The sequence below is a fragment of the Roseibium sp. R5 genome (assembly GCF_055755305.1).
Genome location: NZ_CM146910.1, coordinates 957,501 through 1,015,171, shown reverse-complemented (window position 1 = coordinate 1,015,171; position 57,671 = coordinate 957,501). Strand labels below are relative to the sequence as shown.

At 57.8% G+C, this 57,671-nt stretch carries 51 protein-coding genes (2 of these 51 cut by a window edge); 38 read left to right on the top strand and 13 right to left on the bottom strand.

Annotated elements, in window-relative coordinates; genetic code table 11:
- The 6 genes from AC0J4F_RS04590 to AC0J4F_RS04565 all read left to right on the top strand — a co-directional run.
- Positions 1-759: the 3' portion of a GntR family transcriptional regulator gene (locus AC0J4F_RS04590; protein ID WP_473025559.1), read on the top strand. The gene continues 45 nt to the left of window position 1, outside the view; the window shows 759 of its 804 coding nt (coding positions 46-804); its start codon lies beyond the left edge, outside the window; it ends in the stop codon at positions 757-759.
- Complete coding sequence (leuC, locus tag AC0J4F_RS04585) at positions 756-2,162, top strand: 3-isopropylmalate dehydratase large subunit (protein WP_473025557.1); 1,407 nt, start codon at positions 756-758, stop codon at positions 2,160-2,162. The genes AC0J4F_RS04590 and leuC overlap by 4 nt, the downstream gene beginning before the upstream one ends.
- Positions 2,162-2,800: a 3-isopropylmalate dehydratase small subunit gene (gene leuD / locus AC0J4F_RS04580; protein WP_473025556.1), complete on the top strand. Its 639-nt coding sequence runs from the start codon at positions 2,162-2,164 to the stop codon at positions 2,798-2,800. The genes leuC and leuD overlap by 1 nt, the downstream gene beginning before the upstream one ends.
- Positions 2,801-2,865: 65 nt before the next feature.
- Positions 2,866-3,879, top strand: a complete 1,014-nt coding sequence (dctP, locus tag AC0J4F_RS04575; RefSeq protein ID WP_306150420.1) for a TRAP transporter substrate-binding protein DctP — start codon at positions 2,866-2,868, stop codon at positions 3,877-3,879.
- Between the two features lie 63 nt (positions 3,880-3,942).
- Positions 3,943-4,449 (top strand): TRAP transporter small permease, encoded by a 507-nt coding sequence (locus AC0J4F_RS04570; RefSeq protein ID WP_133945553.1) that lies wholly within the window; start codon positions 3,943-3,945, stop codon positions 4,447-4,449.
- The gene (locus AC0J4F_RS04565; protein ID WP_008196534.1) at positions 4,449-5,756 is read left to right on the top strand and encodes a TRAP transporter large permease; all 1,308 of its coding nucleotides are present in this window, start codon (positions 4,449-4,451) and stop codon (positions 5,754-5,756) included. The genes AC0J4F_RS04570 and AC0J4F_RS04565 overlap by 1 nt, the downstream gene beginning before the upstream one ends.
- A 116-nt stretch (positions 5,757-5,872) precedes the next feature.
- Here AC0J4F_RS04565 and AC0J4F_RS04560 read toward each other — a convergent pair whose 3' ends face one another.
- The 5 genes from AC0J4F_RS04560 to AC0J4F_RS04540 are packed head-to-tail and all read right to left on the bottom strand — an operon-like array spanning position 5,873 to position 12,182.
- A complete protein-coding gene (locus AC0J4F_RS04560) occupies positions 5,873-7,291 on the bottom strand; it encodes a carnitine 3-dehydrogenase (RefSeq protein WP_473025555.1) in 1,419 nt (472 codons plus the stop codon).
- Positions 7,288-8,199, bottom strand: coding sequence for a 3-dehydrocarnitine:acetyl-CoA trimethylamine transferase BcoG (gene bcoG / locus AC0J4F_RS04555; protein WP_473025554.1), 912 nt, complete (start codon positions 8,197-8,199; stop codon positions 7,288-7,290). The genes AC0J4F_RS04560 and bcoG overlap by 4 nt, the downstream gene beginning before the upstream one ends.
- An 11-nt stretch (positions 8,200-8,210) precedes the next feature.
- Entirely contained in the window at positions 8,211-8,996 is a 786-nt protein-coding gene (locus AC0J4F_RS04550) for a carnitinyl-CoA dehydratase (protein WP_473025553.1), read from the bottom strand.
- Positions 8,986-11,019, bottom strand: coding sequence for an acetate--CoA ligase family protein (locus AC0J4F_RS04545; protein WP_473025552.1), 2,034 nt, complete (start codon positions 11,017-11,019; stop codon positions 8,986-8,988). The genes AC0J4F_RS04550 and AC0J4F_RS04545 overlap by 11 nt, the downstream gene beginning before the upstream one ends.
- A gap of 2 nt (positions 11,020-11,021) precedes the next feature.
- Positions 11,022-12,182: an acyl-CoA dehydrogenase family protein gene (locus AC0J4F_RS04540; protein WP_473025551.1), complete on the bottom strand. Its 1,161-nt coding sequence runs from the start codon at positions 12,180-12,182 to the stop codon at positions 11,022-11,024.
- A 79-nt stretch (positions 12,183-12,261) separates the two neighbouring features.
- On the opposite strand from AC0J4F_RS04540, the gene AC0J4F_RS04535 reads away from it, so the two are divergent.
- The 3 genes from AC0J4F_RS04535 (at position 12,262) to AC0J4F_RS04525 (ending at position 15,200) form a co-directional block, all read left to right on the top strand.
- Positions 12,262-13,215, top strand: coding sequence for a GlxA family transcriptional regulator (locus tag AC0J4F_RS04535; protein WP_473025550.1), 954 nt, complete (start codon positions 12,262-12,264; stop codon positions 13,213-13,215).
- Between the two features lie 131 nt (positions 13,216-13,346).
- Positions 13,347-14,336, top strand: a complete 990-nt coding sequence (locus tag AC0J4F_RS04530; RefSeq protein WP_473025549.1) for an NADPH:quinone reductase — start codon at positions 13,347-13,349, stop codon at positions 14,334-14,336.
- Between the two features lie 159 nt (positions 14,337-14,495).
- A complete protein-coding gene (locus AC0J4F_RS04525; RefSeq protein ID WP_133945580.1) occupies positions 14,496-15,200 on the top strand; it encodes a response regulator transcription factor in 705 nt (234 codons plus the stop codon).
- A gap of 22 nt (positions 15,201-15,222) precedes the next feature.
- On the opposite strand, the gene AC0J4F_RS04520 is transcribed toward AC0J4F_RS04525, so the two are convergent.
- Entirely contained in the window at positions 15,223-16,575 is a 1,353-nt protein-coding gene (locus tag AC0J4F_RS04520) for an ATP-binding protein (RefSeq protein ID WP_133945582.1), read from the bottom strand.
- Positions 16,572-17,591, bottom strand: coding sequence for an FIST N-terminal domain-containing protein (locus AC0J4F_RS04515; RefSeq protein WP_473025548.1), 1,020 nt, complete (start codon positions 17,589-17,591; stop codon positions 16,572-16,574). Before AC0J4F_RS04515 ends, AC0J4F_RS04520 begins: the two co-directional genes overlap by 4 nt.
- A gap of 398 nt (positions 17,592-17,989) precedes the next feature.
- Here AC0J4F_RS04515 and AC0J4F_RS04510 point away from each other — a divergent pair, with 398 nt between their 5' ends.
- The 5 genes from AC0J4F_RS04510 (at position 17,990) to AC0J4F_RS04490 (ending at position 23,932) form a co-directional block, all read left to right on the top strand.
- Positions 17,990-18,718: an SRPBCC family protein gene (locus tag AC0J4F_RS04510; protein ID WP_473025547.1), complete on the top strand. Its 729-nt coding sequence runs from the start codon at positions 17,990-17,992 to the stop codon at positions 18,716-18,718.
- 196 nt (positions 18,719-18,914) lie between these two features.
- On the top strand, positions 18,915-19,406 hold the full coding sequence (locus tag AC0J4F_RS04505; protein WP_133945589.1) for a (2Fe-2S)-binding protein: 492 nt from the start codon (positions 18,915-18,917) through the stop codon (positions 19,404-19,406).
- Between the two features lie 138 nt (positions 19,407-19,544).
- Positions 19,545-21,905: a xanthine dehydrogenase family protein molybdopterin-binding subunit gene (locus tag AC0J4F_RS04500; RefSeq protein WP_473025546.1), complete on the top strand. Its 2,361-nt coding sequence runs from the start codon at positions 19,545-19,547 to the stop codon at positions 21,903-21,905.
- Between the two features lie 75 nt (positions 21,906-21,980).
- The gene (locus AC0J4F_RS04495) at positions 21,981-22,781 is read left to right on the top strand and encodes an FAD binding domain-containing protein (protein ID WP_209176678.1); all 801 of its coding nucleotides are present in this window, start codon (positions 21,981-21,983) and stop codon (positions 22,779-22,781) included.
- 218 nt (positions 22,782-22,999) lie between these two features.
- Entirely contained in the window at positions 23,000-23,932 is a 933-nt protein-coding gene (locus AC0J4F_RS04490; protein WP_473025545.1) for a 1-phosphofructokinase family hexose kinase, read from the top strand.
- On the opposite strand, the gene AC0J4F_RS04485 is transcribed toward AC0J4F_RS04490, so the two are convergent.
- Positions 23,929-24,501, bottom strand: a complete 573-nt coding sequence (locus AC0J4F_RS04485; RefSeq protein WP_133945598.1) for a LuxR C-terminal-related transcriptional regulator — start codon at positions 24,499-24,501, stop codon at positions 23,929-23,931. The two genes, AC0J4F_RS04490 and AC0J4F_RS04485, sit on opposite strands and share 4 nt — an antisense overlap.
- Before the next feature lie 412 nt (positions 24,502-24,913).
- Here AC0J4F_RS04485 and AC0J4F_RS04480 point away from each other — a divergent pair, with 412 nt between their 5' ends.
- From AC0J4F_RS04480 to AC0J4F_RS04395, 18 genes are all read left to right on the top strand, one after another.
- Entirely contained in the window at positions 24,914-26,398 is a 1,485-nt protein-coding gene (locus tag AC0J4F_RS04480) for an ABC transporter substrate-binding protein (protein ID WP_473025544.1), read from the top strand.
- Between the two features lie 235 nt (positions 26,399-26,633).
- Complete coding sequence (locus tag AC0J4F_RS04475) at positions 26,634-27,581, top strand: ABC transporter permease (protein ID WP_473025543.1); 948 nt, start codon at positions 26,634-26,636, stop codon at positions 27,579-27,581.
- The gene (locus AC0J4F_RS04470) at positions 27,581-28,411 is read left to right on the top strand and encodes an ABC transporter permease (RefSeq protein WP_473025542.1); all 831 of its coding nucleotides are present in this window, start codon (positions 27,581-27,583) and stop codon (positions 28,409-28,411) included. The genes AC0J4F_RS04475 and AC0J4F_RS04470 overlap by 1 nt, the downstream gene beginning before the upstream one ends.
- On the top strand, positions 28,408-30,003 hold the full coding sequence (locus AC0J4F_RS04465) for an ABC transporter ATP-binding protein (protein ID WP_473025540.1): 1,596 nt from the start codon (positions 28,408-28,410) through the stop codon (positions 30,001-30,003). The genes AC0J4F_RS04470 and AC0J4F_RS04465 overlap by 4 nt, the downstream gene beginning before the upstream one ends.
- Positions 30,004-30,012: 9 nt before the next feature.
- Complete coding sequence (locus tag AC0J4F_RS04460) at positions 30,013-31,467, top strand: aldehyde dehydrogenase family protein (RefSeq protein WP_473025539.1); 1,455 nt, start codon at positions 30,013-30,015, stop codon at positions 31,465-31,467.
- Between the two features lie 37 nt (positions 31,468-31,504).
- The gene (locus tag AC0J4F_RS04455) at positions 31,505-32,245 is read left to right on the top strand and encodes an SDR family oxidoreductase (RefSeq protein ID WP_473025538.1); all 741 of its coding nucleotides are present in this window, start codon (positions 31,505-31,507) and stop codon (positions 32,243-32,245) included.
- 245 nt (positions 32,246-32,490) lie between these two features.
- Entirely contained in the window at positions 32,491-34,812 is a 2,322-nt protein-coding gene (locus AC0J4F_RS04450; RefSeq protein ID WP_473025537.1) for a bifunctional salicylyl-CoA 5-hydroxylase/oxidoreductase, read from the top strand.
- Positions 34,809-35,552 carry an SDR family NAD(P)-dependent oxidoreductase gene (locus tag AC0J4F_RS04445; protein WP_473025536.1) on the top strand — a complete coding sequence of 248 codons (744 nt, stop codon included), beginning with the start codon at positions 34,809-34,811 and terminating at the stop codon, positions 35,550-35,552. The genes AC0J4F_RS04450 and AC0J4F_RS04445 overlap by 4 nt, the downstream gene beginning before the upstream one ends.
- Positions 35,552-36,043: a MarR family winged helix-turn-helix transcriptional regulator gene (locus AC0J4F_RS04440; RefSeq protein ID WP_473025535.1), complete on the top strand. Its 492-nt coding sequence runs from the start codon at positions 35,552-35,554 to the stop codon at positions 36,041-36,043. The genes AC0J4F_RS04445 and AC0J4F_RS04440 overlap by 1 nt, the downstream gene beginning before the upstream one ends.
- On the top strand, positions 36,040-36,840 hold the full coding sequence (locus AC0J4F_RS04435; RefSeq protein ID WP_473025534.1) for an enoyl-CoA hydratase family protein: 801 nt from the start codon (positions 36,040-36,042) through the stop codon (positions 36,838-36,840). Before AC0J4F_RS04440 ends, AC0J4F_RS04435 begins: the two co-directional genes overlap by 4 nt.
- Positions 36,840-38,009 (top strand): acyl-CoA dehydrogenase family protein, encoded by a 1,170-nt coding sequence (locus AC0J4F_RS04430; RefSeq protein WP_473025532.1) that lies wholly within the window; start codon positions 36,840-36,842, stop codon positions 38,007-38,009. Before AC0J4F_RS04435 ends, AC0J4F_RS04430 begins: the two co-directional genes overlap by 1 nt.
- A gap of 3 nt (positions 38,010-38,012) precedes the next feature.
- Positions 38,013-39,632, top strand: a complete 1,620-nt coding sequence (locus AC0J4F_RS04425; RefSeq protein ID WP_473025531.1) for an AMP-binding protein — start codon at positions 38,013-38,015, stop codon at positions 39,630-39,632.
- Positions 39,633-39,765: 133 nt separating this feature from the next.
- On the top strand, positions 39,766-40,902 hold the full coding sequence (locus tag AC0J4F_RS04420; RefSeq protein ID WP_422019964.1) for an ABC transporter substrate-binding protein: 1,137 nt from the start codon (positions 39,766-39,768) through the stop codon (positions 40,900-40,902).
- Positions 40,903-40,955: 53 nt separating this feature from the next.
- Positions 40,956-41,876 carry a branched-chain amino acid ABC transporter permease gene (locus AC0J4F_RS04415; RefSeq protein WP_473025530.1) on the top strand — a complete coding sequence of 307 codons (921 nt, stop codon included), beginning with the start codon at positions 40,956-40,958 and terminating at the stop codon, positions 41,874-41,876.
- Positions 41,873-42,856, top strand: coding sequence for a branched-chain amino acid ABC transporter permease (locus AC0J4F_RS04410; protein WP_473025529.1), 984 nt, complete (start codon positions 41,873-41,875; stop codon positions 42,854-42,856). The genes AC0J4F_RS04415 and AC0J4F_RS04410 overlap by 4 nt, the downstream gene beginning before the upstream one ends.
- A complete protein-coding gene (locus AC0J4F_RS04405) occupies positions 42,849-43,598 on the top strand; it encodes an ABC transporter ATP-binding protein (protein WP_133945632.1) in 750 nt (249 codons plus the stop codon). Before AC0J4F_RS04410 ends, AC0J4F_RS04405 begins: the two co-directional genes overlap by 8 nt.
- Positions 43,595-44,284: an ABC transporter ATP-binding protein gene (locus tag AC0J4F_RS04400; RefSeq protein WP_473025528.1), complete on the top strand. Its 690-nt coding sequence runs from the start codon at positions 43,595-43,597 to the stop codon at positions 44,282-44,284. Before AC0J4F_RS04405 ends, AC0J4F_RS04400 begins: the two co-directional genes overlap by 4 nt.
- 43 nt (positions 44,285-44,327) lie before the next feature.
- A complete protein-coding gene (locus AC0J4F_RS04395; protein ID WP_473025527.1) occupies positions 44,328-44,723 on the top strand; it encodes a RidA family protein in 396 nt (131 codons plus the stop codon).
- Positions 44,724-44,728: 5 nt separating this feature from the next.
- Here the strand turns inward: AC0J4F_RS04395 and uxaC are convergent, their stop codons facing one another.
- The 5 genes from uxaC to AC0J4F_RS04370 are packed head-to-tail and all read right to left on the bottom strand — an operon-like array spanning position 44,729 to position 51,827.
- On the bottom strand, positions 44,729-46,141 hold the full coding sequence (uxaC, locus tag AC0J4F_RS04390; RefSeq protein WP_473025526.1) for a glucuronate isomerase: 1,413 nt from the start codon (positions 46,139-46,141) through the stop codon (positions 44,729-44,731).
- Positions 46,142-46,156: 15 nt separating this feature from the next.
- Positions 46,157-47,584: a mannitol dehydrogenase family protein gene (locus AC0J4F_RS04385; RefSeq protein WP_473025525.1), complete on the bottom strand. Its 1,428-nt coding sequence runs from the start codon at positions 47,582-47,584 to the stop codon at positions 46,157-46,159.
- An 11-nt stretch (positions 47,585-47,595) separates the two neighbouring features.
- A complete protein-coding gene (locus tag AC0J4F_RS04380; protein ID WP_473025524.1) occupies positions 47,596-49,974 on the bottom strand; it encodes a glycoside hydrolase family 31 protein in 2,379 nt (792 codons plus the stop codon).
- Between the two features lie 8 nt (positions 49,975-49,982).
- Positions 49,983-51,284, bottom strand: a complete 1,302-nt coding sequence (locus AC0J4F_RS04375) for a TRAP transporter large permease (RefSeq protein ID WP_473025523.1) — start codon at positions 51,282-51,284, stop codon at positions 49,983-49,985.
- Between the two features lie 18 nt (positions 51,285-51,302).
- The gene (locus AC0J4F_RS04370; RefSeq protein WP_133945657.1) at positions 51,303-51,827 is read right to left on the bottom strand and encodes a TRAP transporter small permease; all 525 of its coding nucleotides are present in this window, start codon (positions 51,825-51,827) and stop codon (positions 51,303-51,305) included.
- 237 nt (positions 51,828-52,064) lie between these two features.
- On the opposite strand from AC0J4F_RS04370, the gene AC0J4F_RS04365 reads away from it, so the two are divergent.
- The 6 genes from AC0J4F_RS04365 to AC0J4F_RS04340 form a co-directional block, all read left to right on the top strand.
- Entirely contained in the window at positions 52,065-53,048 is a 984-nt protein-coding gene (locus tag AC0J4F_RS04365) for a TRAP transporter substrate-binding protein (protein ID WP_473025522.1), read from the top strand.
- Positions 53,049-53,069: 21 nt separating this feature from the next.
- Complete coding sequence (locus tag AC0J4F_RS04360) at positions 53,070-54,893, top strand: glycoside hydrolase family 2 protein (RefSeq protein WP_473025521.1); 1,824 nt, start codon at positions 53,070-53,072, stop codon at positions 54,891-54,893.
- Entirely contained in the window at positions 54,890-55,630 is a 741-nt protein-coding gene (locus AC0J4F_RS04355; protein ID WP_473025520.1) for an FCD domain-containing protein, read from the top strand. Before AC0J4F_RS04360 ends, AC0J4F_RS04355 begins: the two co-directional genes overlap by 4 nt.
- Before the next feature lie 81 nt (positions 55,631-55,711).
- Positions 55,712-56,884: a mannonate dehydratase gene (gene uxuA / locus AC0J4F_RS04350; protein WP_473025519.1), complete on the top strand. Its 1,173-nt coding sequence runs from the start codon at positions 55,712-55,714 to the stop codon at positions 56,882-56,884.
- A 93-nt stretch (positions 56,885-56,977) separates the two neighbouring features.
- Positions 56,978-57,394: a dihydroneopterin aldolase gene (locus tag AC0J4F_RS04345; RefSeq protein ID WP_473025518.1), complete on the top strand. Its 417-nt coding sequence runs from the start codon at positions 56,978-56,980 to the stop codon at positions 57,392-57,394.
- A gap of 72 nt (positions 57,395-57,466) precedes the next feature.
- Positions 57,467-57,671, top strand: partial view of a dihydropteroate synthase gene (locus AC0J4F_RS04340; RefSeq protein WP_209176707.1) — the start only. The gene runs 680 nt beyond the window's last position; 205 of the gene's 885 nt are visible here — the first part of the coding sequence; its start codon is at positions 57,467-57,469; its stop codon lies beyond the right edge, outside the window.

Below are 57,671 nucleotides of genomic sequence, written 5' to 3'. Positions count from 1 at the left end.
CGGCAGGTCTACCTGTCTCTCCGTGATCAGATTTCCGATGGCAGGTTTCAGGATGGGCAAACCCTCCCGGGCGAACAGAAACTCTCCGAGGTTTTTGGCGTATCGCGTGTGACAGTACGCCGGGCGCTTGATGCGTTGGCCGCGTCAGGCCTCATCATCCGGCGTGCAGGCAGCGGGACAACTGTCTCGACAGCGGGTCAGCTGGACAAACCGGTCGCCATGAACCTTGCGACTCTGATGCCGCAACTTGTTGAAATGGGTCAAAGCACAACGGCGCGCCTTCTGTCCTTTTCATACGATGCTGCGCCGGATTTCGTGGCATCCGCTCTCGGGCTGCCGGGCGATGAACAAGTCCAAATCGCAACCCGTGTCCGGAGCACGAACCAGACACCTTTTTCACACCTGACAACCTATGTCCCGGCTGAAATCGCTCGCAACTATTCAGAAAATGATCTGGCGACGACCCCGCTATTCAAATTGCTGGAGCGTGGCGGTGTCCAGATCAAGGATGCTCATCAGTCGGTTTCCGCAACCCTTGCCGGCCCGGAAATTGCCGACGCTCTCGAAGTCGCTGTCGGCTCTGCGCTTCTGTCCTTGCGCCGCGTGGTCAAGGACGTTGATGGCAACGGTGTGGAGTATCTGGCCGGTCTTTACCGCCCGGACATGTTCCGGCTTGAGATGCCGCTGACCCGCGTTGGGGATGGCAATGCCCGTCATTGGGAACCGGCGATTGGCAAGACGCACGAGGAGGGTGCATGACTGTGGCCGCGACCCTTCTCGATAAACTTTGGTCGTCGCACGAAGTGCTGACCCGTGAAGACGGGACATCGCTTTTATGGGTGGACCGGCACCTTGTACATGAAGGGTCCCATCATGCGTTCGCCAAACTGGCCGAACGTGGCGCGGCCGTCGCTGAACCCGAATTGACCTTTGCCGTTGTTGATCACTATGCGCCGACGCGCCACCGGGAACATATTGCGGACCCCAAAATCCGCCGCATGATCGAAACGCTGCGCGCGAATGCAACGCTGCACGGTTTGCGTCTGTTCGATCTGATGGATCCGGCGCAGGGCATCGTGCATGTCGTGGGCCCCGAGCAGGGACTGACCTTGCCCGGTCTGCTTGTCAATTGTGGCGACAGCCACACATCGACCCACGGTGCGTTTGGCGCACTCGCCTTTGGCATCGGAGCGACGGAAGTCGCCCATGTTCTTGCGACACAAACCGTCTGGCAGAAAAAACCAGCGGCCATGCGCATCATCGTTGACGGGAAACTGGCCGAGGGCATCAGCGCCAAGGATATCGCGCTCAACTGGATCGCGAAACTTGGGTCCGACGGCGCACGGGGACACGCCATCGAATATGCCGGAAGCGCCATCCGGGATTTGTCGATGGAAGGGCGGATGACGCTCTGCAACCTTTCGATCGAAGGTGGCGGCCGCTTTGGCATGGTTGCGCCGGACGACACCACCTTTGCCTATCTCAAGGGGCGGCCCTTCGCACCAACCGGCGAAGCTTTTGAAGAAGCTCAGAAAAAGTGGCAGAAACTGCGCTCGGACGAGGATGCGATCTTTGCCAAGGATGTGAGCCTGGCCGCAGAAGAGATCGCTCCAACAGTCACTTGGGGCATAAGTCCCGAACAAGCCTTGCCGGTCGGGGCAACGCTGCCTGATCCGTCCCGTTTGTCAGACGAAAAGCAAAAGGCTGCGCGCGACGCGCTGGACTATATGGGCTTGGCCGCCGGGCGCCCGATCGAAGGCACGCCGGTCGATCAGGTGTTCCTCGGTTCATGTACCAACGGGCGTATCGAAGATCTCCGCGCGGCCGCAGCTGTCCTTGCAGGACGCTCTGCGAAGGTGCCCGGACTGGTTTCTCCGGGCTCGGCCCTTGTCCGCCACCAGGCAGAACAAGAAGGTCTGGACCAGATTTTTCGGGAAGCTGGTTTGGAGTGGTCTGCGTCCGGCTGTTCCATGTGTGTCGGCATGAACGGCGACATCGTTGCGCCGGGCAAGCGCTGTGCATCGTCGACAAACCGGAACTTTCGCGGGCGCCAAGGCCCCGGTGCCCGCACGCATCTCATGTCACCGGCAATGGTCGCAGCCGCCGCTGTGACCGGCACCATCACCGATGTTCGTCCTCTCTTGAAAGGGAGGGCAGTCTGATGGCTGGCTGGTCGGAACATCAGGGGCAAGCAGTTGCTTTGCCGGTTCACAACATCGATACGGATCAGCTCATCCCAGCCCGGTTCATGTCGACGCCACGGTCAGAGGGGTATGGACAGTTCCTCCTTCATGATCTGAGGCGTCTGGAGGGCGGATCGGAACGCCCGGACTTTCCACTCAATCAGTTTCCGCATGCCAGCATCTTGATTGCGGGCCGGAATTTCGGCAGCGGCTCTTCGCGCGAAGCTGCGGTCTACGCTTTGGTGGATGCAGGTTTTCGGGCCGTTGTGGCACCGAGCTTCGGCGACATCTTTGCGAGCAATGCGGTCAACAACGGTCTGTTGCCAGCGCTCGTTTCCGAAGCCGATCTTGAGCGCCTGACTGGCGAACTCAACGAAGGCGGTGGTTCGGTACACATTCATCTGGAGCACGGACAGATCATCGTCGGTGGATCCGAAGTTCCATTCTCACTCGACAACAGTTGGCGAACAAAGCTGATCAACGGGTGGGACGACATCGATCTGACACTGCAGCACGAACTCGCGATCGAGAAACACAAGCAAGATCGCAGAACAACTTCTTCCTGGGTTTGGCCCAACGCGGAAGACCAGAACTCTCAAGTGAATGGGAGCCAATAGCTGAGGGGCCAGCCTTGAAAACATAGGGACCAACAGAGGGACGTCCCGCAAAGTGGAGTGAGACTATGAAAAATATCCTCGTAGCTGGCTTGGTTGCCAGTGCATCACTGTTCACAGCGACCGCGCATGCGGAAGACAGGATTTCCGCGGTTCATGCGTTCCCGGAAACGCTGATCTACACCAAAAGCTTCCTGTCCTTCGTCGACAAGGTCAACGAAGCCGGCAAGGGCGTTATCCAGATTGATGTGCGTGGCGGTCCGGAAGCGATCGGCATGTTCCAGCAGCCGGATGCTGTACGTGACGGCATTGTCGACATGGTTTACACGCCGGGTTCCTTCTATGGCGGTGCCCTGCCGGAAAAAGACGCGATGGTTGGCTCCAACCTGACCGCTGTTGAGACCCGTCAGAACGGCGGTACGGAGCTGATTGATCAGATCCACCAGGAAAAAATGGGCCTGAAATACCTTGGCTGGTTTGACAGTGGCGTCTGCTACAATCTCTGGACCCGTGACGAGCCGACCTTCGATGCCGATGGCAATCTGGAAGTGGAAGGCCTGAAACTGCGCGGCAACAACGTCTACAACGCGTTTTTCTCCAACTACCTCGGCGCACAAGTGATTGATTTGCCGACCGGTGAAGTCTATGCCGCTCTGCAGCGGGGCGTTGTTGATGCAACCGGCTGGACCCAGATCGGTCTGATCGATCTGAAATGGAACGAGTTCCTGAACTACCGGATTGAGCCGTGCTTCTTCTCCACCGACCTTGGTGTGATCGTGAACCTGGAGAAGTGGAACTCCCTGTCTGACGAATCCAAGAAAATCCTTCAGGATGTCGCCATTCAGCATGAGAAGGACAGTGTTGAGGCTCTGCGCAAGAAGCGGGATGAGGACTTTGCAGCTCTTGATGCTGCCGGCATGATCTCTGTCTCATTGGAAGGTGAAGCCAAAGCCAACTACCTTGCAGCAGCCCGCGAAAAGACGTGGGAGCGCATGAAGGGCCTGATGGCAGAACAGCCGGGTGGTACCGACAATTACGACCGCTTGATCGAACTGTTCTACGATTTCGACGCTGCAAAATAAGCACTTGAAACATGGGCTCGCGGTGATCGCGGGCCCTCTTTTTTGCTGGAGCAGGCGGTCTTCATGACAGCACTTAGGAAAGCCTATAACGCCTTGATCGATGCAATGGCGATTGCAGCCGGGGCAACGCTTGTGTGGCTGATGGTATCGGTGGTCGGCTCTGTGCTCATGCGAAATATGGGTATGCAGCCGTTTGCCTGGCTGTTTACGTCAGCCGAATACGGACTTCTCTACATGACCATGCTGGGCGCGCCGTGGCTGGTGCGCGAGAAGGGACATGTGCATATCGAGCTCATTACGTCGATCTTGCCACCTGCCGTCCGGAACGTTGTGAGCCGGAGTGTTGCGCTCGCCTGTGTCCTTGTATGCCTCATTTTGGCCTGGCAAGGCGTTGAACTGTTTTTGAAAAATATCGAGCGCGGCGATTATGACACGCGTGCCTATTATTACCCCCGTTGGCTTCTCACGATCTCCTTTCCCGTCAGCTTCGGGCTGATGGCAATCGAGTTTTCGCGCTTTGTCGCCGGGCCGGACACCCTCCATACCGGCGAAGCAGGGATACACGAATAATGGAATGGTATGAGGCGCTCGCCCTTTTGCTGGGTGTGATCGTGGCCCTCATGGCGATCGGGATGCCGGTCGCCTTGGCGTTTCTTGCGGCGAACATCGTGGGAGCCTGGATCTTCATGGGCGGGGAGCGGGGCATTGGCCAGCTGCTCAACAATGGCCTTGGGTCCATGACCAAATTCGCCCTGGTCCCCATTCCATTGTTTTTGTTGATGGGGGAGATCTTTTTTCATACGGGGCTCGGCAATCGCATGTTTACGGCCATTGACAAGCTGCTTGGCCGGCTTCCTGGGCGCCTTAGCTATGTCACCGTCATGGGCGGCACCGCGTTCTCCACTCTCTCTGGCTCATCCATGGGATCGACCGCGCTTCTTGGCTCGCTCATGGTCCCTGAGATGAACCGGCGGGGTTACAAGACCCATATGAGCATTGGTCCGATCCTTGGGACCGGTGGCTTGGCCATCATCATCCCGCCGTCTGCCCTTGCCGTGCTTTTGGCAACGCTTGCGCAGATTGATGTTGGCGCCTTGCTGATTGCAGGGGTCATTCCGGGGCTCATCCTGGCTGGTTTCTACATCGCCACCATTTGGCTTCAGACGAAAATCGATCCGTCCGCTGCGCCGGCCTATGACGTGGAGCCGATGTCCCTCGGTGCCAAACTCTCGCTCTTGGTGCGCGAGGTGGTTCCGATGGTGGGCGTGATGGTCATTATCATCACGCTGATGATCAATGGTTTCATCACGCCATCAGAAGCGGCCGCCTTCGGCGCGCTGGGCGTGCTCATCCTTGCCGCCGTCTTCCGCTGCCTCACTTGGGAGGCGATGCGCAAATCGATCACCGGTGCGCTTCGGGTCACCTTAATGGCCTATCTGATCGTTTTCGGGTCGGCCACCTTCAGTCAGTTGCTCGCATTTTCCGGAGCGTCCCGCGGACTGGTCAACTGGGCAACATCCTTTGAGCTGGCACCGATCGCGATGCTACTCGTGATGTTCGCAGTTCTTTTGATCCTCGGAATGTTCATGGAACAGATCTCGATCATGCTGCTGACAGTGCCGATTTTCTTCCCGCTTGCACTGACGCTGGGTTTCGATCCGATCTGGTTTGGCCTCATCATGCTCTTGTCGCTGGAAATCAGCTTTACAACACCGCCCTTTGGGCTGCTGTTGTTTGTGATGAAGGGGGTCGCGCCCCCTGGCACAACCATGCGCGACATTTACACCTCGGCTTTCCCATTCATTGGCTGCTCGCTGCTGGTTGTCGCATTGCTGGTCTTGTTTCCTGGCCTGGCGCTATGGCTGCCCGGCTTGTAGCGACCACAAAGGACAGCAACGTACTTGAGCGTGAATTCCGGCACAGGCTAAAGCAACAAATTAACCCGCCCAAAGAGGCGGGTTTTTTTAATTGTGCGGTGTACATACTGTTGAAGTCAGGCCTTTTGGCCGACGGATCGTCCCGCTCCCTCTGGCTGTCCAAGCGCCGTATGGGCGTGATGATAGGACTGCAATTGCTCCAAAACACTTTGATCCGGCAGCGAACTTGCCCGGGTTGTCAGGTCCACATGCAACAACAGTGTTTCAACGGTCGCTGCAAGCGTGTCGTCCGGCCCGTAAAGGAAGTGGAAGAGGTGCAGCTTCTTGCCTTCACCCTTAAGCACCTGGGTGCGGATGATCAGCCTGTCACCGGCGTGAAGCTCGCTGAGATAGCGGACATGGGTTTCGATGGTAAAATAGCTTTTGCCCGACGCGATATAGTCTGCGTCCGCGCCGATCAGCTCCATGAACCGGTCTGTCGCGAGTGACCCGGCCTCGAGATAGTGGGTCTCGTTCATATGGCCGTTGTAGTCGGTCCAGCTGACAGGGATTTGCCGGTCAGCGGTGATCGGCAAATCCGTGGCATCAGGTTTTGGCAATTCTGCCTCATGGCGCTGGATCACGCCGCCGGCACCGCTGCCGGTCTTTTTGAGCGCCCGCATCATGCCGACGAGATTGTCGTCCCGCAGGCGCTCCAGTTCGCGGATCGACATGTGGCCGGATTGCGCATCGGATTGCCCTGCGATCAGATCAACCAGCTCATCGGTGAACTCCGGGACGTCCATAAGTTTTGTCCAGGGCCACTTCAAGGCCGGACCGAACTGGGCCATGAAATGCTTCATACCGGCTTCACCGCCGGCAACCCTGTAGGTTTCGAACAGGCCCATCTGCGCCCATCGGATGCCAAAACCCATCCGGATGGCCTCGTCGATTTCTTCAGTGGTGGCAATGCCGTCCTTGACCAGCCACAAGGCCTCGCGCCAGACCGCTTCCAGAAACCGGTCGGCAATGTGAGCGTCGATTTCCTTGCGGACCATCAGTGGGAACATGCCGATCGAACGCAGGATCACCGATGCTCGCTCGCATTCTTGAGCTTCTCCAACCAGCTCAATGAGCGGCAGGAGATAAACCGGATTGAACGGGTGGGCGACGATTGCGCGCGCGCCTTTCTCGTTCAGCTCCGATGGCTTGAAGCCGGATGTTGAGGAGCCGATGACCGCGGTCTCCGGCGCCAGTTCGCTCAGGTCTCCCAGGATCTTGTGTTTCAGGTCCAGCCGCTCTGGAATGCTCTCCTGGATCCAGTCTGCGTTCTGAACAGCATCTGCTATCGCGGAGTGGAAACTCAAGGTCCCTTCGGCCGGCAGCGCCGTGTCATAAAGGGCGGGAAGGCTTCGCCGCGCATTGGCGATCACTTCGCCAATCTTGCGTTCCGCGTCCGGGTCAGGATCAAAAACGGCAACATCCCAGCCGTTCAGGAGAAACCGTGCGGCCCAACCTCCACCGATGACGCCGCCGCCAATGATTGCCGCCTTCATTTTGGTGCCCTCTTGGTCAGACCCAGTGTTTCTCGAACGGCGTCTGGGCCAGCTATTCGGGCGCCCATGCCTTCAATGAGGCCGACCGCCTTTTCGACAAGTTGGGCATTGGTGGCAAGAACGCCCTTTTCCAGGAAGAGATTATCTTCCAGGCCAACCCGGATATTGCCACCTGCCAGAACGGAAGCTGCGACATACGGCATTTGATCTCGGCCAAGGCTGAAGGCCGACCAGGTCCAGTCTTGCGGCACCGCATTCACCATCGCCATGAAGGTGTTGAGATCGTTTGGCGCGCCCCAAGGAACGCCCATGCACAGCTGTACGAGGGCCGGAGAGGTCAACGTGCCTTCTTCGACCAGCTGTTTGGCGAACCAGAGATGACCGGTGTCAAAGGCTTCGATTTCCGGCTTGACGCAAAGTTCGGTCATCATGCTGCCCATGGCCCGGAGCATGCCCGGAGTGTTGGTCATGACATAATCGGCTTCGGCGAAATTCATGGTGCCGCAGTCAAGAGTGCAGATTTCCGGGAGGCACTCGGCGATGTGGGCCATACGCTCGCTCGCCCCGATCATGTCTGTGCCAGCCTCGTTCACAGGGAATGGCGCCTCGGTTGACCCAAAGACGATATCGCCGCCCATTCCCGCTGTCAGATTGAGGACCACGTCAACATCGGCCGAGCGAATGCGGTCCGTGACTTCACGGTAGAGGTCCAGACGGCGGGATGGGGCACCGGTCTCCGGATCGCGGACATGGCAGTGAACGACTGCAGCACCCGCCTTGGCTGCATCGATGGCGCTGTCCGCGATTTCCTTCGGGCTTCGCGGAACGTGAGGCGATTTGTCTTGGGTTGAGCCGGAGCCAGTGACGGCACAGGTGATGAAGACATCCCGGTTCATTTGAAGTGGCATGGTTTCCCCTTTTATCGGCCCTTCCAGACCGGGTCGCGTTTTTCAGCAAAGGCGCGGGCGCCCTCAAGTTGATCTTCCGATCGATAGAGGCGTTCGACGGTTTCGAACTGGCTCTTGGTGATGCGGTTCATTGCGTCCTGGAATTTCATGTCTTCCGTTTCACGCACGACTTCCTTGATCGCGGCGTAGACGAGCGGCGGGCCCGAGGCGAGTAAATCTGCCATCTTCCGAGCCTCTGTCATCAAGTCAGCAGCCGGATAGACGTGATTGACGAGACCCCAGCGGGCGGCTTCTTCGACATCGATCCAGCGGCCGGTCAGGAGCATTTCCATGGCAATGTGATACGGGATGCGTTTGGGCAGCTTGATGCTGGCGGCATCGGCCACTGTGCCGGAGCGGATTTCCGGCAGGGCAAACGTCGCATGATCGGCTGCCAGGATGATGTCGGCAGACAGGGCGAGCTCCAGCCCGCCGCCGCAACAAATACCATTGACGGCCGCGATCACCGGCTTGTTGAGGCCGCGCAATTCCTGCAATCCGCCAAAGCCGCCTTTGCCGTAATCGCCATCCACCGCATCACCGTCGGCGGCAGCCTTCAGGTCCCAGCCAGGGCAGAAAAACTTCTCACCGGCACCGGTCACAATCGCGACCCGCAGGTCCGGGTTGTCCCGAAAATCGGTGAAGACATCGCCCATGATCCGGCTGGTCGCAAGATCGATGGCATTGGCCTTTGGCCGGTCCAGCGTGACCTCCAAAATATGGCCGGTGACGCTTGTCTTGATTGGGTTATCCGTCATGATTTTGTCCGCATCTGATGAGGGCATCGGCCGCAATCGCAAAGTCCTGGCCGCAAAGGAGGGGATTTATCTCGGCTTCTTCGACCGTTCCGGATTGAACGTAGTCTTGGAGAGCCATGATCGTATTGAGAATCTTGGGAAGGTCGCAAGCAGGCCGGCCCCGGTAGCCGGCGAGCACTTTTGAGATTTTCAGTTTTCCGAGAGCTTTTTCAATTTCTGAGCGGCAGGCGGGAACGATAAGGGACACGCCGTCTTGCAGGAGTTCGGTCAAAACGCCGCCGGCGGCGATGGTCAGAACATGGCCGTGCCCAGGGTCCCTCACGATACCGATCAGGAGCTCTGCCTGCGCGCCAGTCACCATCTCCTCTACGAGAAAGGTCCTGATAGGCATTTTTTCCGCAGCCAACCGAACATCTTCCCGCGAATTGATATTGAGAACCACCGCCCCTGCTTCGCTTTTGTGCGCAATACCCTGCCCCTTCAAAACAACGGGAAAGCCTAATTCTTCCGCCGTTTCCGCTGCCTCCTCCGGAGTGGCCGCGGTGGCGCTTTTAGGGATGCGAATCCCGAAAGCTTCAAGCTGTCGCTTGGCTTCGTGTTCGCTCAGGGTTTCTGGGCTCGTCAACGGAGGTGATGTGAAGACGTTGTCAGCGGGAGGGGGGCTCATGTTTGAAGCGGCTGCGATGGCTGCAAGGGCCTCTTCCATTCCTGAAAAGGGAACCAAGCCACGGTCGATCAGGTCGGTCGCAATGGTTTCCGGCAGGGCTTCGACCAAAGAGCTGACAATGCCCATCGGCTTGTTCGACAGGTTGGCAGCCATCTCGATGGAGCCGATCACCTTTTGCCACTCGGCGCCATCGCAGCGGTCTTCCCGCGGGAAATCCAAGACCACGAGGCCAAGCGCCAGATCTCCGGCCATCATGGCGGCAAAAGTGGCCGTCATCGCATCCGAGTCACCCCAGACATAGGTGTGATAATCGAGCGGGTTGGCGAGGGCGACTTTGGGCCCGAGCGCTTTTCTCAGAGCGTCTGACTGTGTCTGGGTGAGGTCTGGAAAAACAACATCATGGGTAAGTCCGAGATCCGCCATGAGGCTGGCTTCACCGCCGGAACAGGAGAGCGACGCGATCCGGGAAGATTCCAAAGGGCCATGCACGTGCAGGAGCTTGAGCGTTTCCAGAAGCACCGGAAGAGACCGGACTTCAGCAATACCAAGCCGGTCGAACAAGGCGGTTGCGCCTGCGGACGAGCCGGCAATGGAGGCGGTATGCGAGACCGTGGCGGCCTGAGCCTGGTCGGAGCGGCCGGTCTTCAGCGCCACGACCGGTTTTCCGCAGGCCCAGGCCTTTCTCGCGAAGGCTTCAAAGGACGGGAGATCGTCGATCCCCTCGATATGAAGACCGATCGCTGTGACCCGGTCATCGTCGAGCAAAGCTTCGCCGATGTGAGATAAACCTGACTGCGCCTGATTGCCGACGGTCATGATGTAGGCAATCGGCAGGCCGCGCGCCTGCATGGTGAGGTTCAGGGCAATGTTGGAACTCTGTGAGATAATGGCTACGCCGCTGGAAACTCTCGCTAAACCGTGCTGATCCGGCCAGAGCGACGCGGTCTCCAGTGCGTTGATGAACCCGTAGCAATTTGGTCCGAGGATCGGCATGTCACCGGCTGCTGCCACCAGCTCTTCCTGGAGGCCAACGCCATCTTCCAGTTCTGCCGCAGCTTCCCGGAAGCCGGATGCAAAACAAACGGCACCGCCTGCACCCAATTTTGCTGCCTGACGGATCACTTCGATGGTCGCATGCCGGTTGACGCCGACAAAGATCGCGTCCGGCACCTCATTCAACTGGTCAAGGGACGAGACCGCCGGAAAACCAGCGATCTCGCTGCGTTTTGGATGAACGGCCGTCAATTGGCCCGTGTAGCCAAAGGCGCGGCACTGCTTGAGGACGCTTTCGCACCAGGTGCCCCCGCCCACAACCGCAATCGAGCGCGGGTTCAGCAGCCGGTTCAAGGACCGCATCCTTATGCTCCCAGCGGACGGAAAATGTCCCGGCTGATGATGTGTCGTTGAATTTCGCTGGTGCCGTCCCAGATCCGCTCAACCCGCGCATCGCGCCAGAAACGTTCGATCGGAAAATCATCCATCAGACCCATGCCGCCGAAGATCTGCAGCGTGGTGTCGGTCACGCGCGCCAGCATTTCGGTCGCATAGACCTTGGCACTGGCAATTTCCCGGTTGGCGGGCAGGCCTTGGTCGAGACGCCAGGCCCCGACAAGGGTCAACCAGTCCGCCGCATCGATCTCCGTGATCATGTCGGCGACCTGGAAGCTGACACCCTGGAATTTGGCGATGGACTGGCCGAATTGCTTGCGCTCGGCAGCATAGTTCACCGCGTAGTCGAAACAGCGGCGTGCGCGGCCAACGCTCATCGCAGCAACGGTCAGGCGCGTGGCATAAAGCCATTCGTTCATGACCTCAAAGCCGCCGTCGACTTCACCCAGCACCTGCGCATCCGGCAAACGGCATTGGTCGAAGTACAGAATGTAATTCTTGTACCCCTTGTGACTGACGGAGTTGTAGCCGTCGCGCACTTCGAAACCAGGCGTGCCGCGGTCTACCAGAAAGCAGGTGATCCGTTTTTTCGGTCCTTTTGGCGTCTCGTCCACGCCGGTCGCCACGAAGACGATAAAGAAATCGGCATGCTCGGCCCCGGAAATGAAGTGTTTGGAGCCGTTGATCACCCAGTCCCCGCCATCGCGTACGGCCTGGCATTTCATGCCCCGCACATCCGAGCCTGCATCCGGTTCCGTCATGGCCAGAGCGTCCATTTTCTCGCCGCGCACAGCCGGGAGCAGGTACTTCTCTTTCTGCTCGCCTTCACAGGCCATCAGGATGTTTTGTGGACGGCCGAAGAAATGGTTGAGCGCCATGGACCCACGGCCAAGCTCGCGCTCCACAAGTGTGAAATCGAGGTGGCCGAGGCCAGCGCCGCCAACGCTTTCCGGGAAGTTGCAGGCGTAAAATCCGAGATCGATGCACTTTTGCTTGAGTTCTTCTCCAAGCTCATGGGGCACCTGACCGGTCTTCTCCACCATCTCCTCGTGTGGGTAGATTTCGTTTTGAACGAAAGACCGTACGGTGGACACGATCATTTCTTGTTCTTCGGTCAGGCCAAAATGCATCGCCGGCGCCTCTCTTGATTTGATGGATCGAGAGTGAGAGAAAGCAAGCGGATCGTCTGTGCAGTTTTGGTAAGAAATCATGCGGATTTTGAGAAAAACTGAAAACGAGAATATTCCGCAGGGTCGGTCAATTTGCGTGCTGCTGTTCGACAACTTTTCGAACCATTGCCTGGCGAACGCCGTCGAGCCTTTCCGGGCCGCCAACACCATCGCGCGTAAGCAGCTCTATTCCTGGCAGCATGTCAGCGTCGAGGGGGGCACGGTGACGTCGTCCAGCGGCCTGCCAGTTGAAACGCTCAAGTGGCAGCACGCGCCGCCGGGCGGCGACTACCTGTTTGTTATGCCAAGTTACGGCTTCAAGGCCTTTTCAACGCCAAAGCTGCATCAGATCCTTCGGGCGGCCCGGGCTCGGTTCAAGCTGCTGGGAGGTCTCGACACGGGTGCATGGATGCTCGCGGCCGCCGGCGTCCTAGAGAATGCTCGGGTCACCATTCACTGGGACGAGTTTGCAGGTTTTTCCGAAACCTTTCCTGATGTGGATGTTGTTGAAGACCGGTTTGTACTGGAAGACCGGATTGCCACTTGTGGCGGCGCGTCTACGACATTCGAGTTGATGCTGGAGATTATCAAGAAAGACCACAGCCCCCTCTTTGCGCTGGAAGTGGCTGCGCTGTTCATGCATGGCAGCAGCGGCGAGCGTCCGGACTTGTTGCCGGTACGTTCCGGTGATGCCCTCATGCGCGAAGCAACCGCCCTGATGCGGCGGAATATCGAAAGTCCCCTTGCCATTCCCACCGTTGCAGGAAGGCTCAAGGTTGATCAGCGTTTACTTGAAACCCGCTTTCGATCTGAATTCGGCATGACGCCGTTGGCGGTTTATAAATCAATCCGGCTCAGGGAAGCGCGCCGTCTGGTTCAGTCGACGGATCTGACCATCGCGGAGATCGCCGTGCGCTGCGGATACCAAAACGCCAGTGCGATGACCCGCGCCTACCGGCTTGAATTCGGATCTCCTCCAAGGAAGGAGCGGTGATGGGTGGAGCTATGAGAAAAAATGCCGGGAAAACACTTTTATTTTCGGGCTCGGGCCTATTCGCACACCATATTGGTGCTCAATGACCCGCAAACCGGTCACCCGCTAAAACCAAGAGCAGGAACAAAGACATGAAAGCCGCGTACTACGAAAAAAATGGACCGGCCTCCGAGGTGATTATTGTTGGAGATCTCGACGATCCCAAACCGGCTCCAGGCGAAGTTCTGGTGCAGGTGGCAACCTCGGCTCCCAACCCTTCGGATGTGAAATCCCGGGCGGGTGTGCGCGGTCCGATGGCTTTTGAGCGCATCATTCCGCACAGCGATGGTGCCGGCCGCATCGTTGCCGTTGGGGAGGGCGTGAATGAAGAGCGTATCGGCGAGCGGGTCTGGCTTTGGAATGCGGCTTGGAAACGGCCACATGGATCGAACGCCACGCTGGTCGCCCTGCATGAAGAGCAGGCGGTCTATCTGCCTCCGGAGGCAAGTTTCGAGGCGGGCGCTTGTCTCGGCATTCCGGCAATGACCGCGCACCGCTGCCTCTTTGCCGATGGTCCGATCGACGGCCAGGATATTTTGGTGACCGGCGGCGCCGGAACTGTGGGGTCTTATGCCATCCAGATGGCCAAACTGCGCGGTGCCAGGGTGTTCACCACCGTCAGCTCTGAGGAAAAGGCTGAGCACGCGCGGAAGATCGGCGCGGATTTCGTTTTGAACTATCGCACCGAAGATGTTGCTGCAGCCATTTTGGACGCAACGGATGGAAAGGGTGTGGACCGGATCGTCGAGGTGGAGTTCGGAGGCAATCTCTCCGTCACGCAAAAGGTGCTGGCGCAGAACGGAACGGTTGCGGCCTATGGTTCCATGGCGGACCCGGAACCGAAACTTCCGTTTTACCCAATGATGTTTGCCGGGCAGACCTTACGGATGGTGCTGGTCTATGTCCTGCCCGAAGCCGCGCGAACCGCTGCTGTTGTGGACATCACCGGCTGGCTGACCAACAACGAATTGCAGCATCCAGTTGCACGTATATTCCCGCTGGACCAAACTGCCGAAGCCCACGCTTTTGTTGAGGCCGGCACAAAAATTGGTACCACGGTGATCAAGGTCGCGGACCTGTAGGCCAACGCATTCGTCACGGTTCTTGTACTTGATCTAAAGAACAGTTGAGTTCGGACAGGGACCGCGAAAGACTGGTGGTCTGTTCGCACCGTGGCCAGATAACAAGCACAGTGGCCATGAGGCGGCAGATATCAAGACGCGGAAGGGAGGTCCGCAGCAATGTCCATGGAGACCGGCAGCGCCAGCAGATTTCTGATCATCGATGATCACCCGCTGTTTCGCGAAGCGTTGCACAGTGCCGTTGAGCTTGCCTATCCGAACTCAGATACGCTCGATGCAGCCTCACTTGATGAGGCGAACCAGCTTTTGCAGGACGACGCTGGCTTTGATCTGGCGCTCCTGGATCTATCGATGCCCGGCGTCAAGGGAATGGACGGACTGCTGCATTTGAGAACCCATTATCCGCGCCTTCCGGTCGTGGTCGTCTCAGGGGCTGAGGATCCGCCGATCATTGCGCAAGTGCTGGCGTATGGTGCGGCTGGTTTCATTCCGAAATCCTCGAAGAAGACGACGCTGGCCGATGCTATTCAACAGGTTATGAACGGGGCAGTTTATGTGCCGGAAACCTATGCTGATGGTGCGGAAGACCCGATTGATGTTGATACCCGCAAGATGATCGAACGGCTGTCCAGCCTGACGCCTCAGCAGATCCGTGTGTTGCAAATGATCTGCAATGGCCTTCTCAACAAGCAGATTGCCTATGAGCTGTCGGTTGGCGAAACCACGGTCAAGGCGCATGTGTCTGAAATCTTGCGCAAATTGAGTGTTTCCAGCCGGACGCAGGCCGTCATTGAGGTCAATCGCCTTGAGGCGCTGGGCACCGCCAGTCCGTTCGAGCTGTCAACAGCGGCAGCGCCCGCCTAATCGGTCCAATAGCTGATAGAGACTATTCGCCACCGTTTATCAGATGCGTTGCCAGTGCCCGCAATTGGGCCGGTTTCACAGGCTTCGGCATGTGTTCAACACCAAGCCGCTTGGCGTCTTCAACAACAGTTTCGGAGGCATCGGCTGTCGCAAGGATCGCTGGCACTTTGGTTGGCAGGATGGTGAAAAGCTGGGCCAGTGTTTCAGTACCGAGATTGCCATGATCCAGATGGTGATCGGCGATGATCAGGTCCGGGATCCAGCGTAAGCTTTCCAATGCTTCCAGCGCGTCCCGTGTGGACCGCCCAACCTTGAATTCGCAGCCCCAGTTCGCAAGCAGCCCCTCCATTGCTTCAATAACGGCCGGATCATTTTCCAGAACCAATATCTTGCGGCCGGAAAGGTTGCCCTTGGCTGCGGGTGGAGCCGACGGCTGGGCTTCTGCAGTTTGCAAAGCCGGGGGGGTTGAGGCCCTGAGCGCACTGATGCGGAAGACGCTGCCTTTTCCGAGAGATGATTGAACAGAGACCTCATGATTGAGCGCGGTCACAAGACGATTGACAATGGCAAGGCCCAAGCCCAGTCCGGTTCCTTGATCTGCGGCTCCCTCAGATAGTGGTCCGCGATGAAATTCCTCAAAAATCTTTTCCTGCTGGTCTTCCGGAATACCGCGCCCGGTATCGATCACTTCAATCGAAATCCGGTCTCCCTGCCGCCGGGTGCCGATCAAAACACCGCCTTTGTCCGTATAATGGATCGCGTTGGAGATGAGGTTCTGAAGGGCGCGCCGCAGCATCAGCCGGTCGGTGTAGACACAGTCATTTGTCACGGCTACCCGCAGCCGCAGACCCTTCTTTTCGGCCATGGGCCGAAGATCGGACAGGAGACTGTCCAGAATTGGGGGAATCGGCACGGAAGTGAACCGCGGCATCGTCACGCCGGCATCCAGACGCGAAATATCAAGCAGCGTGCGCAAGAGCTCATTCATCGTGTCGAGAGACCTTTCGACCTGCGCAACCATGGCTATTGCCTTGTCCGATTGCTGGAGGTCGTAAAGCGACGAGATCGTCAACTGGGCTGCATTGAGCGGCTGCAGGATGTCGTGACTGGCAGCCGCGAGAAACTGTGTCTTCGACCGGTTGGCCCGCTCGGAGATGTCTTTCTGGCGGGCGAGCTCGACGTTGATTTCTTCCACGCGGCGCAAGGCGGATGTCAGTTCATCGGTTCGCTTCCGGATCTGACCCTCAAGGGAAATGGCCGTTTCAAACAGCGAAAACGCGTTGCGCTGTTGATCAACCGCCTGCTCAACGCGATTGACCAGCGCTGCATTTATCTTTTTCAGCCGGACCGGGTCATCGATATCATAAAGGCTCATGATGGCGTTTCCGGTTCGGCTGGGGGTTTCGCAAAGGCAATTCCGGTGAACGTATGATTGAGGTGCATCGACAGATACTGCTCGCCGTATGTATTGAAGCCGAGCACATTGTAAGCGTCATAGATCGCATTGATGCGCTGAGTCGCCTGCCGGTTTTGCGCATCAATCCGGCGAAGGGCGCAGTCGAACCCGAGGACAAAATCGATGCCGCCGATTTCCGCATCGACACTTTCAAACGCTTCCCGCGTTGACCTGCTCATGCCCGTGGGCTCGGCAACGGTCAGGACAATCCCGTCGTCGATTGCACAGAAGAAGGAGAGCGACCCGTCCGGGTTTACCTTCTGCACCGAGCGGCAGTAATACTCACCGCCCACCCGAACCACGAGCGGATGGGACGCAAAACTCAGCGGAGACAGCGACGAAGGATCAAGCCCGACAGCGAGGGCATATTCGGACGCAGCTTCAGCGGCGTTGAATTCGTAGATAATCCTGCGTGCCGGATCAGAGCGGGTGACAACCAGCTTTCGGTCGGTCGGAATGAAGTTGTCGGTCTTGAAGATCTTGAAAGGGATGCGGCTGCGGCACAAAAGGACGATGGCGCAATTATCCCCTGCTGCCCCGTTGAGGATCAGGGAGGTCTTTGAAAAATGCATGCTGTCGCCAGCGGAGCCGCCAAGAAGAGGAATGTCCTCCAAAGCCCAGTGCAGGGCAGCTGTGACCATCTCCTCCACAACGGAAAGTCCGTCGATCAGGCAAAGGGCAAAGGTGTCGCCTTTGTCTTCCGTGCCTGGAAATGGTGCCGGGTCGTGTTCAAAGGCCTGCCGTTCGCGTTTCACCTGGGCAACGATGCGGTCAAAACCGATGGATCGGATCCCGTCGATCCTGAAAGGCGTGATTGAAAACTGGTCTTTCGGAAACAGGATGACCAGGCACCGACCGGCACCCTCATCCACGCCGCCGATTTCGTCGGCTGTCGAACACGCGGCATATGGCAAACCGCCAGCGTGATCTGCCATTCTCGACTGAATTAACTCCACCGGAAAACTGTCCTGGGAATAAAAAATCAGTCCGAGGGAATACGCCAAAGATTGAGCGGCGGCCTCCAGATCTGCCCAAAAACGAGCATCGTCTGGCTGGCGAGCGGTCAAAGCCAAGACCCCGCAGCCGTATTGCGTCCAGGCATTCGCGTCCAAAGTATCCTCCCAGATGACAGCGGCCTCATGTCTCTGGGATTGCCGTCACCACTATAAATTTGTAGCTGTTGAAACGAAGACTTGTAAAGCGAGCCTGGTTCCTGCTCTGGTCGCGGTATCGGATTTGGAGGGCGTGACCTAAAGTACAGTGTACAGGGACAGCACTCTGTTCTTTTCTATGAACCAACGATTTTAGAAAAAATCGGCTTTGGAGGACCACAATGGACATATCGGGCAGTCAGGTGATTGCAGCATCTCGGGATGCTGTCTGGGCCGCACTGAATGATGCGGAGATTTTGAAAGCCAGCATTCCCGGTTGTGAATCCCTCGAAAAGACATCCGACACCGAAATGACCGCAGCCGTGACCTCAAAGATTGGTCCGGTGAAAGCCAAGTTCAAAGGTGCGGTCACCCTTGAGAACATCAATGCTCCGGAGAGCTATACAATCGTCGGCGAAGGCAAGGGTGGCGTGGCCGGATTTGCGAAAGGCTCCGCAGACGTGAAGCTGACCGAAGTCGAAGGCGGCACGTTGCTGGAGTACACCGCCAAGGCACAGGTTGGCGGCAAGTTGGCGCAGCTTGGCAGCCGGCTGATCGATTCCACTGCGAAGAAAATGGCGGAAGACTTTTTCGCAAAGTTCTCTGAAGCCGTTGCCGGTCCTGCACCGGCAGCAGAAGAAACCACCGAAACGGTTGCAGAGGCGTCTGCTGGAAACGCGGAGGAATTGGATCCCGGCGTTGCAGAAGAAGCCAAGCGGCTCGCCGTTGAAGACACCCCTTCCGGGGTCGTTCACGCTCTGGAAGAAGCTGAACATGTCGTCGAAGACCAGTTGCACAAGGCGGAAGAAAACATTGAAGCGGCGGCCGGGCGTGGTGCCTTTGGTGGCCCCATGGTCTGGGGGCTGATTGCCTTGGCAGGCCTCATTGTCGTGTTGGCCTTGGCGAGCTGAATTTGACTGCCGCCCTTTTGGCGGCAGTTGACGTTTGGTCCGGTGTTTTGGAAAGTCTCTGGATGGAGGATCCGGGACTGACTTTAGAGCCAGACCGGACAAGCCGAACAACCGGCGCTAAGCCGGAGGAAATTGGATCAGAAGACCCTTTGGACGCGGGTGTTCCGATCTGGAAGTATCTGAGGGAGAAGAATTCATGGCAAAAGTGTCGATGGTGCTGAACGGTAAGTCCGTTTCGGCAGATGTGGAGGACCGCACGCTTCTGGTCGGGTTCATCCGGGATGTGCGCGGTTTGACCGGAACCCATGTGGGCTGCGACACCTCGCAGTGCGGAGCCTGTGTCGTGCATGTGAACGGCAAGGCCGTGAAATCCTGTACCATGCTGGCCGCTCAGGCCGATGGCGCCGAGGTTGTGACCCTGGAAGGCGTCGGCAGTGCGGACAATCTGCATCCGGTCCAGGCAGCTTTCCGCGAACATCACGGTCTGCAGTGCGGCTTCTGTACGCCGGGAATGATCATGAGCGCGATCGACATGATCAACCGCCATGGTGCTGGCAATCTTGATGAAAAAACCATCCGCCACGAGCTGGAAGGCAACATCTGCCGCTGCACCGGTTACCAGAACATCGTCAAGGCGATCAAATCCGCTTCTGATCAGATGGCCGGAATGGCCCAGGCCGCCGAGTAACACCAGTTACTCGCAGCAATCTCGCATGCGCTTAAGTGCATGGGACGGATACACGGCCTGACTGTCCATGTGTTGCCGGGAGGAACGGTGCTGCACAGACGGTAGAGGCCAAAGCCACACAGTTTTAGGGAGAGAGTGATGGCAGTAGAAGGGATTGGCGCCCGCGCCCTGCGCAAGGAAGACAAGCGTTTTATCACCGGCAAGGGCAAGTACACCGATGACATGACCATGCCGGGCATGGGCTATGCCGCCTTTGTGCGGTCACCGCACGCACATGCAAAAGTCACAAGCATTGATGCCGAGGCCGCTTTGGCGATGCCAGGTGTTGATGCCGTTCTGACTGGCGATCAACTGGTTGGCGACGGGATTGGGAATCTGATCTGCGGCTGGATGATCCATTCCAAAGACGGCACGCCGATGAAAATGGGCGGATGGCGCGCGCTCGAGCCAGAAATCGTCCGCCATGTGGGTCAAGCTGTAGCTGTGGTCATTGCCGATACGCAGGCCCAAGCTCGGGATGCTGCCGATGCGGTGGTTGTCGATTACGAGGAACTGGACGCCGTTGTCGATCCGTTGGATGCATTGAAACCCGGCGCGCCGCAGCTCCACCCGGAGGCCGAAGGTAACCTGATTTTCGATTGGGAAATCGGCGACGAGGCTGCCACGAACGATGCCTTTGAAAAGGCCGCTCACGTCACCAAGATGGAGATCCACAACAACCGTCTGGTGCCGAACCCGATGGAGCCGCGCGCGGCGCTTGCCGGATATGATGATGCCGAAGAGCACTACACGCTCTACACCACATCACAGAACCCGCATGTGGCCCGTTTGGTGCTGTCCGCGTTTTATGCCGTTGCGCCGGAACACAAACTCCGGGTGATCGCGCCGGATGTCGGCGGTGGATTCGGGTCCAAGATCTATATCTACCCGGAAGAAATGGTCTGCCTGTGGGCATCCAAGCGCGTCGGACGCCCGGTCAAGTGGGTCTCGGATCGCACCGAGGCGTTCCTGACGGATGCGCATGGCCGTGATCACCGCTCTGAAGCGGAATTGGCGCTCGATGCCGACAACAAGATCCTTGGCTTCCGCGTTAAAACGGTTGCGAACATTGGCGCTTATATGTCGCTGTTCTCATCGTCCGTACCGACATATCTCTACGCAACGCTGCTGTCGGGACAGTACGATATTCCGGCCATCCACGCCAACGTGAAAGCGGTCTACACCAACACGACCCCGGTTGACGCCTATCGCGGCGCTGGGCGTCCGGAAGCGACCTATCTGGTTGAGCGCATGATGGAAACGGCGGCACGCGAAGTCGGATTGTCTCCGGCAGAGTTCCGACGAAAGAACTTCATCCGGGCCTTCCCGCATCAGACTCCGGTGATCATGTGTTACGACGCCGGCGACTATGATGCGACGCTGGATGCGGCGTTGAAGGCGGCTGACTACGATGGTTTTGCCGCCCGCAAGGCGGAAGCCGCGTCCCGAGGCAAGCTGCGCGGCATTGGTCTCAGCTGTTACATCGAAGCTTGCGGTATTGCGCCGTCAGCTGCGGTCGGATCACTCGGTGCTGGCGTTGGTCTTTGGGAATCTGCCGAAGTCCGGGTCAATCCGGTTGGCACCATTGAGGTTCTGACAGGCTCGCACAGCCACGGTCAGGGGCACGAAACCACTTTTGCCCAGCTGATCAGTGAGCGGTTTGGCCTCGACACCGATTCGGTTTCCATCGTCCACGGCGACACCGACAAGGTGCAGTTCGGCATGGGCACCTATGGGTCCCGCTCCGGTGCAGTCGGCATGTCTGCGATCGTCAAGGCGCTCGACAAGGTCGAATCCAAGGCCAAGAAGATCGCAGCGCACCTGATGGAAGCCGCCGAAGGTGACATCCAGATCGAGGGCGGCGAGCTGAAAGTGGCCGGCACCGACAAGAAGCTGACCTTCACTGAGGTCGCGCTTGCGGCTTATACCGCGCACAACCTGCCGGAGGGCATGGAGCCGGGCTTGAAAGAAGGTGCATTCTACGACCCGACCAACTTCACCTTCCCGGCAGGAACGTATGTCTGTGAGGTCGAGATCGATCCGGAAACCGGAAAGACGGAAATCGTCAACTTCACGGCTGCGGATGACTTCGGCAAGATCATCAATCCGATGATTGTGGAAGGCCAGGTCCACGGCGGGATCACGCAAGGTATTGGCCAAGCGCTCCTTGAAAATGCCGCCTATGACGAAGGCGGTCAGCTTCTGACGGCATCCTACATGGACTACACCATGCCGCGCGCGGACGACGTGCCGTCCTACCAGCTTTCCACCCATGTTACGGAGTGCCCGGGCAATCCGCTTGGCATGAAAGGCTGCGGCGAGGCGGGGGCGATCGGTTCTCCACCAGCTGTGATCAATGCGATCACGGATGCTTTGGGCTCCAATGACCTGACTATGCCGGCAACACCGGAGCGAGTCTGGGCGCTGGCGCAGTCCGGCATGAAGCAGGCAGCCGAGTAAGGCCGTTGGCGAACATCATTCCGGGCGGTTTGCGCCGCCCGCCTAATTGAGAAGTTATTTTGGGGAGACCCTGAAATGTATGAAACAAACTATCACCGGGCCGGTTCGGCTGCCGAAGCCGCGGACCTGCTTGCAAAAGCTGACGACGGCAAAATCCTGGGCGGCGGCCAAACCCTGCTGCCGACCATGAAGCAGCGCCTCGCAGCGCCGTCCGATCTTGTGGATGTGACCCAGATCGCCGAAATGAAGGGCATCTGCGCTGACGGCGACGGGGTCGCCATCGGCGCGGCGACCACCCATGCGGAAGTCGCGTCCAACGATATAGTCAAATCCAAACTGCCGGGCCTTGCGTCTCTGGCAGGCGGCATTGGTGACCCGGCGGTCCGTCACATGGGTACGATCGGCGGTTCCATCGCCAACAACGATCCCGCCGCTGACTATCCGTCCGCGCTTGTGGCGCTGGGCGCGACTGTTGTCACCAACAAGCGGGAACTTTCCGCAGAAGACTTCTTCACCGGGATGTTCGAGACCGCTCTAGACGAAGACGAAGTGGTTCAGTCCGTGAAGTTCCCGGGAGCTCAGAAGAGCGCATATGCCAAATATCCGAACCCGGCATCCCGTTACGCCATGGCCGGTGTGTTCGTTGCTCAGGGCTCAGATGGGGCCGTAAAGGTTGCTGTCACCGGAGCAGGGCAAGATGGCGTTTTCCGTATGAACGACATGGAAGCCGCTCTTGGCAGCAACTGGTCGGCGGACGCGGTTTCCGGTATTGCGCCGAATGCGGATGACCTCTTGTCGGATCTGCACGGTTCGGCTGCTTACCGCGCCAATCTTGTGACTGTCATGGCAAAACGAGCTGTGGCTGCGGCTGGGTGATAACTGGCTTTCAGTCCTTCGGTGTGCGCTGTCCCGGTCTTGAGCCGGGACCTAATCGAGGTTGACCCCGGCGCGCGGCCGGGGAATCAACGGCTGAAGTCGAACGTCCCGAACCCCTCTCCCCAATCGGAGAGGGGTTTTCTTTTGCGCAGTTCACCGGACTTGAGAACGACCCCAGACTTTTGCAAAACAAGTGGGACACCAGCGAAACGGATCCCATGACCAAAGTTCTTTGCATCGCGCTCAATCCCACCATCGATGTTTCCTGTGATGCAGAGCGGGTGCAGTCCATGCACAAGACGCGCACCACCAATCAGCGGCAGGATCCGGGCGGTGGCGGTGTCAACGTAGCGCGGGTGATTTCCGAACTCGGCGGAGATCCGGAACTGACCTATCTGTCGGGCGGCGCAACGGGAATTCTGCTGGATGCTTTTCTGGCCGAAACCGGAATTGCCCTGCACCGGTTTCCTATTTCGAATCCGGTCCGGATGGCGTTTGCGGTGCACGAGGAAACCTCGGGGATTGAATACCGGTTTGTACCGGAAGGACCGGAGGTGGCCAGCAGCGAGCTCCAGCCGATCATTGATCTCCTTGGTGAAACCGATGCGGACTATGTGGTGGCCAGCGGATCCTTGCCGCGCGGTGTCCCGGAAGACACCTATGCGAAGATGATTGATCCAGTCGTTCAGCGCGGGGGGCGGTTTGTGATCGACACGTCCGGGCCTGCTTTGAAAGCGGCGCTGGATCATGGAAACGTCTTTTTGTTCAAACCAAGTTTGGGCGAACTTCAAAAGCTTGCAGGCCGGCCGCTTGACGAAGACGGCGTGCGGAATTTCGCGAAAGAAATGGTCGATAAAGGCGCTGCAGAAAACGTCACAGTCACGCTGGGCACAAAGGGCGCGCTTCTGGTTAACAAGGATACCGTCTTGCGGGTGCCTGCCCGGCATGTTGCGGCAAAGTCAGCCGTTGGTGCAGGCGATAGTTTTGTTGGCGCGCTGGTCTGGTCGCTGACGGAAGGACACCCGATGGAGGAGGCCTTCCGGCTGGGGGTGGCGGCTGGCGCTGCAACGGCCTTGACCTCCGGCACTGAACTCTGCCGCAAGACGGACGTCCTTTCGCTCTATGAAGCGGAGAAGGCCGAGCGCCTCTAGCTCATTGGAGAGCCAGGCCCTGAGAGCCCAGACAGGCCCGCCAAACGGGCGAGCAGAACAGCAACGTTCTTGACTTCGAATTTTTTCAAGAGCCGGGCCCGTACATCTTCGACAGTGCGTGGCGAAAGGCCAAGGTCGCGGGCGATTTCCTTGCTCGTCTTGCCCTGAGACAACAACAGGACAACTTCCCGCTCCCGTTTGGTGAGCTGTGGGCCGCTGTCCTTTGTTTCTATCAAGGCAAAACTCAGAACGGTCCGCGCCAGTGGATCTTCAGGTGTCAGCGTCCGTGCGCGGAACCGGCACCAGATCCGGTTTCCGTCGGCACACCGCATCAGCCGCTCATCCGAATACGGTAAGGATTGTCGCAAGGGTCCCAGTCCGATGTCCCGAACCTGATGAAACTCGTGATCCGTTCCGTAGAGCAGCCGAAAGCTCTGGCCGATCAGATCTTCCTTCTCATATCCGAACATCTGCGCAAATGTGTCGTTGCAGGTACGGATAACCCGATGTTCGGTCAGAACAAGACCCATCGGGGCATGGTCGTAAGCTATTTGGTCGAGCTCAAGCATAAGTCACCGTGATTGTACGGTGTAGGAACCGTAGGTAGTTCGTAGCATAGTTTATCGATGAGGTGCCAACAATGAGCTTGCTACGATGTGTGCGATTTTCACCGGATTGTCCCGGGCATGACCGAAAGCAGGCCACAGTGGGCGGATGCATTGGAGTGCGCGATCGCTATGACCGCGGGCAAACAGGCCAGACCTCTCATCAGAGGCGGCATGTAGGATCAAAAGCATGTTGACCGGACCGGCAAACTCAAAAATTGTGTAGGCTATGGACCTGGCACTCTGGGGTTGGCGCTAAAGCCGGACGACGATGCCGGAGTAATTGATACGCTTGTTTCAGTGAAGGCAGTCGCGCGTTCGTTGGTCGAGCTGCTGGTAAAGCCGCACTAAGCGGGACAGCAAAAGGGGAGTAGCTATGCGTTTGGGAAAAGTCGGAACAGGCCTGATCAGTGCCTTGGCATTGTCTGCCAGCATGGGGTTGGCCCATGCAAAAAGCGATATCACGGTGGCCATGCAGCTGGAACCACCGCACCTCGACCCAACCAGTGCGGCTGCCGGCGCTATTGATTCGGTCCTTTATTCAAATGTCTTTGAAGGACTGACCCGGTTCGGACCGGACGGATCCATTTTGCGCGGCCTCGCCGAGAGCTGGGAGATTTCCGAAGACGGCAAGACCTACACTTTCAAACTGCAGTCCGGCGTCAAGTTCCACGATGGCACCGAGATGACGGCCGAAGACGTGAAATTCAGTCTGGACCGTGCGCGATCGGATGACAGCCAGAATGCGCAAAAAGCGCTGTTCACCGGCATTGAATCCGTTGAAGTTGTCGACCCGCAGACCGTGGCGGTCACGCTCTCAGCGCCAAATGGCAGTCTGTTGTTCAACTTGGCTTGGGGCGATGCGGTGATCGTTGCGCCGGAGTCGATTGAAAACATCAAAACCAACCCGATCGGCACGGGCGCATTCAGGTTCTCTAATTGGGTTCAGGGTGACCGGATCGATCTTGAGAAGAACGCTGATTATTGGGGCACGCCCGCCAAACTGGACAATGTGACCTTCAAGTTCATTTCCGATCCGACCGCAGCTTTCGCCGCTGTGATGGCGGAAGACGTCAATGCGTTTGTTGGTTTTCCTGCACCTGAAAACCTTCCGCAATTCGAGGCTGATCCGCGGTTTCAGGTGTTGGTTGGATCGACCGAAGGCGAGACGATCCTGTCAACCAACAACAAGCTGCCGCCGCTTGACAACGTTAAGGTACGCGAGGCGATCGCGCATGCCATCGACCGTCAGGCAATTATTGATGGCGCCATGTTCGGCTATGGCACGCCAATCGGCACACACTTTGCCCCGCACAATCCGGACTATGTCGATCTGACCGCCAACAGCGCCTACGACCCGGAACTCTCCAAAAAGCTGCTGGCGGAAGCGGGCTACCCGGATGGATTTACGACGACCCTGAAACTGCCGCCGCCCTCCTATGCCCGCCGGGGAGGGGAAATCATTGCCGCGCAGCTGCGCGCTGTCGGCATTGAAACCGAGATCTCTAATCTGGAATGGGCGCAGTGGCTGGAACAAGTGTTCCGTGGCAAGGACTATGGTCTGACAATCGTCAGTCACGTGGAACCGATGGATATCGGCATCTATGCTCGCCCGGATTATTACTTCCAGTACGACAATCCCGAGTTCCAGAAGCTCTTTGAAAACCTCACCGCCGAAAACGATCCGGAAAAGCGGTCCGAGCTTTTGAAACAGGCTCAGGAAATGCTCTCTAAGGACTATGTGAACGGCTATCTGTTCCAGCTGGCCTTCCCGACGGTGGCAAATGCGAAGATCCGGGGCCTTTGGGTCAACCAGCCAACCCCTGCGGCAGATATGACGGCTGTCTATTGGGAGGAGTGATCCCGACGCGACCTTAACTCCTCAAGCGTTTCAACCCACCGGAACGCGGGGTTAAGCATCACCTTGAGGGGGCTTGGCACCGTGAAACCCGTGCCACGCTTCCTCAAGGTGAGCCTTCAGTCTCTTGGTTTTGCGAAGAGATTGAAATCAGATGACATAGCGCCGGCTCGGCGTTCCAAGCCGAAGTTAACGCTATGGCAAGGGCGGCTTTTGCCGGTTGCCGAACAGAAAGTCCATGCTCCACTATTTTCTAAAACGTCTGTTGTCTTTGAGCTTGAGCCTGGTCGCTGCGTCGATCGTGATTTTTCTGGCGCTCGAAGTCGTGCCGGGCGATCCGGCAGCTTACATGCTCGGCCTCAATGCGCAGGAAGACACGCTCCAGGCGCTCCGCGAAGAACTGGGACTGACGGGCTCCATCTTTCAACGGTACCTGTCCTGGGCCGGCGGGCTGTTGGTTGGAGACTTTGGTGTTTCCTATACCTACCGGACGCCCGTGTCCGAGATGATCGGTGACCGGCTGTGGGTATCTCTGCCGCTGGCGATTTACGCCCTCACGCTCAGCACACTGATCGCCTTCCCAGCGGGTATCTGGGCGGCTTCCCGCAGAGGCTCGGCCGCCGATGCGTCTGTTATGGGTGTGACCCAGCTTGGCGTCGCAATTCCGAACTTCTGGTTTGCAATGCTGATGGTGCTTGTGTTCGCCATTAATTTGCGCTGGTTTTCCGCGGGCGGATTTCCGGGCTGGGATGCCGGGTTTTTCGCAGGCATGAAGGCCTTGACCCTTCCAGCGATCGCGCTGGCGTTGCCGCAAGCCAGCATCCTGACGCGCGTGATGCGGTCCAGTTTACTGGACACGCTGAATGAAGACTTCATCCGGACAGCACGGGCAAAAGGTTTGACCAAGGGGCAGGCGCTCTGGCGGCATGCCGTGCGCAACGCCTTGATCCCAGTGCTCACCATTCTCGGTTTGCAATTCTCATTCTTGCTGGCCGGGGCGATCATTATTGAAAATGTCTTCTTTTTACCCGGTCTCGGCCGTCTGGTGTTCCAGTCGATCAGCGCCCGCGATCTCATTGTCGTTGAAAGCGTGGTGATGCTTCTGGTGTTCGCGGTAATCGTCGTCAATTTCGCGGTCGACATGGCCTATGCCTGGGTTGATCCGCGCCTGCGGAGGCGCCGCTGATGAGCGTCCTGTTTCACAGCCGTACCCTGTTGCCGGGCCTGTTTCTGTCACTTGTGTTCGTTGCGGCGGCGCTGATCAGCCTTGTCTGGGTGCCGTATGATACGACCGTTTTGAACATCGCCAACCGGATGAAGCTGCCAAGTTGGGAGCATTGGCTGGGCACGGATCAGTTTGGCCGGGACATTTTGAGCATGATCATGGTCGGTGCCCGCACGTCCATTGCCGTCGCGCTGGTCGCGGTCGGCATCGGCATGTCTATCGGCGTGCCTCTTGGTCTGGCCGCCGCCGCGCGCAAAGGCGGCTGGTTGGATGAGGTAATCATGCGCGCAAACGATCTGGTGTTTGCTTTCCCGAGCCTTTTGATCGCGGTGATGATCACCGCGGTTTTCGGGGCATCCGCGCTCAACGCCATCATTGCGATCGGTATCTTCAACATTCCGGTCTTTGCCCGGTTGACGCGTGGCGCGGCACTGTCCTTGTGGAACCGGGACTACATTCTGGCGGCCCGTGTTGCAGGCAAAGGGCCGGCCCGGATATCGCTGGAACACATCCTGCCGAACGTTGCCAATTTGCTGATCGTGCAAGGCACGATCCAGTTTTCCCTCGGCATTCTGGCCGAAGCGGGCTTGAGTTATGTTGGTCTCGGCGCTCAGCCGCCAACGGCGAGCTGGGGGCGGATGCTCGCCGACAGCCAGACGATGATCTCACTGGCCCCGCATCTGGCATTGTTTCCTGGCCTGGCGATCCTTTTGACCGTGCTCGGTCTCAACCTGATGGGCGATGGCCTTCGGGATCTTCTCGATCCGAAACTGCGAAGGGCGCGCGTATGAGCCTTCTGGACATCCAAAACCTCTCCTTGTCCATCCACGGGATCCCGGTTCTCATAGATGTTTCAATGCGGGTTGCACCGGGCCGGATCCTGGGCGTGATTGGGGAAAGCGGCTCGGGCAAGTCCATGTCGGCTTTCAGCGTCATGCAACTCTTGCCAAATGGAACCTCCTGCTCCGGCAAGATCTCGCTCGCCGGACAAGATGTCCTGGCACTCAGCGAGCCGGACCTCTGCCGCATTCGCGGGCGGGATGTCGGTATGGTGTTTCAGGAGCCCATGACCGCGCTCAACCCGCTGCAAACCATCGGGGCGCAGGTGGCTGAGACCATTCTGGTGCACGAAAACGTTTCAAAATCCGAGGCGATGGTCCGGGCCGCCGAAGCGCTGCGCCGGGCAGAACTCCCCCAGGATAAGTTTCCTTTGAGCCGCTATCCGCATGAACTCTCTGGAGGCCAAAGGCAGCGCGTGGTGATCGCGATGGCGATTGCCCTGCGGCCAAAGCTCTTGATCGCGGATGAGCCGACGACTGCGCTGGACGTCACCACCCAAGCTCAAATTCTGGAGCTTTTGAAAAAGCTGGTGTCGGAAGACAGCATGGGTCTGATGCTGATCAGCCATGATTTGGCGGTCGTTGCAGACCTTGCCGATGATCTGGTGATCATGAAGAACGGTGAAGTGGTTGAAGCAGGGCCTGCAGACATGGTCTTCCGCACCATGCAGCACCCCTATTCCAAGGCTTTGCTTGCCGCCTCAAGTCATGTGCCGGACCGGGAGGGGCTCGTACAGGAGAAACCACTTCTGAAGGTTCAGAATGTTGTTCGGGACTACGTCACACACACACACGGCTGGTGGGGCAAGACCGTCCACTTCCGAGCGGTGAACACTGTCAGCTTTGAAATCAAGAAGGGCGAAAGCCTTGGCCTTGTGGGTGAATCTGGCTGCGGAAAATCCACGTTGACCCGGGCCATTTTGGGTCTTGAAGAAGTTCAGAGCGGCGAGATCCTGTTCGATGGTCAACCGGTCTTTACCCATCACCACGCCAACCTTGCGGTCCGCCGCAGGATGCAGGTGGTGTTTCAGGATCCATACGGCAGCTTCAATCCACGCTGGAAGGTTGAACGTCTGATCACCGAGCCATTTCATTTGTTGGACAACCCGCCGAAGGGCGCGGAGCGGGACCGGGCAATTGCCGAGGCGCTGGAGAGCGTCGGCCTGACCGTTGAGGACCGGCACAAATACATCCACGAGTTCAGTGGTGGCCAGCGGCAGCGGATCGCAATTGCCCGGGCGCTCATCATCAAGCCGGATCTGATTATTCTGGATGAAGCGGTGTCCGCGCTCGATGTCTCCGTCCGCGCGCAGGTTCTGGATTTGCTGGCGGATTTGAGTGACCGGCTCGATCTCACCTATCTGTTTATTAGCCATGACCTGTCCGTTGTTCGCTCGATCACTGACCGGGTGCTGGTCATGAAATCCGGCGAAATCGTTGAGGAAGGCCCGACCGGGGCCGTCTTTGATGCGCCCAAACACGATTACACAAAACAATTGGTCGCCGCCGCGCCGGTTTTGCCGGCCGATATCACCGCGGCCTGAGGAGGAACAATGCGCAACGAGTTGGATCTCTGGTTCGATCCGGCCAAGTGCCTGATCAATGGTGAGTGGACCGCACCTTCAGGCGGCGGCACGCTGCCGCTTTTCAACCCATCGACAGGGGAAGAGATCGGGGCAATTGCCCGGGGCACATCGGAGGACATTGACGCCGCCGTTGCAGCCGCCGAAGCGGCCCGGCACGGCGTTTGGGGCAAGACATCGGCGGTCGAGCGCGGACGAATCCTCTTCAAACTGCGCGAACTGGTCTTGGAAAAGGTCGAAGATCTTGCCCGGATCGAGGCGATTGATGTCGGCAAACCGCTGAAACAGGCCCGCGCTGACGCCATCGCCCTTGCCCGGTATCTGGAATTCTATGGTGGCGCCGCAGACAAGCTCCACGGCGAGACCATTCCCTATCTCGACGGCTACACGGTTTACACCCTGCGCGAACCGCACGGCGTCACCGGTCACATCGTTCCGTGGAACTATCCGATGCAGATCATCGGCCGGTCGATTGGAGCTGCGCTGGCAACCGGCAACGCCTGTGTTTTGAAGCCTGCGGAAGATGCCTGCCTGACCGCCCTTGCCTTCGCCGATCTTGCCAAGGCAGCGGGTTTGCCGGACGGGGTGTTGAACGTCGTGCCGGGGCTTGGGTCGGAGGCGGGCGCTGCGCTTTCGTCTCATCCGGGCATTCATCATGTCAGCTTTACCGGTTCCGTTGCGACCGGCGTGCACATTCAAACGGCAGCTGCCAAAAACGTCATTCCGGTCACCCTGGAGCTTGGCGGAAAATCACCGCAGCTTGTGTTTGATGATGCCGACCTCGACGCGGCCCTGCCGTTCCTGGTGAATGCCGGGATTCAGAACGCGGGTCAGACCTGTTCGGCCTCCTCCCGCATTCTGGTTCAGCGCGGGCTTTATGACCAGGCGGTCGAGCGCATGGCCGGACGGTACGGCGCACTCAAGGTGGGACCGGCGCTCTCCGATCTGGATGTCGGGCCACTTATCTCGAAAAAGCAGCAGGGCATTGTTTCAACCTTCATCGACCGCGGCGCAGATCTGGAAAAGGCCGCTGAAGCCGTTTTGCAGGATGCGCCAGAGGGCGGCAGCTATGTGACCCCGACGCTCTTTGCCGGGGTCAAGCCGGATCATGTTCTGGCCCGCGACGAGATTTTTGGCCCCGTTCAGGTGATCATTCCTTTCGATGATGAGGACGAAGCCGTCGCGATTGCCAACGGCACGGACTATGGCCTTGTTGCTAGCATTTGGAGCCGGGACGGCGCCCGCCAGATGCGGCTTGCCAAAAAAATCCGCACCGGCCAGGTGTTCATCAACAACTATGGCGCGGGCGGTGGCGTGGAATTGCCCTTTGGTGGCATGGGCAAGTCCGGTCACGGCCGGGAAAAGGGCTTTGAAGCCCTATACGGCTTCACCACGCTGAAAACAGTTGCCGCCTATCACGGCTGATCCTCAAAACGATAAATGATTTAAGGGAGTTGGACCCATGAGATTGCAGGGCAAAACAGCGATTATCACCGGCGGCGCGTCCGGTTTTGGCGCAGGCATCGTGCGCAAGTTCGCAGCGGAAGGCGCCAAAGTTCTGATTGCGGATCTCAATCTCGAATTGGCGGAAGAAGTCGCCGCAGAAGTGGGCGGCTTCGCCACAAAAGCCGATGTTGCCAGCAATGCCAGTGTGGCTGAACTAGCCGAAATTGCTGCTACCAAACTCGGCGGTGTCGACATTCTGGTCAACAATGCCGGGATCACCCATCTGCCGAAGCCGATGCAGGACGTTACCGAGGACGAATTCGACCGCGTGATGGCGGTCAACTGCAAGTCCGTTTACCTGATGGCGAAGCACTTCGTTCCCGGAATGATCGAACGTGGCTCCGGCGCGATCCTGAATGTCGCCTCCACGGCCGGTCTCAGCCCGCGCCCGAACCTCAATTGGTACAACGCTTCCAAGGGGTGGATGATCACCGCAACCAAGACGATGGCGGTCGAACTGGCACCGAAGGGTGTCCGCGTCAATGCGCTCTGCCCGGTCGCCGGTGAAACCCCGCTCCTGAAAAGTTTTATGGGCGAGGACACGCCGGAAATGCGGGCAAAATTCCTCTCCACCATCCCGATCGGCCGCTTCTCGACACCCGAAGATCTCGGCAACGCGGCCTGCTATCTCTGCTCGGACGAAGCCTCGATGATCACCGGTGTTGCCATGGAAGTTGATGGTGGGCGGTGTATTTGAGGAGACGGGCTTGTTCTGATTTTCACCTTGGTGTCATCCCGGACGCAGCGGGGCGGCGATCCGGGATCCACTCGAGCGCAGAGCATTTTTCGTTAGTCTCCCAAACCCATCGCAATTCCTTCACTCAACGCATGCTGCGCTGCAAGATATTTTAAATATAAAATTTCATACTTGAAATATCTGAAAATCGAGCGCAGGATCAGACCCAGACGTTTTGGCTAAGATCAGATCCGGGGAGAATGAACGTGCGCATCGTGTGTCTTGGAGGCGGGCCGGCCGGTCTTTACTTCGCCATTTCGATGAAGCTGCGGGACAGCTCTCACGAGATCACCGTGATTGAGCGCAATAAGGCGGACGACACCTTCGGCTGGGGCGTGGTTCTGTCCGACGAAACCCTGGACAATCTGGCTGCCAACGATCCGGCCAGCGCGGAAACAATCCGCGCGAATTTCGCCTATTGGGATGACATCGCGCTGTTGGTGGGTCAAGAAAAACAGCTGTCCAGCGGCCACGGCTTCTGCGGCATCGGCCGCAAGAAACTCTTGCTCTTGCTTCAGGAGCGCGCCCGCGAACTCGGCGTTGAATTGAAGTTTGAAACCGAAGTCGGCAGCGCCGAAGACTACCGCAAGGATTACGATCTTGTGGTTGCCGCCGATGGCCTAAATTCCAGGACCCGCACGCTTTACGGCGATACATTCAAGCCGGACATCGATGTGCGCAAATGCCACTTCGTCTGGCTCGGCACCCATCAGACCTTCTCCGACGCCTTCACCTTTATTTTTGAAAAAACCGAACACGGCTGGGTTTGGGCGCACGCCTATCAGTTCGACGATGATACGGCGACGTTCATTGTCGAGTGTATGCCGGAAACCTTTGAGGCGTTCGGGTTTGGCGAGATGAGCCAGCAGGAAAGCATCAAGACCTGCGAGGCGATTTTCAAGGATCACTTGGGCGGTCACAGCCTGATGACAAACGCCAACCACATTCGCGGATCCGCCTGGATCCAGTTCCCGCGGGTGCTGTGCGAGAAATGGTCTCACGAGAACGTTGTCCTGATGGGCGATGCGGCCGCGACAGCGCATTTTTCCATCGGTTCCGGGTCAAAGCTGGCTTTGGAATCCGCCATTTCGCTGGCGGACCTGCTGCACAGCGAGCCGGATCTGGCCCACGCCTTTGCGATTTATGAGGATCAGCGCCGCCTGGAAGTCTTGCGCCTGCAGTCTGCCGCGCGCAACTCGCTGGAGTGGTTCGAAAATGTCGAGCGCTACCTCCATCTTGATCCGGTCCAGCTGAACTATTCGCTGCTCACCCGGTCGCAGCGGATCAGCCATGAAAACCTGCGCGAGCGGGATCCGAAATGGCTCGCAAGCGCTGAAAGCTGGTTCATGGGCGAGGCCCGGAAAGATGCCGGCCTGCCAGTTGCAGACAATGAAAACACGCCGCCGCGCGCGCCGATGTTTGCGCCATTCAAACTGCGTGAGATGGAGCTGAAAAGCCGGATCGTCGTCTCGCCGATGGCGCAGTACAAGGCCGTGGATGGCTGTCCGACCGATTGGCACCTGACCCATTATGGGGAGCGAGCGAAAGGCGGTGCCGGACTCGTCTATGTCGAGATGACCTGTGTGAGCCCGGAAGGCCGCATCACTCCGGGCTGCCCGGGGCTCTATGCACCGGAGCACGAGACCGCCTGGCGGCGCCTCACCGACTTTGTGCACGGAAACACGGACGCAAAGATCGCCTGCCAGATCGGTCATTCCGGCCGCAAGGGCTCGACCAACCTCGGCTGGGAAGGCATGGATTTACCGCTTGAAGACGGCAACTGGGATTTGGTTTCGGCTTCCGCAATTCCCTGGTCGTCGCGCAATGCGACCCCGCGCGAAATCACGCGCGCGGAAATGGACCAGATCCGCGATCAGTTTGTGGCTTCGGCTGAGATGGCGGACCGCGCCGGTTTCGATATGATCGAGTTGCACGCAGCCCACGGCTATTTGTTGTCGTCCTTCATTTCGCCGGTCTCGAATGTGCGGACGGACGAGTATGGCGGCAGCCTTGAAAACCGGATGCGCTATCCGATGGAAGTTCTGAAAGCCATGCGGGCCGTCTGGCCGGACGAAAAGCCTTTGTCGGTTCGCATTTCCGCCAATGACTGGGTTGGCGAAGACGGCGTCACGCCGGATGAGGCGATCGAGATTGCACGCATGTTCGCTAGCGCGGGTGCGGATCTGATCGATGTGTCGGCTGGTCAGACGACGGTTGATGCCAAGCCGGTCTATGGCCGTATGTTCCAGACACCATTCTCCGACCGAATCCGGAATGAGGCGGGCCTGATCACCATGGCCGTTGGCAATATTTTCGAGGCCGATCACGCAAATTCGATACTGATGGCAGGCCGCGCGGATCTGGTGGCCGTCGGCCGCCCGCATCTGACCGATCCCTACTGGACGCTGCATGAAGGGGCGAAGATCGGCGATCGTGCGGCACCCGACTGGCCGCTGCCGTATCTCGCGGGCCGCGATCAATTGTGGCGGCTTGCAGACAAGAACGCCGAGACGGTGGGCAAGGTATGACGCTTGCCGGCAAACATGTGATCGTGACGGGCGGCGGGTCCGGGGCAGGCGCGGAAATCGCGCATGCCTTTGAGACGGCTGGCGCCAAAGTCACCATCATGGGCCGGAATGCGGAAAAGCTCGCCGCGCAGAAACTGCCGTACCAGGTGTGTGATGTCTCAGACCCGGCCGCGATCAAACTGGCCTTCGGGGCTGCCCGTGAGCAGCAAGGCCCGATTTCGGTGGTTGTTGCCAATGCGGGTGCAACGGAAAGCGCGCCGTTTTCCAAGATGTCGCCCGAAGCCTTCAACGCCAATTTGTCGGTCAATCTGACCGGCGTTGCATTCTCCTTCCAGTCTGCGCTGGACGATATGAAGGATGCTGGCTGGGGCCGAATGATCGCGATTGCCTCAACGGCTGGCCTTAAGGGCTACCCTTATGTGTCCGGCTATTGCGCCGCCAAACACGGCGTTGTCGGTCTGACCCGGTCGCTGTCTGTCGAGTTGGCGCGTATCGGGATCACGGTCAACGCGATCTGCCCCGGCTTTCTCGAAACGCCCATGCTGGAGCGTTCCATTCAAAACATCAGCGAAAAGACCGGCATGGACCGGGAGGCGGCGGCTGGAACGCTGCGCAAGATCAATCCGCAGAACCGCTTCGTCCAGCCACGGGAAGTTGCCGAAACCGCGCTTTGGCTGTGCTCCGACGGCGCGGCCAGCGTTAACGGACATGCTCTCAGTCTTTCGGGAGGCGAGATCTGATGGTTGCGCACGATACGTCCCTTGAGCCGATCTCCAAATCCCGGCTGCGTCTCTGGCTTCGCTTGCTGAAGGCCACATCTGGAATTGAAACCGAACTTCGCCGGCGTTTGCGCGATGAATGTGACACCACGCTGCCGCGTTTTGATGTCCTTTCGGCCCTGTCGCGCTATCCAGATGGGCTGAAGATGAGCGAGATTTCTGCCTTTTTGAAAGTCTCCAACGGTAATGTCACCGGCATCGTTGAGCGCCTGGTCGAAGACGGTCATGCGATCCGCATGGCGGTTCCGGGAGACAAACGCGCCAACCGGGTCAAGCTGACGTCCGAAGGGCACGCGGTTTTCGCAGATCTGGCCGCCAAGCACGAGGGCTGGATCGATGAGCTGATGGGCGGTCTCGACCGCAGTGCCATCGCCGCTTGCAACGAGATTTTTGAACAATTTGGATCTTCCGGCAAACCGGAGACAGCACTGAAAAAGGCAGGCCGCTCATGACCGACGCCCCGAAACACTTCAATCTGTCCGTCGACGGCGGCATCGCGCGTGTCTCGCTCAACCGGCCGGAGCGGAAAAACCCGCTGACCTTTGATAGCTATGCCGAGCTGCGCGATTGGTTCCGGGATCTGGTCTATCGCGACGACATTCATGCCGTGGTGTTTCTGCCGAATGGCGGCAATTTCTCTTCCGGCGGTGATGTCCATGACATCATCGGCCCGCTCACCAAGATGTCGATGAAAGAGCTGCTGGCCTTCACCCGGATGACGGGGGATCTGGTCAAGGCGATCGTCAATTGCGGCAAGCCGGTTGTTGCCGCTATCGATGGGGTGTGTGTTGGCGCCGGGGCGATTATCGCCATGGCTTCCGACCTGCGCTTTGCCACGCCAGAAGCAAAAACGGCTTTCCTGTTCACCCGTGTAGGCCTTGCAGGCTGTGATATGGGCGCCTGCGCGATCTTGCCCCGGATCATCGGCCAGGGCCGGGCGGCGGAGCTGCTCTACACAGGCCGCTCCATGAGCGCTGAGGAAGGCGAAAGCTGGGGATTTTTCAATCGTCTTGTCTCTGCAGATGCGTTGGAAGGTGAAGCCGTTGCCTTTGCCGAGCGGATCGTTGCCGGGCCGAATTTTGCGCACATGATGACCAAGACCATGCTCGCGCAGGAATGGTCCATGTCCATCGAGCAGGCCATTGAAGCCGAAGCCCAGGCGCAGGCGATCTGCATGCAGACCGGGGATTTCGAGCGGGCCTACAACGCCTTTGTCAACAAGGAAAAACCGGTGTTCGAGGGCAACTGATGGCAGACAAGAGTTTCCTCTCCTGGCCGTTCTTCGAAGACCGGCATCGCAAACTGGCCGAAGACCTCGAGGCCTTTGCAAAAGGGCTTCACGTCGATCATGCTGACACCGATCAGGCGTGCCGGTCGCTGGTCAAGGCGATGGGCTCTGCCGGGTGGCTTCAGCCGACAGCGTCCGAAGACGGCGCACCGTTGGATGTCCGCACCCTGTGCCTTTCCCGAGAAATTCTTGCGCGTCATGATGGGTTGGCCGATTTTGCCCTCGCCATGCAAGGTCTTGGCACTGGGGCCCTGTCGCTTTTTGGAACGGCAGAGCAAAAAGCTGCCTGGCTGCCGAAAACCCGGTCCGGCGAGGCGATCTCCGCATTCGCGCTCACCGAGCCGCAATCCGGTTCCGATGTCGCCAACTCGACTATGACAGCGACGGATGACGGCGACAGTTACGTTCTGAATGGCGAAAAGACGTGGATCTCCAACGGTGGCATTGCCGACGTCTATACGCTATTCGCCCGCACGGGCGAGGCGCCGGGCGCCAAGGGACTGTCGGCCTTTGTCGTTACACCGGATCTTCCAGGATTTGAAGTTGCCGAACGTCTGGACACGATTGCCCCGCATCCGCTGGCAACACTGCGCTTCACCGATTGCCGGGTCAAGAAATCCGACCGTATCGGAAATCCCGGCGACGGTTTCAAGATCGCGATGTCTGTGCTCGACATCTTCCGCTCCACCGTCGCTGCCGCTGCACTGGGCTTTGCCCGCCGGGCGCTGGACGAAGCGCTGGAGCGGGTGAGCACACGCCAGATCCAGGGCGCACCGCTCGCCGATCTTCAAATGGTGCAAGGACATATCGCCGATATGGCGCTGGACGTGGATGCAGCTGCATTGCTGATCTACCGCGCCGCCTGGGCCAAGGACAGCGGTGCGCCGCGCGTCACCCGGGAAGCGGCGATGGCCAAGCTTTTCGCGACTGAGCAAGCGCAGCAAGTGATCGACAAGGCCGTTCAGCTGCATGGCGGTGACGGCGTGCGCTCCGGCGAAACCGTCGAGAAGCTCTATCGCGAAATCCGGGCCTTGCGCATTTATGAGGGCGCAACGGACGTCCAAAAAATCGTCATTGCACGCCAGACACTTGGCGCTTTTGCCGCCGACAGCGCCAGTCAGGGAGGATAGCCAATGCTGGGTCCCACCGCTCACACCGACACCTTTGCCCGGGACAACCTTCCGCCCCAGAACCAATGGCCGGAGTTTCTTCTGGATGGATTTGACTATCCCGATCACATCAATGTCGGCGTTGAGCTCACCGACAAGATGGTCGAGAAAGGCTTTGGAGATCATACGGCGTTGATCGGCAATGGTCGCCGCCGGACCTACAAGGAACTCTCCGACTGGACCAACCGCCTCGCCCATGCGCTGGTGGAAGATCTGGGTGTGAAGCCGGGCAACCGTGTCCTGATCCGCTCGGCCAACAATCCGGCGATGGTGGCCTGCTGGCTAGCGGCGACCAAGGCGGGGGCTGTTGTCGTCAACACCATGCCAATGCTGCGCGCGGGGGAACTTGCCAAGATCGTCGACAAGGCCGAAATCGAGTTCGCACTGTGTGACACACGGCTGATGGACGAGATGGTCGCCTGTGCCAAGACATCGTCATATCTTAAAAAAGTCATCGGCTTTGACGGCACGTCCAACCATGATGCCGAACTCGACCGCCTTGCACTGACCAAATCCGTCCGGTTTGACGCGGTCAATACTGGCCGGGACGATGTTGCCCTGCTGGGATTTACTTCCGGATCCACAGGATCGCCCAAGGCGACAATGCATTTTCACCGGGACATCCTGATCATTGCGGATGGCTATGCCAAGGAAGTGCTCGGCGTCACACCGGATGATGTGTTTGTCGGATCTCCGCCGCTCGCCTTTACCTTCGGCCTTGGTGGTTTAGCGGTCTTCCCGCTGCGTTTTGGGGCTGCAGCCACGCTTCTGGAGAACGCTTCACCGCCGAACATGATCGAGATCATCCAGACCTACAAGGCTACGGTCTGCTTTACGGCGCCAACGGCCTACCGGGTCATGCTGCAGGCAATGGAAGAAGGCGCAGACCTCTCGTCCTTGCGGGCGGCAGTCTCAGCGGGTGAAACGCTTCCGGCACCGGTCTACGACGCCTGGATGGCAAAGACGGGTAAACCGATGCTGGACGGCATCGGGGCAACTGAAATGCTGCATATTTTTGTTTCCAACCGGTTTGATGATCACAAGCCAGCCTGCACCGGTAAACCGGTCTCGGGCTACGAGGTCAAGATCGTTGGCCAGGATGGAGAACCTGTCGCGCGTGGCGAAGTCGGACGGTTGGCCGTGCGTGGCCCGACCGGATGCCGCTATCTCGCGGATGAACGTCAGAAAAACTATGTCATCGACGGCTGGAACATTACCGGCGACAGTTTTTCCATGAGCGAAGACGGTCATTTGCACTTCGCCGCGCGCAATGACGACATGATCATATCCGCCGGTTACAACATTGCCGGACCGGAGGTTGAAGCCGCGCTATTGGCGCATGATGTAGTGCTGGAATGTGCCGTCATTGGCGTGCCAGACCCAGATCGCGGGTCCATTGTTCAGGCACATATCGTCCTTGCCGAGGGCCATGAACCAACGGACGAGCTGACCAAGGCGTTGCAGGATCACGTGAAAGCGGTCATCGCACCTTACAAATATCCGCGCTCCATCATTTTTGCAGACACATTGCCGAAAACGGCGACAGGGAAGGTTCAAAGGTTCCGGCTTCGGGAAGAGCTGTAGGACAGCGCTTAGAATAAACCGGCGTTTGGGCAGCGTCGGGGATCAAACATGGCCCCTTGGTTTTAGACGGTCAAAGACGCCGCAGAGCCACGTAAATCGGGAACAGCAGGTCAAATTCTTTAGGAGAACCAACATGAAACAAACACTACTTGCGGCGGTTGCCGCACTCAGCCTCAGCGTTGCTGCGGCGTCTGCAGAGCCGGTGAAGGTCGGCATGATCACCACCTTGTCCGGCGGCGGCGCCGGTCTTGGTATTGATGTGCGCGATGGCTTCATGTTGGCGGTCAAGCAGTCCGGCAATGAAGAGATTGAAGTCATCATCGAAGACGATCAGCGCAAGCCGGATGTTGCTGTGAAGCTTGCCGACAAACTTGTGCAGGCCGAAAATGTGGACGTTCTGACCGGTCTCATCTGGTCGAACCTTGCCATGGCGGTGATCCCATCCGTAACAGCGCAGGGAAAGTTCTATCTGTCGCCGAACGCTGGCCCGTCCATGTTGGCCGGCAAGGGCTGTCACCCGAACTACTTCAACGTGGCCTGGCAGAACGACAACCTGCATGAAGCCGCCGGTGCGTTTGCGAATGTCGAAGGCTACAAGAACAGCTTCATTCTCGCGCCGAACTATCCGGCCGGCAAAGACGCGCTCACAGGCTACAAGCGTCTTTACAAAGGCGATTTGGCAGGCGAGCTCTACACCAAGCTGGGGCAAACCGACTATGCGGCCGAACTGGCGCAAATCCGCGCGTCCGGTGCAGACAGCGTCTACTTTTTCCTTCCAGGCGGCATGGGCATCTCATTCCTGAAGCAGTATGCGGGCAGCGGCATCGACCTGCCAGTTGTTGGCCCGGCGTTCTCCTTTGACCAAGGCATCCTGCAGGCTGTCGGCGATGCGGCGCTTGGTGTCCGCAACACCAGCCAATGGTCCAAGGACATCAACACGCCGGTTAACAACGCTTTCGTTGAGAGCTTCCAAGCGGAATACGGCCGTTTGCCGTCGCTTTACGCGTCTCAGGGGTTCGACACCGCCAATCTGCTGCTGTCCGCCATGGCAAAAGCTGACGTGAAGGATGCGGATGCTTTCCGGGAAGCGCTTCGGGAAGCTGATTTCAAGAGCACGCGCGGCGAATTCAGATTCGGCCCCAACAACCATCCGATTCAGGATATCTACGTGCGGGAAGTCATTAAGGAAGGCGATGTCTTCACCAACAAGATCATCGGCAAGGCGCTGAACAGCCATTCAGATGCCTATTGGTCCGAGTGCAACATGTAAGGTGATGTTTGGCCTCGGTCATTCGATCGGGGCCAGCTTTCGGGTGGAACTGCATGTCTTTGATATTGCTGATAGAGCAGATTTTGAACGGCCTCCAATTCGGGATCATGTTGTTCCTGATGGCCGCAGGTCTGACGCTAATCTTCGGAGTGATGGGGCTGATCAATCTGGCTCATGGATCGCTCTACATGATCGGGGCCTTTTGCGCCGCAGCTGTTGCCGGAGCGACCGGATCATTCCTGCTGGGATTGATTGCGGCGCTGGCCGGGGCTGCCATAGCCGGAGCCCTTGTCGAACTTGTCGTCATCCGGCGGCTCTATACGAAGGATCACCTGGATCAAGTGCTCGCGACTTTCGCGCTGATCCTGATTTTTTCGGAAGGCACGCGATGGCTGTTCGGCTCTTTTCCGCTCTTTTTGGATATTCCCGATGCGCTGTCCGGACCGGTGACACTTCCTGGCGGCATTGAGTATCCGCTTTACCGGCTGACGCTGATCATTGTCGGATTGCTTGTCGCAGCCGGTTTGTTCCTCCTGATTTCGCGCACCCGCCTTGGGATCCAGATCCGGGCCGGGGAAAACGACCGGGAAATGATCGCAGCGCTCGGTGTCGACATTGCCAAGCTTTATACAATCGTCTTTGCGCTGGGGGCCGCGCTTGCCGGTCTTGCCGGAGCGCTTGTCGGAGCCATCCAGTCGGTACAGGTCGGCATGGGCGAGCCTGTGTTGATTTTGGCTTTTGTTGTCATCGTCATCGGCGGCATTGGGTCGATCAAGGGCGCGCTCATTGGCGCGATCCTGGTCGGCCTCACAGATACGCTCGGTGGCATCTTCCTGCCTGAGCTGATGAAACTCTTCTTCAGCCCGGCAACCGCTACCTCCGTCGGGTCTTCGATCGCCTCCATGTCCATCTACATCCTGATGGCTGCAGTCCTCGTGTTGCGCCCAACCGGTCTGTTTGGAGCGCGTGCATGACCCGGGAAACAATGTTCAACTCGGCCGCGCTCGCCGCGCTGGCCCTCGTTCCGCTCTGGGCGCATTTTTCCGGTGAGCCGTTCACCGTGACCCTTGCCACCCGCGCTGTCATTCTTGCGCTGGCGGCGGTCGGTCTGCACATAGCCCTGGGTCTTGGCGGTCTTGTCAGCCTTGGACACGCTGTCTTTTTCGGGATTGGCGGGTACGCGATGGGTATCCTTGCCCATCATGCGCAGACTTACACCCCATTGATGGAATGGCCCTTCGTTATCGAGGGTACCAAATCCATGCCGGTGATCTGGCTGGTCGCCGTGGTTCTGTCGTCGGTTGTGGCCTATTTCATCGGCCTCCTGTCACTGAGGACCTCCGGCGTTTATTTCATCATGATCACGCTCGCATTCGGACAGATGTTCTTTTTCTTCGCGATCAGCTGGAGTGCCTATGGCGGTGAAGACGGCTTGTCGATCTATGTCCGCAATGGCTTTCCGGGCGTGAACACGCTCGTTCCGATCCAGTTCTACGGCTTGTGCTTTGTGATCCTCGCAGCGGTGATGTTCTTTGCCGCACGGTTGCAACGATCACCTTTTGGTCTTGCGCTCAATGCGGCACGTCAGGTGCCGGACCGGGTCGAAACCGTTGGTCTGAACCCGATGCGCTTGCGTCTGGTTGCGTTCGTGTTGTCCGGTGCGATCACGGGTCTCGCCGGGGCTCTCTTTGCCGATCTCAACCGGTTTGTCAGCCCGACCATGTTCTCCTGGCAGATGTCCGGGGAGTTGATCATTTTCATCATCCTTGGCGGGCTTGGCAGGCTCTATGGCCCGGTTGTGGGGGCGGTTGTTTTTGTGGCGCTTGAGCACATCCTTGGCGACTTGTCTGACTACTGGCACATCTATTTGGGTGTCCTGTTGCTGGGTGTCGTGCTGTTCGCACGCGGTGGCATCATCGGCATGCTGCTCGGCCGGGAGGTGGCCCATGACTGAGGCAATTCTCGCAACACAGGGCATCTCCAAGAGCTTCGGAGCACTGAAGGCCAGTGACGACGTTTCAATTGATCTGATGGCGGGAGAAATCCACGCGATCATCGGACCAAACGGGGCCGGGAAATCGACCTTGATCAAGCAGATCTGTGGCGGTCTCAAGCCGGACACCGGAACGGTCAAGCTGTTGGGAGAGGACGTCACTGATCTGCCGACGGAACTGCGGGCCCGCGCCGGGCTCGGACGGACTTTCCAGATCTCGGCACTCGCGATGGAAGACACAGTTCTTCAAAATGCGGTGCTGGGTGCGCTGGGTGGTCAGGGAAATCCGTGGCGTTTTTTCAAGCCGGTTCTGAAAGACAAGGATCTTTTGGACACGGCCATGGAGGCATTGGAGCGCGTCGGTCTTCAAGATCATGCAAAGACACGCACGGCAGAACTCAGCCATGGTCAGAGACGCCAGCTGGAAGTGGCCGTTGCCCTGACACTGAAACCGAAAGCCTTTGTGATGGATGAACCCATGGCAGGCCTTGGAACGGAGGGTTCCAAGCGGCTGACCGAGTTCCTTGGCGATCTTCGCCATCAGGCGCCGATCCTGTTGGTTGAACATGACATGGACGCTGTTTTTGCATTGGCCGACCGGATCAGCGTACTGGTCTACGGCAAAGTCATCGCAACTGGCACAGTTGAGGAAATCCGCGCCAATAAAGATGTACGCGATGCTTATCTGGGAGACGAAGCATGAGTGCGCTTTTGGCTCTCTCCAATGTCACGGCCAGTTATGGCCCCAGTCAGGCGTTGTTTGACGTGTCTTTGTCGATCGGCGAAGGCGAAGTGGTCGCCCTGATGGGCCGCAACGGCATGGGCAAGTCAACAACGGTCAAAACGATTTGCGGCATGTTGCCGTCCGGCGGAGAAATCCGGTTCAAGGACAAGGTGATCGGTGGATTGCCGAGCCACAAGGTTGCGCGCCTTGGTGTGGGGTTGGTGCCTGAGGGCCGGCGGTGCTTTGCCGATCTGTCGGTTGAGGAGAACCTGACCGCTGCAGCTCGTCCCGGGATCTGGGACTTCGCCAAGGTCGCGGAGCTGTTTCCGCGTCTCGCCGAGCGCCGGAACCAGAAGGCAGCCTCGCTGTCTGGCGGTGAACAGCAAATGCTGGCGATCGGCAGGGCCCTGATGACCAATCCGATCCTCGTCATCCTGGACGAGGCGACGGAAGGCCTTGCCCCGATCATTCGGCAGGAAATCTGGGCGGCCATCAGCCATCTGAAGAACAGCAGTGGACTGTCGATCCTCTTGGTCGACAAGTCTTTGAAAGAGTTGCAGCAGGTCGCCGATCAGGGTGTCATCCTGGAACGGGGCCGAACGGTCTGGTCAGGCCGGATGGCGGATTTGGACGCGGAGACCGGAGAAAAATATCTCGGGATCTAGGGAGTTTGTCTCTTAAGTCCCGGGCAAATAAGAAAGACGCATTATGAGCCACAAAATCATTCATCCCGACGGCTGGGCCCCGGCGAAGGGGTACGCCAACGGTGTCTTAAGCCGCAAGGGCGTTTTGCATATCGGCGGTCAGATCGGCTGGAATGCCGAGCAGGTTTTTGAGACCCATGATTTCATCGGGCAGATGGAACAGGCGCTCAGGAACATACTTGATGTCGTTCTTGCAGCTGGCGGTAAGGCCGAGGATATCGTCCGTTTGACCTGGTTTGTGACCGACAAGAAGGAATACCTCGCCCGTCAGAGCGAAATTGGCGCGATCTACCGGAAGGTCATGGGACGTCATTTTCCAGCAATGTCGATGGTCGTGGTCGCTGGTCTGATCGAAGATGAAGCCTTGGTCGAGATCGAGGCGACAGCCGAGATCGAGTGAAGGTCCTAACTTGCAGGCAAGAACCAGTCCCGGGCATTTTCGTAGCAGATGCGGCGGATAAGACCGTCGCTCAGCTCTTTATGCGCGGGGATAGATCCATCCTCGACCCATCGGCCAACCATCCGGCATACCAGCCGCCGGTAATATTCGTGCCTTGGGAATGACAGGAAAGACCGGGAATCGGTCAGCATGCCGATAAAACGTGAGAGGAGGCCCATCTGGGCAACCTGCGTGAGTTGCCGTTCCATTCCGTCCAGCTGATCATTGTACCACCAGCCTGGCCCTGCCTGGATTTTGCCCGGCTCAGACCCATCCTGGAAGTTGCCGGCAATCGTCACCAGCATCTCGTTGTGGATCGGGTTGAGCGCATAAAGGATGGTGCGCGGAAGGCCTTTTCGGGAATTGATCAGGTCGAGCACGGAATTGAGCGAAGAACCGATCCCGGCATCTGACATGCAATCGCCGCCAACATCGGGGCCAAGAGCCCTGAACAGACGGCTGTTCTGATTGCGCAAGACACCGATGTGGTACTGCATGACGATGCCGCGCTCGGCATAAGCTTCACCCAGTTCAATCAGCACCGCCGCTTTAAAGTCGGCCGCATCTTGTGCCGACATGGGCCAGCCGTTTTGCCCGCTCCGCAGGATGATATCGAGTTCACGTGGAGGCCGCTTTTCAAAGGCCGGCAAATCGTTGAGACCGTGATCCGCCGCCTTGCAGCCGAGAGACACAAAAAAATCGAGCCGGTTGAGCAGAGCCGCAATCAGCGTGTCGAAACTGTCGACTGCAAAGCCGCTGGTCTCACCCAGTTTGCGGCAATAAGCGGCAAATCCTGGCGCTGTGGGAACGAGCGCCTTGTCTGGCCGGAAACTCGGGGCCACTGGAAACGGAAAGTTCGGATCGGATTGCAGAGCGGCATGTGAGGCAAGGTCGTCTGTCGGATCGTCTGTCGTGCCCACATATTCGACCTTCATGGAGGTCAATAGACCCCGGGCACTGTGGCTCGGTTGCTTCAACGCAGCATTGGCGAGCTCCCAGACTTCTTCCGCGGTGTCGGGTCCGAAAATGCCATCCCATTGAAAGTAGCGCTGCAGTTCCAGATGGGTCCAGTGATAGAGGGGATTGCCTAGGCAATGCGGGATGGTTTGCGCGAAAGCATCGAATTTGTCCCGATAGTCCGCAGTACCTGTCACGAGCTCTTCGGGCACCCCGTTCCAACGCATGGCGCGCCACTTGTAGTGATCGCCCTCCAACCAGATTTCTCCTATCGACCGCCAGGATTTGTTTTCCGCAATGGCTGCCGGATCTAGATGATTGTGAAAGTCGACGATCGGAAGATGCTTGGCAACGTCATGGTAGAGGCGACGGCTGGCCGCTGTATCAAGCAAAAAGTCCGGGCCGAGAAAGGGTGCGGTCATAAAAGGTCCTTGGTGCTACGCTGCCAGTGCCGCGCGCGCGCCGTCTTGTTTCAGTGTTTTGTAGGCGTGTGTTACCTGCTTTACAAATGCTGGCTCGGCAGGAAGGTCAGACCCAAAAATACCGGCCAGCAACATCATGTTCAGCACATAATCCTCATCGTCTGATCCCGCGACAAGTTCCTTGATGCGGCCAGCGTGCGGGTCGTTGACGGGCAGGTCTGCACCGGTCTCTGAAGTGCCCCGGCAGTACCGCATCCAACCGGCTACGGCCAACGCAGACAGCTGCCAGGGGCGGTCTGCTTCCATATGACGTCTGATTGGCGCCAAAAGCCGTTGCGGCAGTTTCTGGCTGCCGTCCGATGCAATTTGCGTGGTTTTGTGGCGAAGGGCCTGATTGGAAAAACGCGTGATCAGTTCGTCGCCGTAGGCAGAGATATCGAAGCCACCTGGAACGGACAAAGTTGGGGCTTGCTCGCCCATCATGAGGTTTTGGGTCGCGGTTTTGAAGACAGGATCAGCCATGCAATCGGCAATCGTCTCCTTGCCGGCAAGAGCGCCAAGATACGCCAGGAACGAGTGGCTGCCGTTCAGCATGCGCAGCTTGATCTCTTCATAGGGTTCGACGTCGGGGACGAAACTTGCCCCTGCCAAATCCCAGCTGGGCTTTTCTCCGGCAAAACTGTCTTCAATCACCCATTGCCTGAACGGTTCACACAAGATGCCGTTGGGGTCGGGCGCGCCTAGCGCGCCAGTCAGTTTCTCAAAAGACGCCCCGGTCATGGCCGGCGTAATACGATCGACCATGGAACTGGGAAACCGGCAGTTTTCAAAGATCCAGTCTTTCAGCTCGGGATCCCGCTTTTCGGCAAACTCAAGAACGGCCGTTCTGCAGAGTTTGCCGTTAGACGGGAGATTGTCGCAGGACAGAATTGTGAGCCCGGGCAGCTCCTGTTGGCTTCTCAGTCGCAAGCCCTCGACCAAAAGGCCGATGGCCGTCTTTGGATCGGTTGGCTGTTTGAGGTCGGCCGCGATGCCTGCATTTTCAAGATCGAGGTGCCCGCGGGTGAGGCCGTAGCCCTTTTCCGTGATCGTCAAAGTGATCACGCGCAGATCCGGATCGCAGATCTGGGCAATCAGTGCGCCGATGCCATCGCGATGGGGATGAAGTGTCTTGATCACGGCGCCGACTTGCCTGAGCGCAAGGGTATCGTCAGACATTTCACCGACCGTGAACAAACCGCCCGCCTTATCAAGCGCGGAGAGTTCGTCTGCTCCCGAGTTCAATCGGGCAACCACCATGCCCCAGTCGCTTTTGTTTTGGCGCAATAACTCGTCTTGAAAGACCGCAGTATGCGCCTTGGCAAAGGCACCAAACCCGATATGAAATACGCGGGGCTTAAGTAAACTGCGATCATAGTCGGGGAGTGAGAGGTTTACGGACATAATTTAAAGGCTCAAACAAAGAAAAGGGGTGTCTCCGTGCTGGTCGGAGCACCGTTGACAACTAGCGGAGAAGACCCGGCAAGCCAGAGGTCGACTTGATCATAGGCAGGCTTGTAAGTGCCACTCATATGCCAGTTCAGCATAACCGTTGTGCTGTTTCGTGACAGGGTCATACGTGTCAGACAATGGTCTGAGACAAGAGCATTGGCAGAGACACCGTCATCATCATAAGCACGGTTCTCGCGCGCTGGGGCATCTGGGTCCTGCGGGTATATGCGCCACGTTCGTGTCTTGTCAGTCTGTGCCGTGCTGCGCGCATTCGGACCGGCCATCGGTAACACCGTGCCGCCACGGACGAAAAGCGGAATAGTGTCTTGAGTGACTGGCACGTCCAGCATCTGCCCGCCCGGATACCAGGTTGTTCCTGCAAAATCCCACCAGCCTTCCGGACAGGCGGGCAGGGGAACTGAGCGGCTCTGCGCGCCTTTTTCAATGACCGTTGCGACAAGCAGATCGGTCCCAAGAAGGAATTCGAACTCGGAGGCTTGCGCCAGCTGGTCTTCCGGAAAATCCAGCCACAGGGGGCGCAACATCGGTTCGCCGTCGGTAACGGCCCGGTATAGAAGTGTGTAGAGATACGGGATTAGCTGGGCCCGAAACTTGAGAGCCTTGCGGATCAGCGGGGTGATCTCCGGATACATCCAGGCTTCATTCGCAGTGCCGTCGTCATTCCAGGAGTGAATCGTGAAGCGTGGATGGAAGATGCCGTTCTGCACCCAGCGGAGAAACAGCTCCGGTTCCGGCTTCGGGCCAGAAAAACCGCCGACATCATGCCCGATGTTGTAAAAGCCCGACAAGCTAAGCCCGAGCCCCATCGGAATATTCCACCGAAGCGTGTCCCAGCTGGTGTAATTGTCGCCGGTCCAGGTTTGGGCGTAGCGCTGTGTGCCCGGTGCGGCGCAACGGGAAATCAGATAGGGGCGCTTTGCCGGCTGATCCGCAACCTGCGCATCGTAGGATGCGCGGGTCATCAGCTGGCTGTGCAGTGGGCGTATTAGTCCAACGGGGATTTCTTTGCCAAACCCGGTGCAAGCAGCCTCGTCATCCCAGACTTCATATTCATTGTTGTCGTTCCAGGTGCTGGAAATGCCTTTGTCGAACAGCTTTTCTTTCAGATTTTTCTGCCACCAGGCAATGGTTGCTGGATTGGTGAAATCGAGATGTGACCCGGTTCCGTCCCAAAATGGCGATTGCTCCGGAGCGTCGGTCTCGCTGTCCTTGATGAAAAGACCGGCCTTTTCGGCTTCCTGAAAAAGGGGATGGTCTTCCAGAAGTACCGGCTTGATATTTGCGATCAGATTGATGTTCGCGTCGGCATAAGCCTTGGTGAAGCCACTGACATTTGGAAAGCGATCCGTGTTCCAGTGAAAGACATACCGCTTTTCCTCGATGGCGGTGTAGCCGGAGGACATCTGGAAACTGTCGCACGGCATGTCTTCTTCGGCGAGTTTTGCTAAAAAACCGTCCAGACGTTCCTGGGCGTTTTCTGAATCCGTATACGCCATCGTAGAGCCGGAATAGCCCAAGCCCCAGCGCGGCATGAAGGCGGTACCGCCGGTGAGCCAGTGGTGGCGCTTAACGATCTCCAGCACCGTTGGTGCCCACGAAAAATAGTAGTCGAGCTCACCATCCGAAGCGCGGAATGCGCGGAAGGCAGGATGATAGTTGTCCTTCTCATTCCCAAGATCGAACCAGCAATGGGCGAGCGTGTCGTAGTAAAGCCCATAGGCGCCAAGCGGTCCGCGGTCCGTTATTGTGAAGGGGATGTGCTTGTAGAGCGGGTCGGTTGTTCGGGCGTCATATCCCATCGCATCGAGATTTCGCATCTCGAAGCGGCGCCGGGATCTTTCCAGGGAGCCGGTTTTTTCACCAAGGCCGTAATAGCGTTCGCCATCAAACCGGCGCATGAAGTGAGATTTGCGGTGATCGCGGCGGCCTATCATGTAGGCGTCCTGCGGTCGGTCTCGCGCAATTACTTGCCATTCTGCGTTTGTCGTTTCCCGGCTCTCCCAGATGAGAGCCAATGGTGTTTCGACGGTCAGGCGCAGACAGTCTGTCGTGAGTTGCAGTTGGGTATTGTCCTGGGTGAGCGAGAACTCAGGACAAGTGAACCCACTGAGATCATCGCGAGATCGTCCTTCCCATGGAACATCGTCCTTCGGCGCAATCGCCCAGGTCCGGTCCAGCCGGTGAACCCTGTCTTTGAGAAGCGAGACCCGGATGAGGGCGTGTTCCAGAACCCGGATCACGAGCGCATGCTGATCTTCAACGAGGAGCGCGATGCCAGTTTCTGTCTGCTCGGCCAGTGTCCAGTGTTTGAGTGCTTTCATATCTGAACTCAGTACCCGAGCAGCAATTGAGGCAGGAACAGGCTGATTTGCGGGATGTAGGTGACGACCAGCAGCAGGCCGACCAACACGGCGTAAAACGGAAGCATTGGCTTGATCACATCCCCGATTTTGACCCCGCCGACGGAACACCCGACAAACAGAGCCGACCCGACCGGTGGTGTACAGATCCCAATGCAGAGGTTGAAGGTCATCATGACGCCGAAATGCACCGGATCCATGCCAAGATCTGTGACAACCGGCAGGAAGATCGGCGTGAAGATCAGCAGTGCTGGGGTCATGTCCATAAAGGTGCCGACAATCAGCAACGCGATGTTGATGATCAACAAAAGAATAAGCGGATTGTCTGACAGCCCGAGAAGGATATCGGAGATTGCATATGGGATGTCGGCAAAAGCCATGGCTTTCGACATTGCAATGGAGCAGCCGATCATCAAAAGAACAATGGATGTGGTAACTGCACTTTCCAGAATGATGCTGGGCAGCTGGCGCCAGGTGATTTCGCGGTACCAGATGACGGCCAGAAAGAGCGTGTAAACGACAGCCACAGCAGAGGCTTCGGTCGCAGTGAAAATCCCGCCGATGATCCCGCCCATCACGATGACGATCAGGCCGAGCGGTAGGACCGCGCCAAGGGTTTTGTCGATGACTTCGCGGGTGCTGGGCCGCGGCGCGATTGGATATCCGCGGCGCTTTGCAATGATGCCAGCAACCAGCATGAGGCAGAGACCCATTAGGATCCCAGGGACATAACCGGCCACGAACAGTGCCGCGATCGAGGTCCCGTTGGTGATCAGTGAATAGACGATGAAGGTTGCGCTGGGTGGTATAAGCAAGCCTGTCGGGCAGGAGGCGATGTTCACAGCCGCGCTGTAGGCCGGGTCATAGCCTTCCTTTTTCTGCAAAGGTGACATGACACCCCCAACAGCTGCGGCAGAAGCTACGGCCGATCCGGAAATCGACCCGAACATCATGTTGGCGAGAACATTGCAGTGCGCCAGTGACCCAGGCAAACGCCCGCCCAGAACCTTGGCAAACTCGATAAGCCGCAGGGCAATGCCGCCCCGGTTCATGATGTTGCCGGCGAGAATAAAGAACGGGATGGCGAGCAGGGTGAAACTGTCCAATCCCGAAGCCACCTGCTGGGCGACGATATAGACCGACTGGTCGAAAGACATGAACAGGAGGAACGTCGCAAAGGCGGCAAGGCCGATGGAAAAGGCGATCGGAACGCCCAAAACCATGAGCAGCACAAAGGTCCCGAACAGGACCGCGACGGCTTGGATATCCATTTATGAGCTCCTCAGGGCCTAGGTCAGCGGTCCGCCGGGGGCAGGCGGTTCAAGTTGTTCGTTGGGGCCGCGGCCATCGCGCACGAGGTCGGCTAGGAACGTCAGGCAATAATAAAGAATGCAAAATCCGGAAAACGGGATTGCAACGTAGATGAACCCCATCGGGATGCGGAGCGCTGGCGAAACCTGACCGGTTTCAAGCGTACGGCTGACCAATCCGAGGCCGCCGTAAATCATGATAAGGCCAGCAAAAAGAGCGATCGCGCCGATGATGCCTGCGTTGACGGCGAACCTGGCTCTGCCAGTCGTTACAACGGGCAGAAGGTCAATTGCCAGATGCCGCCGTTGGCCGAGAGTGTAAGCGCCGCCCAGCAGGGCGACCCAAATGAACAGGAACCGTGCCATTTCGTCGGTTACGGTGCTCGGGCTTTCCAGAACGTATCGCGAGAAGACCTGCCAAACGACACAGACAACCAGGACGGCGAAAGCTGATGTGATGACGAGGCGCAGAACGAAATCCACCCCTCGGGTTAAAGCGGTCACGATGATCCTCCCAGCCTGTCAATCGCGTGCATGGCGAGTTGGACACCCACACGCTTGGCACCCTTACACTTGCGCCAGGAAATAAAATTGGTCAACCAATTTTGCAAAAAAGGTTGACTGATTTTCGAAATTGGACGAACAATTCGACCTCAACGGCACCTGAAGCCGTGAAATGGGTATACCGGAACGTTCCATGAGGGAGCTGAGCCGGGTCCAGCCCTCACCTGGGAGGAAGTCATGTCGAAGTTCATCAAGGTTGCGGCACTCTTGGCCGCGGGCGCCGTCGCGTTCGGCTCAGCCGCCAACGCCAAGACGCTACGCCTAAATCACAACAACCCGGAAGACCATCCGCTGCATAAGTCCATGGAATTCATGGCGGATCGCTTGGAAGAGTTGACCAACGGTGATCTGAAAATCCGCATCTATGCTAACGCGCAGCTCGGAACGCAGCGCGAATCCATGGAACTGATGCAAAACGGTGCGCTCGATATGGCCCGCTCCAATGCTTCGGAGCTGGAAGCCTTTGAAGAGTCGTATGGCGCTTTGAATCTGCCCTACATCTTCGTCAACGATGATCACTATTATGATGTCCTGTCCGGCGACATCGGCGCCGATATCCTCAAGGCTTCAGAGGACAAGGGCTTCATTGGCGTTGCTTACTATGTTGAAGGTGCCCGGTCGTTCTACGCCAACAAGGAAATCAACTCTCCGGCAGACCTTCAAGGCATGAAGATCCGTGTCCAGCCGAGCCCGTCCGCGATCCGCATGGTCGAACTGCTTGGTGGCAACCCTACACCTATTGCTTGGGGTGAACTCTACAGCGCACTTCAGCAGGGTGTTGTTGATGGCGCAGAGAACAACCCGCTTGCATTGACGTCCGCCCGCCACGGCGAAGTGAGCAAGGTCTACTCAAACGACGGTCACACGATGATCCCGTCTGTTGTGATGATCTCCACCAAGTCCTGGAATGAACTAAGCGATGATCACAAGGCTGCACTGACCAAAGCAGCGCGTGAGTCCATGGATTTCCACCGCGAGCAGTGGGATGCCATGGTTGCTGAGGGAATCGAAACCGCGAAGAACGAACTCGGTGTGAAATTCATCGAAGTCGACAAGGGCCCGTTCATCGAAGCGGTCTTGCCGATGCATGAGGAAGCCGCTGCCAAGTCCGAAAAAGTTGCGGACCTCATCAAGCGCATCAAGGCGATCGCGCCTCAATAATTTGCAATCAGGACCTGACCGATGCTCGAACGTTCCCATTTGGCTGATAATGCGCTGCAAGCGCTGCATGATGAAGACTATGATGTTCCGTTTAACACCCAGTCTTTAAATCATGACGGCCTGATCTTCATGGGCGGTCGGGCATCGGAAAGTCTGGATGGAGATTGGACCTTTTGCGTCGACCTCCTCGACACCGGCCTCCGGCAGAAGTGGTTTTCCATGCTGCCGGAAGCCCCGGAAAACCGGACAGAACCGTGGGACTACGATCCCTACATGGGGGAAACCGTTCCTGTCCCGTCCAACTGGGCCATGCGGAAGGAAAAATGGTATTTCTTTGAAGGCAGTGCCTGGTACACCCGCCCCCTGGACATTGACGTTATCGATGAGACCAAGCGAACGTTTCTGCGCTTTGGTGCGGCGGCTTACGACTGCAAAATCTTTTTGAACGGCGAGTTCATCGGCAACCATTACGGTGCCTCGACCCCGTTCTGTGTTGAACTCACCGGCAAGCTAAAAACCGGCCGGAACTGGATCATGGCTTGCGTCAACAACACCCGCACCCGTGACCGGGTTCCAATGCGCAATACGGACTGGTTCAACTACGGTGGAATTTACCGGGAAGTCGGTCTGTTCCAGACGCCAAAAAGCCTGATCAAGGATTTCTTTCTCTATCTGGTGCCGGATGGAAGCTACGAAAAACTCTGTGCCGAAGTGACCATTGATGGCCCCCCGAGCGGCGAACCGGCGCGCCTTTCAATTCCGGGCCTTGGCTTGGAGTTGGACGTACCGCTGGATTCATCCGGCAACGGCAAGATTGAGTTTGCCGCAAATCCTCAATTGTGGAGCCCGGATACACCGGTACTTTATGACGCGGAAGTTGTTTATGGCGGTGACAAGATCCGTGATCGTGTAGGTTTCCGCCAAATCGAACGCCGCGGGACCGATATTGTTTTGAACGGTGAAGCCTTGTTCCTGCGTGGGATTTCCGTGCACGAAGATGATGCCGCGCTGGGCAAGGTGACAACCGAAGTCGATCTGCGCGCCCGGTTTGATCACGCCCGCGAACTCGGTTGCAACTACTTGCGTCTTGCGCACTACCCGCACCATGAGTTGGCCGCGCAATTGGCCGATGAACTTGGTTTTCTCCTTTGGGAGGAAATTCCGGTCTATTGGGCGATCGATTTTAAAAACCCGGCAACCTACCGGGATGCGGAAAACCAATTGAGCGAATTGATCAAGCGTGACCGTAACCGGGCGAGCGTTGTCATTTGGTCGGTCGGTAATGAAAACCCGGACACTGATGCGCGCCTGGACTTCATGAAGAACCTCGCTGAGACTGCGAAACGGCTAGACCCGACACGGCTGACCTCTGCAGCCTGCCTGGTTAATCATGCCCGGAACCGGATTGAAGACCGTCTTGCGCAGCACATCGATGTCATCGGTCTCAACGAGTACTACGGCTGGTACGAGGAAGACTTCGAGGATTTGGCGGCAATCGGCGAAAACTCTGATCCGGATCGCCCGGTGGTCATCTCCGAGACCGGGGCTGATGGTGTTATTGGCGGCAAAGGCCCGAAAACAGGTTTTTTCAGCGAAGACTACATGGCGGAAGTCTACACCAAACAGATTGCCACCCTGCGGCGCCTTGCGTATGTCAAAGGCATGTCGCCGTGGATCCTGTATGATTTCCGCGTGGAACGGCGTCAGAACATCTTTCAAAATGGCTACAATCACAAGGGCCTGATCGCCGCCGATAAGAAGACCAAGAAAAAGGCATTCCATATCCTGGCCGAGTACTATCATCAGATCGCGGCCGGTCAGGAGGATGCAAGGAAAGCATCATGACCAGCGACACTCCCAAACGCCGGTATCAGGAAATCGCGCAGATCCTTGCGCGGCGGATCGCCCATGACGGTTATAAGCCAGGCGACAAGTTTCCAACAGAGCGTCAGATTTCCGAGGAACTGGGCATCAGCCGGTCTTTGGTTCGTGAAGCCTTCATTATGCTGGAAATTGAGGGCTATCTTGACGTGCGCAAGGGGTCCGGGAGTTATGTTGCCACCGGCGAGAAGCTCTTTCTGAGCAATCCGAAACCTGATTTCGGCCCTTTTGAACTTTTGCAGGCTCGCCAGCTTTTGGAAAGCAGCATTGCCGGATTTGCAGCCAGCACGATCACCAAGAGCGACATCGTTCAGCTGCGAGACACGCTGGAACTGGAGCGGAAAGCCATCGCAAACGGCGAAGAGGATTATTTGGCCGACCGCCAGTTCCATCTTCAAATTGCTGAAGCCACCCAAAACAGTGTCCTATTGGCACAGGTAGAGGAGCTCTGGAGCAAGCGCGAGAACAGCCCGATGTGGGCCCGCTTGCATGATCGGATATTTGATCTCAGCTACCGGGCCAAGTGGCTCGATGATCACGCTGAAATTCTGGAGGCCTTGCGACACCGCAATTCGGAAGCTGCGCGTAAGGCCATGTGGCAACACCTTGAGAATGTGCGGTTGACGCTTTTGGAGCTTTCAGATGTGGGAGATCCCGAATTTGACGGGTATCTTTATAAGCCCGCGGCTGTATCGAATTAGCATGGCTGGATAGTTTATTCAGATTCACGGGAGGCACTGGGGGGTGTTCGGCGGCATGAAACAAAAAGAAAGACAGATGCGATGATCGAATGCTGGCGCTGGTTTGGTCCGGATGACCCGATTTCCCTGCGCGATGTTCGTCAGACCGGCGCTACCGGTATCGTTACAGCGCTTCATCAAATTCCAAACGGCACCTATTGGCCGGAAGAAGAAATCGCAAAACGCCGCCGCATGATTGAGGCAGCGGGCCTTACTTGGGAAGTGTGTGAAAGCGTCCCGATTCACGAGGACATCAAGACCGGGGCATCGGGTTGGGAGCGCTGGGCGGAAAACTGGGCTGAAACGGTGCAGGCGCTGGCTCGTGAGAACATTCGCACCATCTGCTACAACTTCATGCCGGTGCTCGACTGGACCCGAACGGATCTCGATTATGAATTGCCCGATGGGGCAACCGCCTTGCGGTTTGAATTCGTTGCATACGCGGCATTTGATCTTTTTATCCTCAAACGTGAGGGCGCTGAGGCCGACTACAGTCAGAACGATGTTGCTCATGCTGAAGCGTGGCTTGATCAGCAGACCGACGAAGACAAGGATCGTCTGGTTCGAACCATCATTGCAGGACTGCCGGGATCTGAAGAAAGCTACACGCTCGACACATTCCGGGAGCATCTGGCAGCTTACAAAACAATCGACAGGGCGAGCCTATTCCAGAACCTCGCGAACTTTCTGGAGATTGTTGCGCCGGTGGCGGAGGAAGAAGGGGTGAAGCTTGCCATTCATCCAGATGATCCGCCGCGGTCGCTTTTCGGCTTGCCGCGGATCGTCGGCACCCTTGAGGATCTCATCCGGATCAAAAGCCTGAACACATCTCAAGCCAATGGGTTCACGGTCTGCTCTGGCTCTCTCGGCGTTCATCCGGACAATGATCTTCCTGCGATTATTGACGCCCTGGACGACAGGATCCATTTCGCACATCTGCGGGCCACAAAACGCGAAGCGGACCCGCGCAGTTTTCATGAAGATGCCCATCTGGCGGGCGACGTCGACATGGTCGCAATCGTCCGGGCATTGCGGACGCTGGAGCGTAAAAGGGGTAAGGCCCTTCCCATGCGTCCCGACCATGGCCATCGTATGCTTTCAGATTTGAAAGAGACATCGACACCTGGATACCCGGCCATCGGGCGTCTGCGCGGACTTGCCGAATTGCGCGGTGTCATGCGCACTGTTGATGTCTATGAGGCTTCCCCTAGTTAACCCGCTCTGAAAATTCGCAAGAAAGTGCGGCTTGACCGATGGGGCTTAAAAACGCCATCCCTGTCTCGAGCATGCAAGCAGGAACAGGGCACGATGGACATATCTGCACAGACGGATAACGAGACCACATACGATATCATTGAGGATGGCCGGGACACGATCGTGATCGAAGGCCTTCTTGTAGCCGCCGAAATTGGAGTCCTCGACAGCGAAAAAGGCCGCACACAAGGGCTCCGCTTTGATGTCGAAATCAGGACCGTGCCTGGCTATCGCAAGATCGTCGCCGAGACCGGATCCTATGTCTCTTATGCGGACACTGTATTTTTCATTCAGGACAAGGTCGCCAATGGCGGCCATGTTGAACTGGTGGAAGAATGGGCCGAGGCGGTGGCAGCTTTTGCCTTGCAGAACCCGCTTGCCGATTATGTGACGGTGAAGGTGACAAAACCTGAGATCTTTGAAGACGCAGCCGGCGTCGGCATCCGGATTTCACGCAAGCGACGCGCCTGACCTTGCCTGTGCCGTGCGCGGGACTATCTGCCAGCCGGTACACGCCTTATCCCCTCCAGGAGATACTTCTAGATGATTTCCGCAGACCGCGTTCTTCCCCTTTGGTTAAAGTACCGGGAGGCGCTGGAAACCCCGATCCGAACCTTTGACTTTCCAAAATTTGGAAAAACATTTGAGGACCGAACCTATCAAATGGGGGTTTTGAACCTGTCTCCGGACAGCTCCTATCGGGAAACGGTGTGCCACACTCTTGAGGCAGCGCTTTACCGGGGGCGCC

Excerpts from the sequence above, each read along its gene's own strand:
- leuC (WP_473025557.1), top strand. The coding sequence starts at position 756 with ATGACTGTGGCCGCGACCCTTCTCGATAAACTTTGGTCGTCGCACGAA.
- leuD (WP_473025556.1), top strand. The coding sequence starts at position 2,162 with ATGGCTGGCTGGTCGGAACATCAGGGGCAAGCAGTTGCTTTGCCGGTT.
- dctP (WP_306150420.1), top strand. The coding sequence starts at position 2,866 with ATGAAAAATATCCTCGTAGCTGGCTTGGTTGCCAGTGCATCACTGTTC.
- AC0J4F_RS04570 (WP_133945553.1), top strand. The coding sequence starts at position 3,943 with ATGACAGCACTTAGGAAAGCCTATAACGCCTTGATCGATGCAATGGCG.
- AC0J4F_RS04565 (WP_008196534.1), top strand. The coding sequence starts at position 4,449 with ATGGAATGGTATGAGGCGCTCGCCCTTTTGCTGGGTGTGATCGTGGCC.
- AC0J4F_RS04560 (WP_473025555.1), bottom strand. The coding sequence starts at position 7,291 with ATGAAGGCGGCAATCATTGGCGGCGGCGTCATCGGTGGAGGTTGGGCC.
- bcoG (WP_473025554.1), bottom strand. The coding sequence starts at position 8,199 with ATGCCACTTCAAATGAACCGGGATGTCTTCATCACCTGTGCCGTCACT.
- AC0J4F_RS04550 (WP_473025553.1), bottom strand. The coding sequence starts at position 8,996 with ATGACGGATAACCCAATCAAGACAAGCGTCACCGGCCATATTTTGGAG.
- AC0J4F_RS04545 (WP_473025552.1), bottom strand. The coding sequence starts at position 11,019 with ATGCGGTCCTTGAACCGGCTGCTGAACCCGCGCTCGATTGCGGTTGTG.
- AC0J4F_RS04540 (WP_473025551.1), bottom strand. The coding sequence starts at position 12,182 with ATGCATTTTGGCCTGACCGAAGAACAAGAAATGATCGTGTCCACCGTA.
- AC0J4F_RS04535 (WP_473025550.1), top strand. The coding sequence starts at position 12,262 with ATGCGGATTTTGAGAAAAACTGAAAACGAGAATATTCCGCAGGGTCGG.
- AC0J4F_RS04530 (WP_473025549.1), top strand. The coding sequence starts at position 13,347 with ATGAAAGCCGCGTACTACGAAAAAAATGGACCGGCCTCCGAGGTGATT.
- AC0J4F_RS04525 (WP_133945580.1), top strand. The coding sequence starts at position 14,496 with ATGTCCATGGAGACCGGCAGCGCCAGCAGATTTCTGATCATCGATGAT.
- AC0J4F_RS04520 (WP_133945582.1), bottom strand. The coding sequence starts at position 16,575 with ATGAGCCTTTATGATATCGATGACCCGGTCCGGCTGAAAAAGATAAAT.
- AC0J4F_RS04515 (WP_473025548.1), bottom strand. The coding sequence starts at position 17,591 with ATGGCAGATCACGCTGGCGGTTTGCCATATGCCGCGTGTTCGACAGCC.
- AC0J4F_RS04510 (WP_473025547.1), top strand. The coding sequence starts at position 17,990 with ATGGACATATCGGGCAGTCAGGTGATTGCAGCATCTCGGGATGCTGTC.
- AC0J4F_RS04505 (WP_133945589.1), top strand. The coding sequence starts at position 18,915 with ATGGCAAAAGTGTCGATGGTGCTGAACGGTAAGTCCGTTTCGGCAGAT.
- AC0J4F_RS04500 (WP_473025546.1), top strand. The coding sequence starts at position 19,545 with ATGGCAGTAGAAGGGATTGGCGCCCGCGCCCTGCGCAAGGAAGACAAG.
- AC0J4F_RS04495 (WP_209176678.1), top strand. The coding sequence starts at position 21,981 with ATGTATGAAACAAACTATCACCGGGCCGGTTCGGCTGCCGAAGCCGCG.
- AC0J4F_RS04490 (WP_473025545.1), top strand. The coding sequence starts at position 23,000 with ATGACCAAAGTTCTTTGCATCGCGCTCAATCCCACCATCGATGTTTCC.
- AC0J4F_RS04485 (WP_133945598.1), bottom strand. The coding sequence starts at position 24,501 with ATGCTTGAGCTCGACCAAATAGCTTACGACCATGCCCCGATGGGTCTT.
- AC0J4F_RS04480 (WP_473025544.1), top strand. The coding sequence starts at position 24,914 with ATGCGTTTGGGAAAAGTCGGAACAGGCCTGATCAGTGCCTTGGCATTG.
- AC0J4F_RS04475 (WP_473025543.1), top strand. The coding sequence starts at position 26,634 with ATGCTCCACTATTTTCTAAAACGTCTGTTGTCTTTGAGCTTGAGCCTG.
- AC0J4F_RS04470 (WP_473025542.1), top strand. The coding sequence starts at position 27,581 with ATGAGCGTCCTGTTTCACAGCCGTACCCTGTTGCCGGGCCTGTTTCTG.
- AC0J4F_RS04465 (WP_473025540.1), top strand. The coding sequence starts at position 28,408 with ATGAGCCTTCTGGACATCCAAAACCTCTCCTTGTCCATCCACGGGATC.
- AC0J4F_RS04460 (WP_473025539.1), top strand. The coding sequence starts at position 30,013 with ATGCGCAACGAGTTGGATCTCTGGTTCGATCCGGCCAAGTGCCTGATC.
- AC0J4F_RS04455 (WP_473025538.1), top strand. The coding sequence starts at position 31,505 with ATGAGATTGCAGGGCAAAACAGCGATTATCACCGGCGGCGCGTCCGGT.
- AC0J4F_RS04445 (WP_473025536.1), top strand. The coding sequence starts at position 34,809 with ATGACGCTTGCCGGCAAACATGTGATCGTGACGGGCGGCGGGTCCGGG.
- AC0J4F_RS04440 (WP_473025535.1), top strand. The coding sequence starts at position 35,552 with ATGGTTGCGCACGATACGTCCCTTGAGCCGATCTCCAAATCCCGGCTG.
- AC0J4F_RS04435 (WP_473025534.1), top strand. The coding sequence starts at position 36,040 with ATGACCGACGCCCCGAAACACTTCAATCTGTCCGTCGACGGCGGCATC.
- AC0J4F_RS04430 (WP_473025532.1), top strand. The coding sequence starts at position 36,840 with ATGGCAGACAAGAGTTTCCTCTCCTGGCCGTTCTTCGAAGACCGGCAT.
- AC0J4F_RS04425 (WP_473025531.1), top strand. The coding sequence starts at position 38,013 with ATGCTGGGTCCCACCGCTCACACCGACACCTTTGCCCGGGACAACCTT.
- AC0J4F_RS04420 (WP_422019964.1), top strand. The coding sequence starts at position 39,766 with ATGAAACAAACACTACTTGCGGCGGTTGCCGCACTCAGCCTCAGCGTT.
- AC0J4F_RS04415 (WP_473025530.1), top strand. The coding sequence starts at position 40,956 with ATGTCTTTGATATTGCTGATAGAGCAGATTTTGAACGGCCTCCAATTC.
- AC0J4F_RS04410 (WP_473025529.1), top strand. The coding sequence starts at position 41,873 with ATGACCCGGGAAACAATGTTCAACTCGGCCGCGCTCGCCGCGCTGGCC.
- AC0J4F_RS04405 (WP_133945632.1), top strand. The coding sequence starts at position 42,849 with ATGACTGAGGCAATTCTCGCAACACAGGGCATCTCCAAGAGCTTCGGA.
- AC0J4F_RS04400 (WP_473025528.1), top strand. The coding sequence starts at position 43,595 with ATGAGTGCGCTTTTGGCTCTCTCCAATGTCACGGCCAGTTATGGCCCC.
- AC0J4F_RS04395 (WP_473025527.1), top strand. The coding sequence starts at position 44,328 with ATGAGCCACAAAATCATTCATCCCGACGGCTGGGCCCCGGCGAAGGGG.
- uxaC (WP_473025526.1), bottom strand. The coding sequence starts at position 46,141 with ATGACCGCACCCTTTCTCGGCCCGGACTTTTTGCTTGATACAGCGGCC.
- AC0J4F_RS04385 (WP_473025525.1), bottom strand. The coding sequence starts at position 47,584 with ATGTCCGTAAACCTCTCACTCCCCGACTATGATCGCAGTTTACTTAAG.
- AC0J4F_RS04380 (WP_473025524.1), bottom strand. The coding sequence starts at position 49,974 with ATGAAAGCACTCAAACACTGGACACTGGCCGAGCAGACAGAAACTGGC.
- AC0J4F_RS04375 (WP_473025523.1), bottom strand. The coding sequence starts at position 51,284 with ATGGATATCCAAGCCGTCGCGGTCCTGTTCGGGACCTTTGTGCTGCTC.
- AC0J4F_RS04365 (WP_473025522.1), top strand. The coding sequence starts at position 52,065 with ATGTCGAAGTTCATCAAGGTTGCGGCACTCTTGGCCGCGGGCGCCGTC.
- AC0J4F_RS04360 (WP_473025521.1), top strand. The coding sequence starts at position 53,070 with ATGCTCGAACGTTCCCATTTGGCTGATAATGCGCTGCAAGCGCTGCAT.
- AC0J4F_RS04355 (WP_473025520.1), top strand. The coding sequence starts at position 54,890 with ATGACCAGCGACACTCCCAAACGCCGGTATCAGGAAATCGCGCAGATC.
- uxuA (WP_473025519.1), top strand. The coding sequence starts at position 55,712 with ATGATCGAATGCTGGCGCTGGTTTGGTCCGGATGACCCGATTTCCCTG.
- AC0J4F_RS04345 (WP_473025518.1), top strand. The coding sequence starts at position 56,978 with ATGGACATATCTGCACAGACGGATAACGAGACCACATACGATATCATT.